This window comes from Amycolatopsis sp. NPDC104775 (assembly GCF_055583325.1).
Genome location: NZ_JBVJOE010000006.1, coordinates 423,640 through 478,891, shown reverse-complemented (window position 1 = coordinate 478,891; position 55,252 = coordinate 423,640). Strand labels below are relative to the sequence as shown.

Here is a 55,252-nt window from a genome sequence, read left to right as displayed (position 1 = left end):
CGGATTCCCCAGCCACCGCGGCCAGTTCCTCGCCCACGGACTCCGACGCCTTCTTTTTGTCCTTCGTCAGCAACGACGCCACCGCACCGATCAGGCACACCACGATCGCGAAGCCGAACGCCACCGCGAGGCCGTCCTGGAACGGGCCCGAGATCAGGTTCGGGAAGAAGCTGCGGCCGGTCAGGAAGTTCGCCTGGTCCGCGGGCAGGTGCGCGAGCTGGCCGCCGAGCAGCTGCTGGATCGGGTTGTAGCCGAGGAACGCCGCGAACAGCACCGCGACCGCGGGCAGGTGGGCGACCTGTTGCGCGGCCGCCTCGGGGACGCCGTGCTGGGTCAGGCCCTGCGACATCGCGATCGGCAGGTGGTCCGACAGGCCGGCGATGATCAGGCTGAAGAAGAAGCCGATCGACAGCACCATCGCCGCGTTCTGGAAGGTCGTCATCATGCCCGCGCCGGAACCTCGCGCGTCGGCGGGCAGGCTGTTCATCACTTCGGCCCGGTTGGGCGAGGAGAACATGCCCATGCCGATGCCGTTGAGCAACAGGATCCCGGCGAACGCCCAGTAGTCGAAGTTCACCGGAAGCAGCGTCAGCAGCAGGAACGTCAGCGCGGTGATGACCAGGCCGCCGGAGGCGAGCGCGCGGCTGCCGATCCGGTCGGACAGGATGCCGGACGTCGGCGCGGCCACCAGGAAGCCGATGGTCAGCGGGAGCATGTAGATCCCGGCCCACAGCGGCGTCTGCTCGAAGGTGAAACCGTGCTGCGGCAACCAGATTCCCTGCAGCCAGATGATCAGCACGAACTGCAGCCCGCCTCGTCCCAGCGACGCCGTCAGGTTCGCCAGGTTGCCCCAGCTGAACGAGCGGATCCGGAACAGCGACAACCGGAACAGCGGGTTGGGCACCTTCGTCTCGATCACGAGGAACGCGATCAGCACCGCGACGCCGCCGATCAGGCAGGACAGCACCATCGGGCTTCCCCACCCGGTCTGCGAAGTGCCGTAGGGCTGGATTCCGTAGGTGATGCCGACCAGCACGGCGATGAGGCCGAGGGCGAAGGTGATGTTGCCCCACCAGTCCATTTTGGCGTGCTGGCGGACGCCGGTGTCGTGCAGTTTGAGGTAGGCCCACACCGTGCCGATCACGCCGAAGGGCACCGACACCAGGAAAATCAGGTTCCAGTTCACCGGCGCGAGCACGCCGCCGACCACGAGGCCGAGGAACGAGCCCGCGATGGCCGCGACGCCGTTCATGCCGAGCGCGAGCCCGCGCTGGTTGGCCGGGAAGGCGTCGGTGAGGATGGCCGACGAGTTCGCCATCAGGAACGCGCCGCCGACGCCCTGCACGATCCGCCAGCCGATCAGCCACAGCGCGGCCGCGTCGCCGTCGAACCAGGTGATCGCCAGCATGATCGAGGAAACGGTGAACACGGCGAAGCCGAGGTTGTACATCCGGGCCCGGCCGTACATGTCGCCGAGCCTGCCGAACGCGACCACCAGCACCGCGGTGACCACGAGGAAGCCCATGATCATCCACAGCAGGTAGCTCGTGTTCGACGGCTCCAGCGGGTTGATGCCGATGCCCTTGAAGATGTCGGGCAGCGCGATCAGCACGATGGACGAGTTGATCGTCGCGATCAGCATCCCGAGCGTCGTGTTGGACAGCGCGATCCACTTGTACCGCGGACCGAGTTCCGCGATCGAATACGTCCTGCGCTCCGCCACTGTCGAAAACCCTCTCTCCCAGCCGTTCCCTTAGCTAGGCTAAGCAAGTTGCTTGCGGTAGGCAACCAACAAAAGAAAACGACTGGGAGACAAGGGTCACAAACGCATCACTGTCCTTTGTGGACTATTTACTTTCACCCGGTCGAGTTACCGCTGCGCGGGACTCCCGACGACCTTTCCCGGGTTGAGGATCCCGTGCGGGTCCAGGGCGTTCTTGACCGCGTGGTGCAGGCCGAGAACGGCCGGGCCCAGCTCTTTCTCCAGCCCCGGCCGTTTGAGCAGGCCGACGCCGTGCTCGCCGGTCACCGTCCCGCCGAGTTCGAGGGCGTCGGCGACGATGTCGTCGAAAGCGGCCTGCGCGCGGCGCTGCGCGTCGTCGTCCCCGCTCGGAGTAATCAGCAGCGGATGCAGATTTCCGTCGCCGATATGCGCGATATTAGCGATTTGCGTATTGTGCCGCTGCGCGGCCAGATCGATCCTGGCGAGCATTTCCGGGACCAGATGCGTCGGCACGCAGACGTCCTCGGTGAGCACCGGGCCGAGTCGTTCGAGCGCCGGGTACGCCAGCCGCCGGGCGGCGAACAGCGCGTCCGCCTCCGCCTCGTCGGTCGACTGCGCGGCCCAGGTCGCGCCCGCCTTCTCGAAGCACTCCACCATCACCGCGGCCTCGTGCCCGCCCGGCACGTCGCTGCGGCCGAGCAGCACCACGTTCGCGTCGGCGGAGAGGCCCATGTTCTTCCAGGCGTCCACCGCGGCCAGGCAATGGCGGTCCACCAATTCCAGCGCCGACGGCACGATCCCGGCCGCGCGGATCGCCGCTGCCGCCTCCCCCGCCTCGACGGTCGAGTCGAAATACCCGGCGACGGTCGCCTCCGGCGCGCGTTTCGCCCGCAGCCGCACGGTGATTTCGGTGATGACGCCGAGCGTTCCCTCCGACCCGACCATCAGGCCGGCGAGGTCGTATCCGGCCACGCCCTTCGCGGTGCGGCGGCCGAGCCGGACCAGTTCGCCGGTGCCGGTGACGACCTGCAACCCGAGCACGTAGTCGCGAGTCACGCCGTACTTCACGCAGCACACGCCGCCCGCGTTGGTCGCGACGTTGCCGCCGATGGTCGACCACGGCGAACTGGCCGGGTCCGGCGGATACCACAGCCCGTGTTCCGCGCAGGCCGCGCGGAGATCGTCGTTGACCACACCGGGTTCGACGACGGCGAGCCGTTCCACCGGGTCGATTTCCTTGATCTTGGTCATCCGGTCGGTCGCCAGCACGACGCATCCGGCCAGCGCGTTCGCTCCGCCGGACAATCCGGTGCCCGCGCCGCGCGGCACCACTGGCGTGCCGTGCTTGATGCACTGCCGGACGGTCGCCTGCACCTCGTCCGCGGTGCGCGGGCGAACCAGGACCGCGGGTTCGCCGTACGGGGCCCATTCCGCCTCGTCGTGCGCGAAGCTGCGCAGCACGTCGGGGTCCCGCACGATCCGGTCATCCGTCAGGACGGTGTGCAGGTCGTCGATCAGCATGGGGGGCTCCCGCGTGGTTCCGGTCCGCTTTCCCCGCCAGGTTAGGTCGGAAACCGGGCCGCCCGTCCGGCGTATCGGGCGACCGGCGCCCGCCCGGCTACGCTGACCAGCGAGAAACGGGAGGGCGGAGCAGATGGCTTCCGGAGCATCCGGAACGGAGACGGCGCGGCGCAGGCGGCGCACCACGGCGGCCCTCAAGGAGTCGCTGCGGGAACTGCGCAATCAGCTGTCGCTGCTGAACCACCAGGTCGGCGGACGGCTGAAACTCAAGGACGTCGACCTCGACTGCCTCGAACTGATCTCGTCGGCCGGACCGCTGAGCCCGAGCGCGCTCGCCCGGCGCGCGGGCCTGCATCCGGCGACCGTGACCGGCATCCTCGACCGGCTGCAGCGCGGCGGCTGGGTGGTGCGCGAACGGGATCCCGAAGCGGCCGACCGGCGCGCGGTCACGGTGCGGGCGGTGCCGGGACGCACGCAGGAACTGTTTCGCGTGTACAGCGGGATGAGTTCGGCGATGGACGACCTGTGCGCCGGGTACACCGAAGACGAGCTCATGCTGATCGCCGGCTTCCTGCGCCGCACCGCCGAAGCGGGCCGGGCCGCGACCGACGAACTTTCCGGGGAATGACGCGAGGGCCTCGCCGCTTCGCCCGAGCGCGAAACGACGAGGCCCCGGTACCGGCCGCTCAGCTGTCGAGCGTGCCGTACACGATGATGTTGTCGAGGTAGCTCTTCTTCTCGGCGTCGAACGCGCCGCCGCAGGTGATCAGCCGGATCTGCGAGTCGGTCGTGTTGCCGTACACGGCTTCGGTGGGGAACGTCTTCTTCGCGATCTGGTCCACCTTGGTCACCGTGAACGAGGCGGTCGACCCGTCCTTGCGTCCGATCATGATCTTGTCGCCCTTCTTCATCTCGTGCAGCCGCCAGAAAATCCCCTTCTGGTGGTTGCCGTCGATGTGGCCGAGGACGACCGCGGGCCCGATCTGGCCCGGTTTGGGACCGAAGTGGTACCAGCCCGCCTGCAGCGGCTGGTCCACCGGCGGCACCTGGACGGTCTTGTCGTCGTTGAGGCCGAGCGGCACCAGCGACGAATGCGCGGAGATGCTGGGCACGTCGAGCGACACCGGGTCCGCGACCTGCTGCGCGGCCGCCGCGGAACTCGCCGGGGCGGCGGGCGGGGTGTCCGCCGAACCGCAGCCCAGGAGGGCGAAGTTCGCGACGAAAGCCAGCAGGAGCGCGAAAAGCCCGAAGCGGGAACGCATCACCGGGCGGTCACCGCGGCCAGCGTGCCGTCACCGGTCTCCGGCGCGCCGACCGGCACGACCTTGACCTGGCCGGGGCCTTCGGCGGGCGGGGTGCCCGGCTGGCTCGGCTCGCTGGGCTTGGTGGTGCTCGGCGGGGTGACCGGGTTGCCCGCGACCTTCGCGCAGGTGGCGGAGGCGAGCACGATGTCGCCCTTGCCGAGCGCGCCGGTGACGTCGCCGCCGAGGAGCTTGATGTGCAGCGCGTTCACGGTGAGGCTGCCGTCGGAGTGCTTGATCTGCTCGTTGACGATCACCTGCAGCACGCCGTCGATGCCGAGCTTCTGGTTCGGCTTGGCCGACACCGGGAGCTTGCCGATCTTGCCAAGGTCGAGGCCGGCCAGCTCGGACGAGGCGGTGATGCCGTCCGGGGTGGACTTGCACTCGGAGCTGATCACGCGGGCGGTGGGGGTGGACCCGGCGAGCGGGGCGAGCACCGGGAGCGCGGCGTCGACGATCGAGGCCTTCGCGTCGACCGGGCCGCTGCTACCGTCCTGCTTCGCCGAGCTGCTGATCGCCTTCGCCGTGACCAGGCCCTTCAACGGCACGTTCACCACCTGCGCGGACTCCGGGCCCGCGGTCGAGGAGGGAGCGATCTTGCCGGTGTCGACCGTGATCCCCTTGTCGCCGAGCACGCCCGGCAGCAGCGAAACCGAAGCGGACGCGCCGTAGGCCGACCCGGCGGGCGACTCGGCGGCGAGCGCCGACGGGGCGACGGCGGTGGCGAGCAGAGCCAGCGCGGGAACGGCGAGGCCGACGGTCCGTCCGCGCAGCAGGGCAGAACGCATGAATTGTCCTTCCGAACATCAAGAATGAAGCCGCCGCACGGATCCCCGAATCCACGCGCGACCGAGCACAACTGTCGGTCACCGGCAGGCCGCGACATTATCAAGCCGCCCCGGAAACGCAAAGCAAGATCCGTTGCGCAGCGCGCCCGCCCTCCGCTTCCGGTGACGACAATTATCGCAATTTCACCACTAAAGAGTGATGTAACACGGCTTCGTCGGCGCGGTTTTCTCACGCTGAGCTACCGGAACCGCCGCCCCGATGGTGGATTGCTGGCCATTCTCCCCGGAGGGGTGATCCTGCGAAGGGTGCCAAGTGGACACTCGCTGTGATGTGACCGCTACCGTGGCCGTGCCTGCATTCCCGGCTCGCCAATTCGCCCCGCGACCGGCGCCCGGCCAGACGGAAATTGTCCACAATGGAATCAACCGGGACGGAACGAGCGAACGGGGAAAAGGATACGGTTTTCGCACCCAGGAGGGTGACCAGCGGCAACGCGATCGCGGGCGGCACGGAAACGATTCCGGGGCGCATTCTCCGGTTGCGCTTTCCACTCCACGGCGACGGGAGCCTGGTAGAAAATCCCGGTCCGGGTTCCCGCCCGCCGAAGGCGTCCCCGCATCGGGCGGCTCGGCGGAAGGCGAGGAAGAGCGGTCTTCCCAGCGCGCCAGCGATTCGCACCGCACCGTTTCCTCGTCGCGGTCGAGGCCCGGTCGCCCGGCGCAACAAGCGAATCAGCTGCCGAGGCTCAGAGCCGCGGTCAATGCCGGGGGTTGTCCACGCAGGTCAGCGAATCGTCCACCGCTCAGTCAGCCGGGCCGCGCAGGGTCAGGACCACGCGCAAGACGTGTTCGACGGCCGATTCGAACATCGCGCCGCGGAGTTCGCCGCGGGTCTCGAGGTTGCGCGCGGCGAAGCCGAGCATGTGGTCCGGTCCGACGCGGCGCACGAGAAGAGCCGCGACTTCCTCGAGGTCGAGGCTCGGGTTGTCGAGCCGGGCGAGGGCGAACTCGATGATGAGCTCTTCGTCGGTCACACAGCCAGGGTAATCACAAATCGGGGTTCAGCCATGGCTCCGATAGCGCCCATACGGATGGGCTTCGACCAGGGTGACGCGCACGAGTGCGCCGCTGGGCACCTCGTACTCCCGCTGCTCCCCCGGCCTGGCTCCGTGCAGCGCCCGCCCGAGCGGCGAATCCGGCGAGCACACTTCGAGACCGGTGCCGATCTCGTCGCGCACGCCCAGCAGGAACGTCTCCATCCCGCCGTCGTCGTAGCGGACGGTCAGGACCATCCCGGGCTCGGCGATTCCGTCGTCGGGCGGGTCTTCGCCGACGACGGCGTTGCCGAGCAAGTCCTGGAGCTGCCGGATCCGCGCCTGCCGATGTTGCCTGCGGTCGAACTGGTCGTCTTCGCCGAGGTCAGGTTCGCGCTGCAAGGCGGCGAGTTCCGCGGCGAGGCGGGCGTGCGCGTCGGCGGTCAGCCAGGGGCGCGAAGAGATGGTCGACATGTGATGCCTTTCAGAGGACGTCCGTGGGGGCCGGGCAAGCAAAACGCGGCCAGCCCCCACGGACTTTCGAGGAGTCCCGCGGCGGTCAGCGGGGCTTGGGCTCGGTGCGGCGGTCGAGCACGCCGGCGTCGGCGGCGAACCAGCCCGCCGCTTTCACGAGGATGTCTCTTTCGGTGCGCAGCAAGGCGTTCTCCGCGCGGAGGAAGAGCAGTTCGGCGTGCTCGTCCGTGGTCAGCGGGACGGGTTCGGCGGACACGCGGGCCTCACCGCAGCGGGTCGAAGGGCCGCAGAGCTTCCGGCTGCCTGCCGGTGACGATCTGCTCGGCGAGCAGCTTTCCGGTGATCGCGCCGTGGGACAGGCCCCACATGCCGTGCCCGCCCGCGACGTACATCCCCGGCGCGCCGGTCTGGCCGATCACCGGCCTGCCGTCGGCGCTGACCGGGCGCGAGCCGACCCAGGCGTCGGTGCGCTGGTCCCAGCGCAGGCCCTTGAGCAGCGGCCGGGCCGAGGCGATGATCGCGTCGACGCGGGCCGGGTACAGCGGGTCGTCCGGTTTGCGGAACTCCATCGTCCCGGCCACCCGCAGCCCGCCCTGGTACGGCGTGCAGGCGACCCGGATGTCCGGCAGGTACATCGGGCTCGGCACCGGCTCGTCGGTCGGCACGGTAAAGGAGTAGCCGCGACCGGCGCGCACCGGGACGCGCACGCCCCATTTCCGCGCCAGCTCGCCGAGCCAAGCACCGGTGGCGAGCACGACGGCGTTGGCGTTGGCGGTCTGCCCGTTCGCCGACAGCACTGTGTATGCGTATTCATGCCGGCGGATCGCGGCGACCTCGAACCGGTGCCGGATCATCCCGCCGCGGCTGACCACCGCGCGGGCGAGCGATTCCACGAACCGGCCGGGATCGACGTAGCGCTGGCCGTCGATCCGGATGCCGGCTCCGATCCGGTCGGTGACCTGCGGGAAGTGCTCGCGCAGCTCCGGCCCGGCGAGCTGGGTCCAGGACACTTTCTGCCCGGCGTCGCCGAGCCGGTCCAGTTCCTTGACCAGCGTTTGGGCTTTCGCTTGCGTCTCGAACAGGGCAGTGATGGGCGCGTCGATGGTTGGCGCGTCCACGCCATTCGCGGTCAGGATGTCAAACGCCTCAAGGCATTCTTCATTGAACGGCAGGTTCGCGCGCACCGCCCGGCCCCACGACCGAGGGGTGCAGTTCGCCGCGAAGCGGGCGAGGAACCGCCACAGCCGCGGGTCCGGCGTCGCCGGGACGTGCAGCGGAGCCTGCCGGTCGAGCAAGGTGCGCAGGCCGTAACGGAGGACGGCGGGTTCGTTGAGCGGGATCGCCAATCCGGGCGAGAGCCAGCCTGCGTTGCCCCACGACGAGCCCGCGGCAATGCCCTCGCGGTCGACGACGGTTACCCGCACGCCACGTTCCTGCAGGAACCAGGCGGTCGACAGGCCGACGATGCCCGCGCCGACCACGATCGCCGAACGCGGCCCGCCGCCCTTCCGATCGAGATCGCCCATGGTGTTCCTCCGCCGAGCCGTGCCGCTGGTTGTGCTGATGCGGCCAGGATGACCCGGATTCGGCGGGCGGTCTTTGTCGAGATCGGCCAACCGGAGCGTGCCGATTTGTCCGGATCGGTCAACCCTGCGGATCGGCGACGGCCAGTTCGATGATCATCGCGAGCCGTTTCGCGGGCAGGTCGAGCCGCAGCGGCGTCACGTCGGCCATCTTCCGGAGCCGGTAGCGGATGGTGTTGGGGTGCACGCCGAGCCGTTCGGCCGCTTCGGTGAGGTCGCCTTGGGTTTCGAGCCACGCGCGCAGGGTCGCGACGTAACTGGTCGAGTTGGCCGCGTCGTGCCTGGCCAGATCCGCGATGGGACCGCGTGCCGGGGCTCGTCCCGCTGCCGCCGCGGCGCGCAGGCGGAGGATGAGGATGTCGTCCCAGGACTCGTCGTACGCGACGGTCGCGCCGGGTTTCGGGCGCACGTCGTGCAGGGCGAGGCACTCGTCGGATTCGCGTCGGCTGGCCGGGAGTTCCGCGGTGGACGCGGGCGCGCCGATCCCCGCCGCGACAGTGACCTGCGCGGGCAAGGCGTCGCGGATCCCGTCGATCCACGCGCGGGCGGTTTCGACGTCCTCGCCGGGCAGGACGGTGTAGACGGTGTTGCTGAACAGCGTGCTCCGGCCCGGCCGCGACCAGCCGAACCCGGTAGTCGCGCGCTCGAACGCGAGCAGCAGCGCGGCGTGCCGTTCGTCGGCGATGTGCGCCTGGAGCGCCACCACGCGGAACCGGCCGGGCGGCAAGCCGAGCCTGCTCAGCACGGCCGCCGCGTCCGGAGTTCCTTCCAGCAGGCGGATCACCAGGTCCGATTCGACCTGCCGTTCGAGGTCAGCGCTTGCCCGCGACCGCAGCAGATGCAGCCCGACCGTGCGGGAACTGTCGTGCAGGACTGTGCGCCGGACATCCGACAGCGGCTCCTCGCACTCCACCCAGATCGATCCGAGCGTCTCGCGCCCGGCCCGAACCGCGACGACCATGCGCCCGGTAAGCCCGTGTTCGGAATCGGCCTCCACGAACAACGGCTCGTCCGAGGCAGCGAGATGAGCGAACACGCCGCGGCGCTCGAACAGCTCGCGCACCTCGTCCGGCACTCTCCGCCCGAGAATCGTCTCCAGCCGCACCCGGTCCGCCCCTTGCTGGCGGCTGGAGTACGCGAGCACCCGCGACAGCTGATCCTCGATGGTGACCGCGCTGCCGAGCGCGTCGGCGAGGCTGTCGGCCAGCGCGAACAGGTCGGTCGGGCCGCGGCCCGATTCCGTCTCGCGGCCTTCGAGCACCAGGCCGTAGACCACGCCCGCGAGCTGGCCCCACGACACTTCCGGGTCCACGAGCAGCACCGCGACCTGGTCGTTCTCCCCTGGTGCCGGCGGCGTCGTTCCCCGCACCAACACGACCGACGCCTGCGCCGCAGCGGCCCGCTTCACGGCCTCCCCCACCGATTCGACGCCCACCGCAAGGTAGACGTCGCCGCGCAACCCGCGCGGGTCGGCGGGGTCGTCCATCACCACGTCCCGCAACGCCACTTCGCGCGCGACGGGACAGCAGCACAACCGCGCGCCGTACCCGCCGAGGACGTTGACGAGCCGATCCAGCGTGACCATGCCCTGTTCATACCTGACGCTGGGCGGTGGGAGTCGTATCGTGGGGGATCATGCGGGCGCGGGTCGAGGACGTGCACGAGCTGGCGCTGGGGATGCCCCACGTCACGGTGGTGCGCGGCTCGCGGGAAAACCCGGTGTACCAGGTCGGCGGCAAATCGTTCGTGTTCTTCCGGACGCCGCGGCCGGACGCCTTCGACCCGGAGACCGGCGAACGGTATCCGGACGTGATCGTGTTCTGGGTACCGTCCGAATCGGACAAACAAGCGCTGGTCCAGGACCCGGACAGCCCGTTTTTCACCACTCCGCATTTCGACGGCCACCTGTCGGTGCTCGTCCGCGCCTCCCGCCTCGGCGAGCTGACGCGCGAGGAGCTGACCGAGGTCGTCGAGGACGCCTGGCTGTCCCGTGCGTCCCCGCGCCGGCGCGAAGCGTGGCTGGCCGGACGTCCGGCTCGATAAGCGATCAGGAATCAAGAAGCTTCCGGACGGGTGCCGGACTTAGCGTTTACGGCATGACCTCCTTCGACTTCGTCACCCTGGACGTTCCCGATGTCGCCGCCGCCGAACGCTTCTACACCGCCGCGTTCGATCTGGGCGACCGTCTCCGCTTCCGCCAAGCCACCGCGCCGAGCACCGGCTTCCGCGGATTTACCTTGTCGCTCACCGTTTCCCAGCCCGCCAACGCGGTCGCGTACCTGGACGCTGCCCTCGCCGCGGGAGCTACTTCGCTGAAACCGGCGACTAAGTCGCTGTGGGGTTTCGGCGGGGTGGTGCAGGCTCCGGACGGGGCGATCTGGAAGGTCGCGACTTCCACGAAGAAGGACTCCGGCGCCGGGGTCCGGGAATACGACCAGATGGTGCTGCTGCTGGGTGCTTCGGATGTGGCGGCGACCAAGCAGTTCTACGTCTCGCACGGGCTCGCGGTGGGCAAGAGCTACGGCCGCAAGTACGTGGAATTCGAGACGAGCCCGATCAAGCTGGCGCTTTACGGCCGGAAGGCACTGGCGAAGGACGCCGGGGTGCCGGAGGAAGGTTCGGGTGCGCACCTGCTGACCATCGGCGGGGACGCCGGGCGGATCACGAACCCGGACGGATTCGCTTGGGAGACTTCGGTTCTGGCCGGGTGACGGGCCGGGTGGATCCGCCGGGACCCGCTCGGCGGATCCCGGCCCGTCAGCCCGGCTGGCCCGCGAAGGCCTTGAACTGGGCGAGGACCCGGTCGAACGAGGCCGGGTCGCAGACTCCGTGGAACTTTTCGCCGTCCGACCAGCATTGTGCCCAGCGACCTGTTTCGTCCTCGAAAACGCAGCGCTCCTGGAGACGTCCGGCGAGATCGGTGTCTTCCAGATCGACTTCGAGAGACCAGCCCGGATTGTCCAGGGTGTTCAACTGGACGCCGAACTCGTGTTCCCAATCCTCGTCGCATTGCTCGGCGTACCAGTCCAGAAGGAACTGGAAACTCTCTCCCAAAGCCACCGGAAAACCCCTCGGGTGCAGCACTTCTTCGCCGACCTGGCGACGACGCCAAGTCTGCCGTGCATCCCGGCCGGGAGGCCACCGAGTTACGCCGCCCGTTCGTGGGCTCCGTTCACCCGTGAACGCCCACCGGTGAAACGCCGGACGGAGCAGACCCGACTCCCAGGCAGAGTCCGGAGGTGCGCCATGGCGACCGAGGTGCCGACGTTCTGCCCGCTGTGCGTGTCGAGGTGCGGGGCCACCGCGACGGTCGAGGACGGGCGGCTGCTCGCGCTTCGCCCGCTGCCCGGCCATCCGACCGGCGGCGCGCTCTGTGTCAAAGGCAAGGCCGCGCCGGAGATCGTCGCGCATCCGGACCGGCTGGTGCACCCGCTGCGCCGCACCGCCCCGAAAGGCGCGGACGACCCGGGGTGGGAGCGCGTCAGCTGGGACGAGGCGCTGGCGACGATCGCGTCCCGGCTGACCGCGATCGCCGAGGAATCGGGGCCGGAAGCGGTGGTGTTCGGCAGCGCCTCGCCCTCGACGTCGGCGATGTCGGACAGCATCGAGTGGCTGACCCGGCTCCGGCGTGCCTTCGGCAGCCCCAACTTCGTCAGCTACATGGAACTCTGCGGCTGGGGCCGTCGTCTGGCCACGCTCTACACCTGGGGCGAGCCAGTCCCCGGCGCTTACCTGCCCGATCTCGAGAACGCCCAGTGCATCCTTTACTGGGGCTACAACCCGTCGGTCTCACGACTCGCGCACGCCACCGCGACCACCGCCGCGTTGCGTCGCGGGGCGAAGCTCGTCGTGGTCGATCCCCGGCGGGCCGGGCTGGCCAGCAAGGCCGATCAATGGCTGCGGGTGCGCCCGGGCACGGACGCGGCGCTGGCGTTGTCGCTCACCCACGTGATGATCGACAACGGCTGGTACGACAAGGAATTCGTCGAGCGGTGGACCAACGCGCTGAAGCCGGTCAGCGAGTCCCGCCGGGTCTGGGACCTGATTGTCGAGGAATGCGCGCAGTACCCGCCCGAAGTCGCTCAGGAGATCACCGGCGTGCCTGCGGACCAGATCGTCGCCACGGCGCGGCTGCTGTGGGAGCAGCGTCCGGTCGCGTTCTACACCTGGAGCGGCCTGGAGCAGCACAGCAACGCGACCCAGACCGTGCGGGCCATCGGCCAGCTTTACGCGCTCACCGGATGCGTCGACACACCCGGCGGGAACGTGCTGTTCACGCCCGTGCCGAGCAACCCGGTCGACGGCCGGGATCTGCTGTCGCCCGAGCAGCGCGCCAAGGCCATCGGCGTGCGGGAGCGTCCGCTCGGCCCGGCGAGGTTCGAGTTCGTCACCGGCGAGGACTTCTACCGGGCAGCACTGGATGAGGTGCCTTACCGAGCCCGGGCGCTGGTCAATTTCGGCGGCAATCTGGTCCTGGCCCACGGCGACAGCGCCCGAGGCCGGGACGCTCTGCGCGCGCTGGATTTCTTCGTCCACACCGATTTGTTCCTCAACCCGACCGCGGAGCAGGCGGATCTCGTGCTGCCCGCGACCAGCGCGTGGGAGGCCGAGGCGCTGCGGATCGGCTTCGAGACCAGCCAGGCCGCGCAGTCGACTGTCCAATTGCGACAGCCGTTGGTCCCCGCCCGCGGCGAAGCCCGTTCGGATCTGCGGATCATCTTCGACCTCGCCGTCGCGCTCGGTTTGGGCCATGAGTTCTTCCACGGCGACATCGAGGCGGCCTGGCACCACCAGCTCGCGCCCAGCGGCCTCACGCTCGATGAGTTGCGCGCCGCCCCGGAAGGGATCCAGCTGCCGTTGGCGACGATCTACCGCAAGTATGAACGGAGCGGTTTCCGTACCCCGTCCGGCTTGGTCGAGCTGTACTCGGAAGCGTTGCTGGAACACGGATATCCGCCGCTGCCGACCTTCGCCGAACCGTCGATCAGCCCGCTGTCCCGGCCGGACCTGGCGACGCGGTACCCGCTGATCCTCACCTGCGCGAAGTCGCTGTTCTTCTGCGAGACCCAGCATCGGCACATCACCAGCCTGCGCAAGTCCGCGCCGGAACCCGCCGTCGAACTGCATCCGGAAACCGCCGCGGCCCGAGGGATTTCCGCCGGGGATTGGGTACGGCTGGAGACGCCGTTGGGGAGTATTCGCGCGAAAGCGAAGTTCAACGCCAACCTGCGCCCGGGCGTCGTCTGCGGACAGCACGGCTGGTGGCAGCCCGCCGGCGAACTCGGCCAGCCCGGCTATCCGCCGTTCGGCGAGGGCAGCGCGAACCTCAATCTCGTGCTGAGCCAAGGCCCGAGCGACCCGGTCAGCGGCAGCTCGCCGTTGCGCGCTTCCCTTTGCGAGATCCGCAAAGACTAGCCCCGCAACGCCTGCGCCAGCGCGTTCAGGCTGACGTCGACTATCGCGCGGAGCTGCTGCTGGCTCGCGCCGGCCCGGCTCATCACGGCCAGCGATTGATTGACCGCCGCGAGGTGAACGGCGAAGTCGTCGGCGTCGGGCACTTTCGCGGCCTTCACCGCGGTCCGCAATCGCGCATGCTGAGCGCGCAACGCTTCGGTCGCGCGCGCGGCGATGTCCGGGCTCAGCACCGGGATCGCCATCGCGGTCTGGGCGACGAGGCATCCGTCTGGCACCTCGGGGTCGGCGATGCGGTTCAGGGTGACCTCGAAGAACTCCCGCACCGCCCGCAGCGGTTCCTCGGCCGCGCTCGCCAAAGCCTCGTCGTACCTGTCTCCGTAGCGCGCGGCGTAGCGGTTCAGGCAGCTCAGGTACAGCGAGTCCTTGTCGCCGAGCGAGGAGTAGATGGAACTGCGGTTCAATCCGGTCGCCTTGGAGAGGTCGTCGAGCGAGGTGTCGGCGTACCCGGCCCGCCAGAACTGGATCATCGCCGCGTCGAGCACGACGTCTATCTCGAACTGCTTCTTACCGGCCATGCGTCCAGCCTAGCTCATCTTGAACTGATCGGTTCAAGATGAGCTAGGCTGGAGCCATGCCCACCGCCGCGAGCCCGATCTCCGCCCTGCCCCTGCCCGACCTGCCCGGCTTTACCCACCACTGGATCGACGCGGAAGGCGTCCGCCTCCACGCCGTGGAAGGCGGCCAGCCGACCGGCCCCGCCCTCGTCCTGCTCGCCGGGTTCCCGCAGACCTGGTGGGCCTGGCACAAAGCGATGCCGGGCCTCGCCGAGCGCTTCCGCGTGGTCGCGATCGACCTGCCCGGGCAAGGCCACTCCGACCGGCCGCACGACAGCTACGACACCCACACCGTCGCCGCCTACGTCCACGCCGCGGTGACCGCACTCGACGTGCCGAAGTACTGGCTAGCCGCCCACGACGTCGGGGCCTGGGTCGCCTTCTCGCTGGCCCTGCAATACGAAGAGCGCCTGCACGGGGTCGCCCTGCTGGACGCCGGCATCCCCGGAATCACCCTCCCGGACTCCATCCCCACCGATCCCGACCGGGCCTGGAAGACCTGGCATTTCGCGTTCCACCTGGTGCCCGACCTTCCCGAGACCCTGCTCGCCGATCGCGAACGCGAGTACGTCGAATGGTTCCTGAACGCCAAAGCCCTGTCCGCGTTCGACAGTGCGGAGATCGACCACTACGCCGCCGCCATCGCAGCCGAGGGCGGTCTCCGGGCTTCGCTCGCCTACTACCGCGACGCAGCGGAATCAGCACGCAAGAACCGAGCCGCGCTCGACCGGCAGCGCTTGACCGTCCCAGTCCTGGGCATCTCCAGCTCGCACGGCTCGATCCCCGACATGGCCGCCTCCCTCAGGCCGTGGGCGGACAACACGACCGGCGTCGTCATCCCGGATTCCGGGCACTTCATCCCGGACGAACAGCCCGGTGCCGTCGTGGCGGCGTTGACCGCGTTCATCTCGGGATAACGTCGGATTTACGCCAGCGCATCGGGCCCTCGCGGCGAAAGACTGACTGCCATGATCGACCGCTTTCTCACCGCCAGCACCGAATTCGGCCAGCGCTTGCCGTCTGTCCGCCCGGAACAGTGGACGGCCCCGACGCCCTGTGCGGAGTGGAACGTGCGCCAGCTCGTCAACCACATGGTGCGGGGCAATCTCAACTACGTCGATCTGCTGGCCGGTGGCAGCCGCAAGGACTTCCTGCGCATGCGCGATGCCGATGCGCTAGGCGACGATCCGGTCGTCGCGTACACCGCGTCGGTGCAGCTGGTCGCCGACGCGTTCAGGCGTCCTGGTGCGTTGGATCGGGTGCTCGACTATCCGTTGGGCCGGGTGCGTGGACGGCAAGCGCTGGCCGTGCGGGCTACGGATTCCGCCATCCACGCCTGGGATCTGGCGCGAGCATTGGGCGTGGACGACCGTCTCGACCCTGATCTGGTCGCGTGGATCAGCGGCAGCCTCGAAGAGATTTACGCCGGGCTGGCGGAATCGCCTATTGCCGCCGATACGACGCATCGGTTCTTCGCCGCGCCAGGGGCGCTCGGCGAGTCGGCGTCGCGGCAGGACCGGTTGCTGCACTTGATGGGCCGGAGCCCGCGACGATAACCACGGGATCGGATGGATATGGATTCGACGGCGGACGGCACCGCCCGATTCCGGGTTTTTCCGCGCGGCTTCTCTGACCCGCGCGACCTTCTCGCCGATCTCCCGCTGCACCGGGCTGCCATGCCCCCGGCCTTCGAGCGACCACTCCCCCACGGCGGGCTTCATCCGGCGTCCGTCAGCCAGGCACATCACCGTCTGATCCGTGGTTTCAACCCGAGACACCGCGCCCCGAACCAGGTGATCAACCACAGTGCGAGCAACCCCTGGAACAGGTACCAAAAATCAGCATCGTCCGGCACACTGAAGATCAGCCGAAAACATCACCTTGCCGCACAAATACCACCCGTGAAGTTAAGGAATTCCGCTTGGCAGAGAACAGGATTTCAGTGCGGTTCGGGGTATACGGCGACGACGGCGGCCAGGTGTGCTTCGAGCCGACCGGCATGTGCTACGACCTGGCGGACGGGGGACATGTCTCGGCGTCGCTCGATGAGGATCAGATCCGCGCCCTCGAGGTGACTTACTGGCCAGGCGGCGTGTCAGTATCGGTCAACGGTGACTTCGCCACCTTCGACCAGCAGGGAAACAAGCTTCACGACTTGTGGGGCGGCTGACAGATCGAGCACCGCTCCGGCCAGCCGAGGATGCACCAGCACACCCTTGGCAGGGACCCGAAACAGTTCCCGAACGACCGGCGGGATGATCAGCGAGCAAGCCAGGGAGCGAGCAGCTTCTCCAGGTCAGCGTCCGACAACGCCCGCGGCCCGCCGTGGAACTCGTGCCACCGCGATGCTTCCCGCGCGGCCGTGTACTCCACCTCGAAGGCGCGCATCAGGACGTACATGAAGCTTCCCGAATCGAACCGCTCGCCCAGCAGGGTGCGGGCCGTCCGGGCCACGTCCACCGCGGTCTGGCGGCCGTTGACGTCGGCCAGCTTCAGTTCCTCAGCCGCCGGATCGAGCAGGCTCGGCGCACACAACAAGACAACTACTCCACTCTGAACTGTTCGCTCAACCTTCGGCGGCGAGCTGTCCGCAGGCCGCCGCGATGTCCTGACCACGGGTGTCCCGCACCGTGCACGCGACCCCGCCCGCGTTCACCAGCCGCACGAACTCCCGCTCCACCGGCTTCGGCGACGCGTCCCACTTCGAACCCGGCGTCGGATTCAACGGGATCACGTTCACATGCACCAACTGGCCCAAATGCTTCCGAAGCCGCTTCGCCAGCAGCTCCGCCCGCCACGGCTGGTCGTTGATGTCCCGGATCAACGCGTACTCGATCGACACCCGCCGACCGGAAGTGTCCGCGTAGTACCGCGCCGCCGAGAGAACCTCGTCCACCGACCACCGGTTGTTCACCGGCACCAGCGTGTCCCGCAGCTCGTCGTCCGGCGTGTGCAGCGACACCGCCAGCCGCACCTGCATCTTCTCGTCCGCCAGCTTCCGGATCGCCGGAGCCAGACCCACCGTCGACACCGTCACCGAACGCTGACCGATGCCCAGACCACCCGGCGCAGGATCGGTGATCCGGCGCACCGCGGCCACCACGCGCTTGTAGTTCGCCAGCGGCTCGCCCATGCCCATGAACACGATGTTCGACAGCCGGCCCGGGCCGCCGGGCATCGAGCCGTCGCGCATGACCGCGGCGGCGTCGCGGACCTGGTCCACGATCTCCGCGGTCGAGAGGTTGCGGTCCAGGCCGCCCTGGCCGGTCGCGCAGAACGGGCACGCCATCCCGCAGCCGGCCTGGCTGGAGATGCACAGCGTGGCGCGGTCCGGGTAGCGCATGAGCACGCTTTCCAGCAGCGTCCCGTCGTGTGCGCGCCACAGGGTCTTGCGGGTCGCGCCGCCGTCCGCGGCCAGTGCGCGCACCTCGGTGAGCAGCAGCGGCATCAGGTCGGCCACGAGCTTTTCGCGCGAGGCGGCCGGGATGTCGGTCATCTCCGCCGGGTCGACGGTGAGCCGCGAGAAATAGTGGTTCGACAACTGCTTGGCGCGGAACGCCTTCTCGCCCAGTTCGACGACAGCCTCGGCTCGCTCGGCCACCGTGAGGTCGGCGAGATGGCGCGGCGGCAGGCCGCGCTTGGGCGCGTCGAAAACAAGAGGGAGGGCAGTCATGACCGATCAAGTGTCTCATACGCGCGAACCAGGCGCTCCGCCCCCTCGGCCGCGGGCGGGCCAACCGGGTCAGCGACCGGCGCTGGCGCGGTCCGGCCGCCAGGTCGCCGGAACGGCTGGCGACGAATGACGGGCCCGGTTCAACGGAAAAACACCCTACGAAGGTCGGATTGCCGAATGCTTTCCGGGGTGAATTCCCTTATTATCGGCGTCGGGCGGGCACATAATCGACCGGCGTAGAAATATCCGCCGCGGCGCTTCGGCAACGGAATACCGCCATTAGTCGGTAGTCGCCGCAAACTTCGCACGCGTAGCGTTCCCGGCGCATCTCCCCCTTCCCCACCGGTCCGGGAATTCCCCGGTCCGGCCGGGCTTCCCCCTTGGAGGCTCCCGTGAAAGTGCCGTCTTCGATTCTGCGCGGAATAGCGGTGGTCGCGACCGCCGCGTCGGCCGCGCTCGCCGTTCCCACCGCCGCGGACGCGGGCGAAACGAACATCTCCATGCAGGCCCAGCAGAAAGACCAGTGGTGCTGGGACGCCAGCGGCAACACCATCGCCGCGTTCTGGGGCTATTCGCTGACCCAGACCCGGTTCTGCCAGATCGCGCACAACGAATCCGGCAGCGACTGCGCGAACCGCCAGGGCTACCTCAGCGACCAGCAAAGAGTTTTCCGCTACCTCGGGTTCCGCAACGTCGGCGCCTACAATTCCAACGGCTACCGGCTCTCCTTCTCCGGCATCAGGAACCAGATCGACGCCGGACAGCCCATCGGCACCCGGATCGGCTGGAACTCCGGCGGCGGCCACATGCACGTCCTCTACGGCTACGACGACTCCGACGGCAACGTCGTCGAATACGGCGACCCGTGGCCGTCGAACAACCGCTACAACTCCATGAACTACAGCTACTACGTCTCCAACAACCAATTCTCCTGGACCCACACCGTCTACGGAATGGTGGGCTGAATCATGTCGCGAACCATCCTCCGCGCCACTGTCGCATCCGGAGCCATCGCCGCCGCGGTCTTCGCCGCGAACCCGGCGTCGGCCGCCCCATCGCCGACCGGGCCGTCCCCCTCGGACACTGCCGCGCTCTCCGGACTGCTCGCCAGCCCGGGCACCGCCGCCCGGCTCGCGCACACGAAGTTCCCCGGCGCGGCACCGGCGGCCGCGCACGCCACCCGCGCCGCGGCCGACGCCACCACCCAGATCCCGGTCTACGAACCGACCGCGGCGTTCATCAACGGCGAATCCGACGTCCCGGCCGCACTGGCCTACGTCGCCTCCCCCGCCCATCTCGCCGACGGCCGCGCGGCCACCGTCTGGGCTCAGCCGAGCAAGGCCGGCTGGCAGGTCGTCAACGTCGCCTCCGGCAACGACGAACAGGCCCACGCGGCCGCCGCGCACGGTGGCTACCTGCTGCACGAACCGCAGGTCAACGCGTGGTACTCGGTCTCCGGCGACACCGTGACCGTCCTCGACGGCGCGGTATCCGGCGTCCCCGCGGGCACCCGGGTCACCCTCGCCGCCTACCGGGCCGAACTGCAGAAACGCTATGGCGACAAGCTCCCTGGCTCGACCTACGACAAGACCGGCGCGGGCGGCGGCTACGCGGTCACCGCCCCGGACACCGGCCAGGACGGCAACCCGGCCATCGCGCTCGCCATCGGCGGGGCGGCCGCGGCAGCCGCGGGCGGCGCGTTCCTCCTGCGCCGCCGTTCCCAGCACAGCGAGTGACCGACTGGCGGCAGGGGTACGCCCCTGCCGCCTTTCGCTCTCGAAAGCAAGAGCCGACGCTCGTGCCCGCCAGTACGAAAACCCTGGCGGCGCTACGGTCCGAAAGCGGCGCGAATCGTCGGCTAACCCTGCCGAACCGCCGTCGGAAGCTCGACCGGCTGCCGCAGCGCGTCGAGCACCGCGTTCACCGCCGCCCGTCGCGGCGATCCCCGGCGGGTGACCGCGACGATCGTGCGCGTCACCGGCGTCGCCAGCGCCCTCGTCGCGACCCGGTACCGCGGATCCACCGCGAGCCCGGGCAGCAGCGCGATCGACAGCCCGGCCTCGACGTGCTGCAAGGTCATCAGATAATTGCTGAACCGGCACACCACGCGCGGCTCAAACCCCGATTCGCGGCACAGCCGCAGCGTCAGATTCGCCATGTACGACGGGGGAATGTCGAGCGCCCACGGTTCGCCGGCGTAGTCCGCGAGCACCGCGGGACCGGGCGGGCACGGCCGGTCGAGGGCGGTGACCAGCACGATCGGGTCGGTCGCCAGCCGGATGATCTCGAGGTCGGGGCCGAGCGGCAGGTCGGCGAAGTCCGTGGTGGTGATGACGACGTCGCTGTCGCCCGCCCGCAGCGCCGGGACGCTTTCGTGCGGTTCCCGTTCCGCCAGTTCGGTTTCCAGCCGCGGATAGTCCTGCGCGAGGCGGGTCGCGGCGGGCACGGCGAAGGTGTGGATCGCGCTCTGGAACGCGCCGATCCGCACCAGTCCGGCCGGTTCGTCGCCGCGCAGTTCGGCCTCGACCGCGTCGAGATGGTCGAGGATCGCGCGCGCCTGCCGGGCCAGTTTCTCCCCGGCGGGCGTCAGCCGAACGCGCCGGCCGGTGCGTTCCAGCAGCCGGGTGCGGGTTTCGGTCTCCAGCACCGCGAGCTGATGCGACACCGTGGAGGCACTGAGATTCACGTCCTGCGCGACCGCGCGAACCGTGCCCAGCACGGCCAGCCTGCTCAGCAACCGCAGCCGCCACGGGTTCAACATGGCCCCATCGTTGTTCGACGCCATCGCACAGGCAAGCGGAAACTGTGAGATGGACGCGGCGCTCAGCCCGGCCCTACCGTCGAAGGCATGGCCACCGACACCTTCTGGTCCGACGTCGACCGGCACCTCGTCCGCTACGCCGGGCCCGGCTCGTTCACCGGCGAGATCATCGACCGCGCCGAGGGCAGCTTCGTCTTCACCGAGGACGGGCGGCGGATCCTCGACTTCACGTCCGGACAGATGAGCGCGATCCTCGGGCACGCGCATCCGGAGATCGTCGAGACCGTCCGGAAGCAGGCCGCGAAGCTCGACCACCTGTTCAGCGGAATGCTGAGCCGCCCGGTGGTCGACCTCGCCCGGCGGCTCGCCGAGACGCTGCCGGATCCGCTGGAAAAGGCGTTGCTGCTCACCACCGGCGCCGAGTCCAACGAGGCCGCGCTGCGAATGGCCAAGCTGGTGACCGGCAAGCACGAGATCGTCTCGTTCGCCCGGTCCTGGCACGGGATGACGCAGGCCGCGGCGAGCGCCACCTACAGCGCGGGTCGTAAAGGCTACGGCCCGGGCGCACCCGGAAACTTCGCCATCCCGGTTCCCGGCGAAGACTGGGAACGCCAACTGGACCTCGCGTTCGACCTGATCGACGCGCAATCGGTCGGCAGCCTCGCCGCGTGCCTGGTGGAACCGATCCTCAGCTCCGGCGGCATCCTCGTGCCGCCGCCAGGATATTTCCCGGCGCTGCAACGGAAATGCCGGGAACGCGGCATGCTGCTGATCCTCGACGAGGCACAGACCGGGTTGTGCCGCACCGGAACCTGGTACGCCTTCGAGCACGACGGCGTCGTCCCGGACATCCTCACGGTCTCGAAGACTCTCGGTGCCGGTCTGCCGCTCGCCGCGGTGCTGACGAGCGCGGAAATCGAGCAGGAAGCCCACGACCGCGGGTACCTGTTCTTCACCACGCACGTCTCGGACCCGCTCCCGGCGGCAGTCGGAAACACCGTGCTGGACGTCCTGATCCGCGACCGCCTCGACGAACGCGCCCGCCAGCTCGGCACCCGGCTGCGCACCGGCCTCGACGAAATCGCGGCGCGGCACGAGGCGGTCGGCGAGATCCGCGGCCGTGGCCTGCTCGCCGGACTGGAACTGAGCGGCGGCGGACCGGACGCGGACAAGCTCGGCGCGCGCGTGACACAGCGGTGCCTCGAACTCGGGCTGCACATGAACATCGTGCAGCTGCCCGGGATGGGTGGCGTGTTCCGGATCGCGCCGCCGCTGACCGCGTCGGAAAGCGAGATCGACCTCGGACTGTCCATTCTGGACGAAGCGATCGGGGACGTCTCGTAGCTCAGCGGGGAACGCGGCCCGCGACGGCGGTCGCCGCCTTCTTGGCGATATCGCAGCTCTTCGACGGGTCCTGCTTGTCGTTCACGGCGACGAACACCAGCTCGTTGGTCGTCACCGCGAGGATGACGGCGCAGCTGTTCTGCCAAGAGTCGCGGGTGTCCGTCATGCCCGCCTTGTACCCGGCGATGTCGGAGATCGGCTTGACCGTCGAGCCCTCGAACTGGACGGCGTAGCCCTCCGCGTCGACCTCCGAGATGGTGACCGAGTAGCCGGGGCCCTCGCACCGGCGGCCGTCGGCCTTGGGCGTCGTGCTGCTTTCCTGCTCGAGTTCGGGCACGTCAGACGGCTTGAGCAGGCTGCACGGGTCGGTGTTCGCGAGCGGTGTGCCGGTCTTGCCGCCGTCCTGCTGCTCCGGCTCGGCACTGCTGCCAGCGGTCACGACATTCTTGTCGCCGCCCTCGGTGCTGCTGCCGCAGGCCGCGAGCCCCAGCACGCACACCAAGGCCGCCGCGGCCGTCGCCACCACTCGTCGCATCGCTTCCCCCAGGAGTCCGGTCTGGCTCGGGACAGTAATGGAACGGCTCCCGAGCGGCACCTTGGACGGCACCGCACGCCGTCCGGTTCCCCCTACTCGTCCCGGTTCAGGGGTGGGTCCCCGCTTCCGCCCCGATTAGCGTGCGCGGGGTCAACGCTGCTGCCGGGGGTGGGGAAATGCGGTCGAAAGCTACCGTCCTGATACTCGTTCTGACACTGCTCGGCACGACGCCCGCCGCCGCGAGCCCCGCGATCGGTCTCGACGGTCTTTCCCGCCCGGTCGAGGTGCTCATCGACAAGTGGGGCGTCCCGCACATCTACGCCGCCAACACCGCGGACCTGTTCTACGCCCAGGGCTTCACCGTCGCTCGCGACCGGCTGTTCCAGCTCGACACTTGGCGCCGCCGCGGGCTCGGTCTGCTCAGCGAGGTCCTCGGCGAGTCCTATGTGGACCAAGACCGTGCCGCCCGGCTGTTCCTCTACCGCGGCGACCTCCAGAAGGAATGGGCCTCCTACGGCCCGGAAGCCAAACTCGCCGCCACCCGGTTCGCCGAAGGCATCAACTCCTACGTCGACTGGCTCGCCAAACACCCCGAGGCCGTCCCGCCGGAGTTCGGCAAGCTCGGCTACCGGCCGTCGCATTGGCAGCCCGAGGACGTCGTCCGCATCCGCACGCACGCGATCGGCGAGAACCTCATGTGGGAGGTCGCCCGCGCGCAAATGGTGTGCCAGGCCGGACCGAACGCGAGCAAATACCTCCGCAGCCTGCACCCCGACCACGAGGCCGCGGTCCCCGAAGGTCTCGATCCCTGTTCGGTCCCCGGCGACGTGCTTTCCGTGTACAACAAGGCGACCGCGTCCGTCACGTTCCCGAAGGGCGTCGCCGGGCCGAAGGACATCGCCGACGCCACCAGCGGCAGCAACTCGTGGGCGATCGGCCCGAACCGCACCGCCACCGGACGGCCGATCCTCGCCAACGACCCGCACCGGGGCGCCGACGCGCTGCCGTCCGGCCGCTATGTCGCCCAGCTTTCCGCGCCCGGCCTCAACCTCACCGGGGCCGGCGAGCCGTGGAACCCGGGCATCGCGATCGGGCACAACGATTCCGTGGCGTTCGGGCTGACGAACCTTCCGGTCGACCAGACCGACCTCTACGTCTACGACCTCGACCCCGCCGACCACAACCGGTACCGCTACCGCGGCGGCTGGGAACCGATCACCAGGATCACCGAAACCATCCCGGTCCTCGGCCAACCGCCGGTGACCCGCGAACTGGCCTTCACCTGGCACGGCCCGATCGTGAAGGTCGACGAGGCGGGGCACCGGGCGTTCGCCGTGCGCACCGCGTGGACCGAACCGGGCAGCGCGGCCTACCTCGGCAGCCTGAACTACCAGCGTGCCCGCGATTTCACCGAGTTCACCGCCGGGATGCGCACCTGGGGCGCGCCCGGGTCGAATCTCGTCTACGCCGACGTCCACGGCGACATCGGCTACGTCCCCGGCGCGCTGACCCCGCGCCGCACCGGAGCCGGATACGACGGCCTGCTGCCCGTCCCCGGCGACGGACGCTACGAGTGGAACGGCTTCCACGCCAACTCCGAACTCCCGTGGCAGCACAACCCGCCGGCCGGATTCTTCGCCTCCGCCAACGACTACAACCTTCCGCCGGGCTTCCCGGTGGTCTCCAACTACGAATGGCAGCTGCCGTATCGCAAGGAGCGGATCGACGAGCTGATCAAGTCCACGCCGCGCGCCCGCGTCGCCGATTCGCTCGCCATCCAGCGCGACGAAAAATCCTTGCTGGCCACCCGGCTCACCCCGTTCCTCCGGAAGCTCTCCTCCGCCGATCCGGACACCGCGAAGGCGCTCGATCTGCTGCGCGGTTTCGACGGCGTCGCCTCGGTGGATTCCGCCCCGGCCGCGCTGTACGAAACCTGGCTGCTCAAGTACCTCCACGGCGGCTGGGCGCACACGATGCTCCCGCAAGCCGCCGCGGATGTCCTGTCCCGCACCATCAATCCGGATTTCAGCCTCGTGCTCGCGTCGTTCGCCGACCCGGACGCGTGGTTCGGTCCGGGCGGCGCGGCCAAACGCGACAAGCTCATCCTCGACACTCTCCCCCTCGCTTTCCGCGACGTCGCCGGAAAACTCGGCGCCGACCCGGCGAAGTGGCGCTGGGGCTCGCTGCAGTACCAGGAGTTCGTGCACCCGGCGGGCGGCCCGAACGTCGGCCCGACCCCGGTCGGCGGCGACTATCAGACCGTCCACCCGTCGTTCTTCCACCCGCTCACCTACCAGCAGATCATCGGCGCGACTTTCAAGATGGCGCTCGACGTCGGCGACTGGGACGCGTCGCGGGCGATCAACGCGCCGGGCCAGTCCGGCGACCCGCGCAGCCCGCACTACCGGGACCTGAACGACCTGTGGTCCTCCGGCGGCTCGTTCCCCCTGCTGTCGAGCCGCGCGGCGGTCGAACGGAACCTCGACGTCCGGATCCGGCTGGTCCCGAAGTTCACTTCGGGAACGTAGCCCGCAGCCGGACGAGCGGGACCGCGGCGGCGGCGAGCAGAACCGCGCAGGCCGTCTGCAGCAGGAGGAACCAGGTCGGGCACGCCCCCGGGATCAGGTCGACACCGACGAGCGCGACCGGCGCGACGATCGAGATGAGCCGCGCCCGCTGATAAGCCCGGTTCGATCCGCGCGCCGCGAGCGAGACGAGCCAGTACACGATCGCGGCGCTGACCGGCACCAGCGCGGACCGCGTCCACATGAAGCTGGTCGCCGCCCCGCTGGCGACAGCCACCGCGACGATGGTGCCGAAGACGGCTACGCCCATCACTCCGTAAGCCACGACGAGACCTTTCGCCAAGCCGAACGAGCGCTGGACGGCGGTGTCGGTGGTGGCGGCGGGGCGTTCGGTGGTCTGCATTGCTGTTCTCCCTTGTGGTTTCCCGTTGTGCCAGTAACGCTAGGAAGCCGCGGCCGGACCCGGTATGGGTCTGGGCGCACAAGGGGGTGGGTCTGGACCCACTCCTGTCCCGCGACGGCGGGAATCCGGCATTTCGTGGTGCACAGTGGACCGCGAAGCCGGACAGATAAGGGGAAAGAAACGATGCGACAGCTATGGTCCTGGGTGCGCGACTGCGGGGCGGGTTTCGTCCGCGCCGCCCAGGCTGCGGGGGTGGCCCTGCTGATTCCGGCCGTATGGGCGGCCGCGGTCGGCCTGTGGCAATGGTGGGGCGGAAACCCCTGGTCGTGGATCGCGCCGTTCGTCTGGGCGATGATCGGAACGTTCGCGCTGGCGCGGCCCGTCTGCCGGATGGCCCGGGCACTGGTCGCGAACTGGACCGGCCTCGTGCTCCCGTCCGGATACCGCGAGCTGCCGCCGGTGACCCAGTTGTCGACCGGATACTGGTGGAACGGCCACTCCTACTCGCGCACCAAGGAAGAGGCCCGGCGCGAACAGCGGCTGAAGAACTGGCGCTCCGACCCGGCGACCTGGCGGGACCTGCGGTTTGCCCTGCTCGCGCCGTTCTCGTTCGGCCTGGTCTCGCTCGTGCCGCTGCTCGGTGTCGTCGTCGCGGCCCTGACCTTGGTGAATCTCCCGAACGGCTACCTGGCCGGTCTTCTGGTGACGCTCGCGACCGCGCCGTACGCGTGGCGGAGCGTCATCCCGGTGGCCAAGCGCTTCCTGGGCGCGTCCACGGCGATGGAGCTGGCTGACCGGGTCGACACCCTCACCGCCCAGCGCGCGGACACGACCATCGCGCAGGCCGCGGAAATCCGCCGCATCGAACGGGATCTGCACGACGGCGCGCAAGCCCGGCTGGTCGCGCTCGGCCTCGCGCTGGCGACCGCGGAGAAACTGATGGAGACCAATCCCGACCAGGCCAAGGAATTGCTGCGCGACGCCCGGACCGGTGCGGCCACCTCGCTCACGGAATTGCGCGAACTCGTCCGCGGCATCAGCCCGCCGGTGCTGAACGAACGCGGCCTCGTCGACGCGGTCCGCGCGATGGCGATGGACCTGCCGGTGGACGTCACCGTCGAGGCCGCTTTGGCGCAGCCGCTCGATCCGCCGATCGAATCCGCGCTGTACTTCGGAATCGCCGAGCTGCTCGCCAACGCGGTGAAGCACGCCCACGCGTCGCACGTGCGAGTTTCCCTTCTGCAGAAAGGAAATCAGCTGTGCGCTGAGGTCGAGGACAACGGTCGCGGCGGGGCCGAAATCCGTCCCGAAGGCGGACTCGCCGGACTGCGCCGCCGCCTCGCGGTCTTCGACGGCACGGTCGAGATCACCAGCCCGCAAGGCGGCCCGACCCGAGCGTGGATGATGGTGCCATGCGCATCGTCGTAGCCGAAGACCTCTACCTGCTCCGCGACGGACTCGTCCGCCTTCTGCAGGCCTACGGCCACGAGGTGGTGGCGACCGCGACGACCGGTCCGGAAACCGTCGCCGTGCTGCGGGAACATCGGCCGGACGTCGCCGTGGTCGACGTCCGGATGCCGCCGACGCAAACTGACGAAGGCCTGCGCGCGGTGCTCGCCGCGCGACGCGAGACGCCCGGGCTGCCGGTGCTGATCCTGTCCCAGCACGTCGAACAGCTCTACGCTCGCGAGCTTCTCGCCGACGGGGCCGGCGGCGTCGGATACCTGTTGAAGGACAGCGTTTTCGAGGCCGAACAGTTCATAGACGCCCTCGAACGCGTCGCCGCCGGCGGCACGGCGATGGACCCGGGGGTGATCTCGAAACTGCTCACGAGCGGATCGCCGGATCAGCGCCTCGGCTCGCTGACCGAGCGCGAGCGTTCGGTGCTGGAACTGATGGCCGAAGGCCTGTCGAACGCGGAGATCGCCCGGCGGCTGTTCCTGAGCGAAAGCGCGATCAGCAAGTACACGACGTCGCTGTTCGGCAAACTCGGCATCAGCGACGACGACACCGGAAACCGGCGCGTCCTCGCCGTGCTGGCCTATCTGAACCGGCCCGGAAAACAGCACTGAAAACGGCCCGCACCCGAAACAGATGCGGGCCGTTTCGGAGTCATCCGACCAGATTTCCGAAGCGCCGCAACGTTTCCTCCGCGCCGAGCGCCTGCGTGATCGAGTGCAGGTCCGGGCTGCGGGTCGACCCGGTGATCGCGATCCGGATGATCTGCGACGCCTCGCGGATCGAACCCGGGTAGGCGTCCGGGTTCTTCTTGTATTCCTTGGCGTTCTTGGCGAACCCGTGCTTCGCCGCGACGTCGCGGATCTGCTGGAACCACTCCTGGCCGTCGTCGAGCTGCTGGTACGCCGACACGAAGTCCGACGCCACCGCGCGCACGACGTCCGCCGGAACGCCGAGCGCCGCGATCCGCTCGTCGTCCGGACCGGTCACCGCCTGGTGCAGCTGCGGGAAGAAGAACCCGTAGACGGCGCGGAACTCGCTCCACTTCTTCAAGTCCTTGCGCGGGTTCTCGACGCCCTCGCGTTCCACCGCCAGCGCGCGCAGCGCCAGCTCGCGCGAGGACTCCAGGACCGCTTTCAGCTCCGGGTCGAACCGCTCGGCCCACTCCAGCACCGCCGCGAGGATCTCCTCGCCGGACAGCGTCGCGACGTAGTCCGCGGCGAGGTCGTCCAGCTTCACCAGGTCCACGAGCGGACCGGCGACACCGCATTCGTCGAGGTTGATCGGCGCGTCGAGCGCTTCGGCGAGCGGCATCTCGGCGAGCCGTCCGTTCGCCAGCCCGCGCAGGTAGTAGAGCACCGCCGGGACCGGGTAGCCCGCTTCGAGGTAGAAGTCGACCGAGGCTTCCGGGTCCTTGCGCTTGGACAGCTTGCGCTTGCTGCCGCCCTCCTGCTTCATCAGCGGCGCGATGTGCGCGTACTGGATCGACTCGAAGCCCAGCGCGTCGAACAGCTGCTGGTGCGTCGGCACCGACGAGATCCACTCGTCGCCGCGGATCACGAGGTTCACGCGCATCAGGTGGTCGTCGACCGCGTGCGCGAAGTGGTAGGTCGGCAGCCGCGGGCTCTGGTCGGAGCTCTTGAGGATCACCACGTCGTTGCGGTTGGCCTCGGCCTCGATGGTGCCGCGGATCGCGTCGGTGAAGCGCACGCGCTGCCCGGTGTCGTCGGGCGCGCGGAAGCGGACCACCCACGGCTCGCCCGCGTCGAGCTTCGCCTGCACGTCGGCCGGGTCGGCGTCGCGCCAGATCGCCCACGAGCCGTAGTAGCCCGTCGGGAGCTTCGTCGCCTGCTGCCGTGCAGTGATGGACGCCAGCTCGTCCTTCGTCGCGAAGTCGATGTACGCGCGGCCTTCGCGCAGCAGGTGGCGTACGTAGGTGAGGTAGATCTGCTCGCGCTCGGACTGCCGGTACGGGCCGTAGTCGCCACCGCGCACCGCGTCCTCGTCAGCCTGCAGCCCGAAGTACGCGAAGCCGCGTTCGAACTGCTCCAGCGCGCCTTCGACCTCGCGTGACTGGTCGGTGTCCTCGACGCGCACCAGGTAGCGGCCCTCGGAGCGGCGCGCGACGTCCTGGTCGATCGTCGCGACGTAGATGCCGCCGATGTGCACGAAGCCGGTCGGCGACGGGCCGAACCGGGTCACCTTCGCGCCTTCGGGCAGCTGCCGGGCCGGGTAGCGCTGTTCCCAGTGCTCAGGCTCGGGCAGATCCGCGGGGAAGAGGGCGTCGATGACCGCACGGTCCAGCATCGGAGGTCGGGTCTCCCAGGTCGTTCGGGTGTTTTCGCTAGTGCGTCGAGTATCGCCGACCGCCGTCGCCGCCGGTCGCTCAGGTCCCCGCGTTGTCGGCACGGTTGCCAACCGACCGTTTACGATATATCGTGAACGTGTCGCAACAGTTCGAGAAAGGAATTCAGACCATGAACCGACGACGACACCCTTTCCCCGGCGGACGCTCCTTCCCCGGCGGACATCACGAACACGGAGAGCACGACCAGCACGGACGGTCCTCGTTCGGCCCGTGGGGCCGGGAATTCGGGGAGTTCGCTTTCGGGCCGGGCGGTCGCGGACGACGCGGCCACGGTCCGGGCGGACGCCGCGGCTCCCGGCGCGGCCGGCGCGGCGACGTGCGGGCGGCGATCCTCACCCTGCTCGCGGAACAGCCGCGGCACGGGTACGAGATCATCCGCGAGATCGGCGAGCGCAGCGGCGGGCTCTGGAAGCCCAGCCCCGGCTCGATCTACCCGACCCTGCAGATGCTGGCCGACGAAGGCCTGGTCGTGAGCCGGGACGAGACCGGCAAGAAGCTCTTCGAGCTCACCGACGAGGGCCGCGCCACCGCCGAGCAGCAGACCGGCACCCCGCCGTGGGAGCACTTCACCGACGACGTCGAACCAGTCGAGCACGACCTCCGCAAGGCAGGCGCGACGCTGGCCGCGGCCGTCGTGCAGGTGATGCGCGCCGGGAGCGAGAACCAGCAGGCCCGCGCGGTGGACGTGCTCAACGAAGCACGGCGGTCGATCTACTCGATCCTCGGCGAGGTCGAGGACGATTCCGCCGAGTCCGGAGAGGCAGCCGAGTGACCGGGCAGGACGAGGCCGGTGGGTTTGACGCGGCAATGCACGCGATAGCCCACCGGCAGCGTCACCTCGCCCGATCCCGGGTTCAGCCGGCGCGTGTCGGCGATCGCCCGCTGCGCGACCTTCGCGCTGAACTCGATCTTCAACACTGATTCCGCCGCGGCGAAGTCCGCGAAGCGCCAACGCGTGCGTACGCGCCGGCAGTTGAAGCCTTGCGCGGCGAAGAAGCGTTCTACCGCAGGCGGGTCGTACTGCGGCAAGTCTGCCCGCATCCACCCGCCATACGGTTCGCTGGTCACGTCGAGGTCGACGATCACGATCGATCCTCCGGGCCGCAGCACCCGTTCCGCTTCACGCAGCCCGGGTTCGCACCCAGGGCCGAAGAAATACGCGGTGCGCGCGTGCACGATGTCCACACTGGCGTCGTCCACCGGCAACCGCTGCGCCCGTCCCACCCGGACTTGCACGTTCTCCAGATCCCGCACCCGTCGTTCCGCGTCCCGCGCGAGCGGCGGGTGCGGTTCGATTCCCAGCACGGAACGCGCGTCCTCGGCGAAGAACGGCAAGTGGTATCCGTCACCACAGCCGAGATCGAGAAGGTCGCGACCGGTCCAGTCGCACTCTTCGCGCAGTACGCGCCAGATCTCGCCGTCTGCGTCCTGCGCCCGGTTTTCCGTCTCGTAAACGTCCTGGTAGTACCAAATGTTCGGGCTGGGAACGACTTCTCGCGACGCCGCCGGACCGCGGAACAACCAGCGCACGGCACTCCTTCCGACTCCCGGGGCTCCGACGGACGCGGCAGCTTTCCCGCTCAGAGCGTAGAACCCCGCTCGTCCGAATACACTTCTCCCTCATCCGGGGAGGAGAACGCGATGTCGATCGGCTGGCCAGGCGCCCGCGCGATCCCGGCGGGGTTGCCCTGCTGGGTCGAGGTGGCGTGCCACGACGAAGCTCGGACTCAGGAGTTCTACTCCCGCCTTTTCGGCTGGGAGTACGAAACCCGGCGCGATCCCGCGGCGCCGAACGGCCGGTACTCCATCGCGTCGTGCGCCGGGGTTCCCGCCGGTGGTCTATACCAAGCCGGGCCTCGCAGCGCGCCCGGCTGGACGCTGCAGCTCTCGGTGCCGCACACGGCGAGCGCGGCCGAATGGGTGGAGCACCTCGGCGGCCAGGTGACGCTTGGGCCGATCGCGATTCCCGACCGCGGCAGCATCCTGCACGCGATCGACGCGTGCGGTTCGCCGGTGGTGTTCTGGGAGGCCCCGCCGGACTGGCAGTTCGCGAGCGGCGTGCCCAACACGTTCAGCGGCGCGGACCTCAACACCCACGACGGCGTGGCCGCGGACCACTTCTACACCAAGCTGTTCAACTACTCGAGCCGTCAGGTCGGCGACGGCGAAAGCGTCGACTACGCCGAATATTCCATTGAGCACACGGCGGTGCTGTACCGCTACGTGATGGGTCCCGAATACCGCCGGGACACGCCCCCGCACTGGCTCGTGTACTTCGAGGTCGATCCCGCGCGCGGCACGGACGCGGCGGCGGGCGAGGCGCTGATGCTCGGCGGAACGGTGGTGATCGAGCCGTACGACACCCCGTTCGGCCGCACCGCGCTCCTCGCCGATCCGGACGGCGCGGTGTTCGCGGTGATCGACCACTCGGTGGTGCTGGAAGACGTGGGCCGCGCCGAGGTCGACGACCCCTACGACGACTGAGGGACTCAGGCGGGCACGAAGGCCGACAGCAACAGCCACGACACGACAGCCGAGGGCAGCAGCGAGTCGAGGCGGTCCATGATGCCGCCGTGGCCGGGCAGCAGCGTGCCCATGTCCTTGATGCCGAGGTCGCGTTTGATGAGCGATTCGACGAGGTCGCCGAGCGTCGCGGTGAGCACGATCGCGGCGCCGAAGATGACGCCCTGCCAGGCGTGGCCGTCCAGCATGAGGCTGATCGTGAGCACGCCCGCGGCGATGCCCGCGATCATCGAACCGGCGAAGCCCTCCCAGGACTTCTTCGGGCTGATCGTGGGAGCCATCGGGTGTTTGCCGCCGAGCACGCCGGCGATGTAGCCGCCGGTGTCGGAAGCGACCACGGCGATCAGGAACGTGAGCACGCGCCCGACGCCGTCGTGCGGCGGCACGAGCATGGCCGCGAACGCGCCGAACAACGGCAGGTACGCGGCGGCGAAAACGGAAGCGCTGACGTCGCGCACATAACCCTTGGCTCCGCCGGGCAATCGCCACAGCAGGCTGGCCAGCACGGTGAGCACGAACGCGGTGAGCGCGCCTTCCCGGCCGAACGGCCAGGCCAGCCAGATCATCGCCTGCCCGCCGACGAGCACCGGGATCAGCGCGATCTTGGTGTCCGCGACCCGGCGCAGCACGCCGGAGAACTCGAACGTGCCGACCGCGATCGCGGCGGCGATGACCCCGATGAAGAGGAACCGGACGGTCAGCAGGGAGACGATGATCGCGGCCCCGAGCAGCAGCCCGACGCCGATCGCCGCGGGAAGGTTGCGCCCGGCCCGGGACGCCTTCTTCTCCGGAGCGGCTTTCGCGTCGTCCGCCGATCCGCTCGCGGAACCGCCGTTCCCGCCCTTGGCCCGCTCGGCCGCCGGAACGCCCGGCGCCGATCCGCCCTGAGGGACAGCTTTTCCGCTCTTCGCCGATCCGTCCTCGGACGCGGCTTTCGCGCCCTTCGCCGATCCGTGCTCGGCTTTCGCGCCCTTGGCCAGTCCGCCCGCGGGAACGCCTTTCGCGCCCTTCGCCGACTCGTCTCCGGCTTCCGCCTGTTTTCCGAACACCGCACCGGATTCCGCGCGCGCAGCCGCCGCGGAGTCCGTTTTCCGCTGCCCAGCAGGGTTTTCCGGAGCCGGTTCCAGCCGCGACACCGGGTCCGGCTCGGCGGCCGGGTCCGGTGGCGGGATGTCGCTCACCCGCTCGTCGCGTTCCTCGCTCACCTGGCTCATCAGACCTCGAGCAGCTCGGCTTCCTTGTGTTTCACCAGCTCGTCGACCTGGTGCACGTAGGTGTCTGTGAGGTTCTGCAGCTCCTTCTCGGCGCGCGCGACCTCGTCCTCGCCCGCTTCGCCGTCCTTGGCGATGCGGTCGAGTTCTTCCTTGGCCTTGCGGCGGACGCTGCGGATCGAGACGCGGGCGTCCTCGCCCTTGCCCTTGGCGACCTTCACCATCTCCTTGCGCCGCTCCTCGGTGAGCTGCGGGATGACGATGCGGATGACGTTGCCGTCGTTGCTCGGGTTGACGCCGAGGTCGGACTCGCGGATCGCCTTCTCGATGGCGTTCAGCTGCGTCTGGTCGTAAGGCTTGATCAACGCCATCCGGGCCTCCGGCACGTTGACGCTGGCCAGCTGGTTCAGCGGGGTCGGCGCACCGTAGTACTCGACGACGATGCGGGAGAACATCGACGGGTGGGCCCGCCCGGTGCGCACCGACGTGAGGTCTTCCTTCGCGACGGACACCGCTTTTTCCATCTTCTCCTCGGCGTCGAGGAGGGTCTCGTCGATCACGGCTACTCCCGGTGTTGTGTTGTCGGACCTGAGCTTGATCCCAGCAGGTCTAGGCGGACGCCTCGTCGGCGGGGGTGGAGACCAGCGTGCCGATCCTCTCACCGCCGACCGCGCGGGCGATGTTGCCCTCGGTGAGCAGGTTGAACACGATGATCGGCATCTTGTTGTCCATGCAGAGGCTGAACGCGGTGGCGTCGGCGACCTTGAGGCCGCGCTCGAGCACCTCGCGGTGGCTGATCTCGTGGAACATCTTCGCGTCCGGATCGGTCTTCGGGTCCGCGGTGTAGACGCCGTCCACGGCCTTCGCCATCAGCACGGCCTCGCAGCCGAGTTCGAGCGCGCGCTGCGCGGCGGCGGTGTCGGTGGAGAAGTACGGCATGCCGACGCCGGCGCCGAAGATCACGACGCGGCCCTTCTCCAGGTGCCGTTCCGCGCGGCGCGGGATGTAGGGCTCGGCGACCTGGCCCATCGTGATCGCGGTCTGCACGCGGGTCGGGAGGCCTTCCTTTTCGAGGAAGTCCTGCAGCGCGAGGCAGTTCATCACGGTGCCGAGCATCGCCATGTAGTCGGCGCGGTCGCGGTCCATGCCGCGCTGGGACAGCTCCGCGCCGCGGAAATAGTTGCCGCCGCCGATCACCACCGCGATCTGCACTCCGGTGCGCGCGACGTCGGCGATCTGCTGGGCCACGGAGTGCACGACGTCGGGGTCGACGCCCACCGCGCCGCCGCCGAACATCTCGCCGCCCAGTTTCAGCAGCACCCGGCGGTATCCGCCCTCGACCCGGTCCTCACCCATGTCTGTCGCCTCCTGCCCCTCGGTAGACCCGACTGTGCCCCGTCCCCGATGCGCGGAGACGGGGCACAGTGCCAGAACCTAGTCCCAGTGCCTCGCTCAGGCCTGGCCGACCTCGAACCGGGCGAACCGGGTCAGGGTCACGCCGGCCTCGTCGAGCAGGGCCTTGACGGTCTTCTTGTTGTCCTTGACCGACGGCTGCTCGAGCAGCACGTTGTCCTTGTAGTACGCGTTGACCTTGCCCTCGATGATCTTCGGCAGCGCCTGCTCGGGCTTGCCTTCCTCGCGGGCGGTCTGCTCGGCGATGCGGCGCTCGTTCTCGATGATCTCGGCCGGCACCTCCTCGCGGGTCAGGTACTTCGCGCGCAGCGCGGCGACCTGCATCGCGGCACCGCGGGCGGCCTCGGCGTCGTCACCGGTGAACTCGACCAGCACGCCGACGGCCGGCGGAAGGTCGGAGCCGCGGCGGTGCAGGTAGATCGCGGTCTGGCCGTCGAACGACACCACGCGGCGCAGCTCGAGCTTCTCGCCGATGCGGGCCGACAGCTCCTGCACGACCTCGTTGACCGGCTTGCCGTCCAGGTCAGCGGCCTTCAACGCCTCGACGTCGCTGGACTTGAGCGTCTTCGCGGTCTCGACGATCTTCGCCGCGAGCTGCTGGAACTCGTCATTCTTGGCGACGAAGTCGGTCTCCGAGTCGAGCTCGATCATGACGCCGCCCTCGCCGGCGACGAGGCCCTCGGCGGTGGCGCGCTCGGCGCGCTTGCCGACGTCCTTGGCGCCCTTGATGCGCAGGAACTCGACGGCCTTCTCGAAGTCGCCGTCGTTCTCCTCGAGGGCCTTCTTGCAGTCCATCATGCCCGCGCCGGTCATCTCGCGCAGGCGCTTCACGTCAGCGGCGGTGTAGTTCGCCATCGTGTTGAATCCGTCCGTTTCAGGTACGTGTGCGGTGAGCGCCGTCCGGGCGGCCCTGCGCGGACCGCCCGGACGGGGTGGATCAGGAGTTGGCCGGAGCCTGCTCGCCGGTCGCTTCCGCGGTCTCGGCGGCGGTCTCGGTCGCGGCGGCCGCCTCGGTGGCGTCGGCGGCGGCGGTCTCCGAGCCCGCGAGGAGCTCCTTCTCCCACTCGGCCAGCGGTTCGTCCGAAGCACCGGTCTCCGGCTTCGCGTCGGCCGAAGCCCCGTTGCGGCCGGAACGGGCCATGAGCCCGGCCGCGGCGGCCTCGGCGACGACCTTCGTCAGCAGCGCGGCGGAACGGATCGCGTCGTCGTTGCCCGGGATCGGGTAGTCGACCTCGTCCGGGTCGCAGTTGGTGTCGAGGATCGCGACGACCGGGATGTTGAGCTTGCGAGCCTCGCCGACGGCGATGTGCTCCTTCTTGGTGTCGACGATCCACACCGCGGACGGCACCTTGGCCATGTCCCGGATGCCGCCCAGGGTCTTCTCGAGCTTGTCCTTCTCGCGGGTCAGCGTGAGGATCTCGCGCTTGGTCAGCCCGGCGAAGCCGCCGGTCTGCTCCTGGGCCTCGAGCTCCTTCAGGCGGAGAAGGCGCTTGTGGACGGTCTGGAAGTTGGTCAGCATGCCGCCGAGCCAGCGCTGGTTCACGTAGGGCATGCCCACGCGCGCGGCCTCGTTGGCGATGGCTTCCTGAGCCTGCTTCTTCGTGCCGACGAACATGATCGTGCCGCCGTGCGCGACGGTTTCCTTGATGAACTCGTACGCACGGTCGATGTAGGTCAGCGTCTGCTGCAGGTCGATGATGTAGATGCCGTTGCGCTCGGTGAAGATGTAGCGCTTCATCTTCGGGTTCCACCGACGGGTCTGGTGCCCGAAGTGCACGCCGCTGTCGAGCAGCTGCTTCATGGTGACGACGGCCATTGCCGGAATCACACCTTCTCTGTAGTCGCGCGCTCCCGCTGGTGGCTTCGATCCGCCCGCGGAGGCGCTGTTCCGGTTGATCGCCCGCGACCGGGAGGTCGTGAGCCCTGGTGCCGTAGCCGATGCCCGGACCCGAGGGCGAATAGTGCGAAACCCCAGGGACCGCCGGACACCGTGCGCCCCTCCGTCCGGGTTCCCGCCAGAAGCGGCCCGTCCGGGGACGCGCGCACGTGCACGCGAAGTCAGCCCAGCGAGCTGGACTGCGGGATTGATTCTACCCCCTGCCACCAGGCCCGCCCCTGCGGGCAGCCTTCACCTCGCCGGGGGTTGTCCACAACTCTGCTCACCTGTGGACAACCCGCTCTGAACTGCGGGTTCCGGTCGGGCGGTGGCCGAGGATGGAGGCATGACCACGACACGATCTTTTCCCGCTGTTGCCACTGCTGCCCGCCCCGCCGACTCTCCCGCCGCCGCTGCCCGCCCCGCCGGTTCTGCCGCTGTTGCCGCTGCCGACCGCCTCGCCAGCCCTCCTGACGACGCCGCTTCCGCCCATCCCGCCAATCCTCGCGCCGCCGCTGGCACCCGCCCCGCCGGTCCCACCGCCGTCGCCGCCTCTCGACCCGCCAGTCCACCTGCTAGTGCTGCTGCCGCTCGCCCTGCCGACTCGCCCGCCGCCGCTGGCACCCGCTCCGCAGAGCCTCCCGCCGGTGCCGAAGTTGCCCGCCCCACCGGTCCTCCCGACGTTGCCGCTACCGCCCATCCCGCCGATCCACGCGCCGCTGCTCGCGCCCATCACGTCGGTCTTCGCGCCGCTGCCATCGCCGCTGCTGCCGCCCGACCCGCCAGTTCTCCCGCGGTCGCCGCCCGCCCTGTCGGTCCTCTCGCGGTCGCCGCCGGCACCCGCCCCGCCGAGACTCCGGCCGTTGCCGCTGCCGTCCGCCCCGCCGACTCGCCCGCCGCCGCCCGACCCGCCGACTCGTCCGCCACCTCTGCTGCCGCCCGCCCCGCCGACTCGCCCGCCGCCGTTGCCCGCCCCGCCGGTCCGTCCTCCGTCGCCGCTGCTTCCACGCTTCGGAGCCCTTCCCGCCCAGCGCCCTCACCGGTTCCCCGCCCGGACAGGGAGGCCAGCAGCCGAGCCGAATCGCCGTCCGACCCGCGTCACCCGGTGGTTCTGGCGACCACCGCCCTGCTCGCCCAGCATCCACTCGCGGCCACCGCCCTCCTGAGCCCGGACGACGCGCCGCCTTCCGCCTCACCGCACCCGCGCCCACGGAGCGGCCGTCACCGAAGGACACCCTCCAGAACACCCAGAATCCGTACGGCACTCCGCCGCACCTGGACCCGCGCGACTTCCGCCGCGAACACCATCACCCGCCACGCCCTCTTCGTCGCCCACCGTTTCCTCCGCCACCATCCCCAAACCGCGGCGACCCTCCTGCCGAGGATCCGAATCTCCCTCCCCTGCGATTTCAGCTGGGGCCATCCACCGCTGCGCCTAGCCGGATCGAGTGGCGAACTCCCTCTTTTCAGCCCGCGCAGCCAGAGAAACACCACCCGAACGTGGCTGATCCTGGCGACCGTCTTGACCCTGTCCGCAGGCTCAGCAGCCCTGTTCAACTCCCGAGCCGACGCCACCCCTCTCCAGCCCTCCCCGGAAGAACCCGGCCGCCTGGCCTGGCCCCTGACGCCCCGCCCTCACGTCACCCGCAACTTCGAGCCACCCGCGAACCCCTTCGGTCCAGGCCACCGAGGCGTCGACTTGGAAGCCGCCACCGGACAGCAAGTACTGGCCGCGGACAAGGGCGTCGTGGTGTTCGCCGGTCAGGTAGCAGGCCAAGGAGTAGTCGCGCTAGACCACGACGGCGGCCTCCACACGACCTACCTCCCCATCACCCCGACAGTCGCCCCTGGCGACCAGATCTACCGCGGCCAGCCCTTGGGAACCGCGACCCCAGGCCACCCCGGCTGCCCGACCGCCACTTGCCTGCACTGGGCAGCCCGCCGCGGCACGGAGTACATCGATCCCCTCGCCTTGGTCGGCGCCCCAGGCCGAGTACGCCTCAAGCCGTGGGCCGAAGGGCCGTAACGCCACGCCGTCCCAGGCGGGTTTTCACAAAAATTCAGTCTGAGAAATGAGGTGATCACAGGAAAAGACAAGCTCAGGCAACCGAATGCGTAGGCAACGCGAAGGAGGTCGAAACCCGGACAGGTCACTTCCGGCCTCGCACATCCCGACCGCAGCAAGCGACCGGACACGCCCAACTTCTCGCCGATCCAAGCCAGCACGAACAAACTCGGCGACCAAGCCACCCGCTTGTCGAGCCACCCGCTCGCCGAATCATTCGCTCGCGGAGCCACTCTCTCGCCGAACCATCCGCGAGCAACAACCCCATAGGAGGTCAATAGCCAAACCGCCCTCGCCCGCTCAGCTAGGCCCGCCCTGGCCGTGCCAAGCGGTGCCCGAACAGCCAGCCGGTCGCCGCCCAGCCAATCTCCAGCCAGGGCAAGCCGTCGGGTTGCTCTGCCAGCTTGGCTCGCCTTGGACCGCGGCACGCCAAGCGGCACACCACCAGCCAATCCGGCACCACCGTCAATCTCCAGCCGGAGGCCAGCCCCTGAGGTACCCGGCACCTTGGCCTTCCGTGGACGGCAGCAAGCCCAAGCGGCACACCGCTCACCAGCCCATCGCCGCGCGGCCAATCTCCCGCCGGGGTCAGCCGCTGGGTTGTTCCATCAGCTTGGCGCGCAACCGCATCACCGCGCGGGTGTGCAGTTGGCTTACTCGCGATTCCGTGACGCCGAGGACCTTGCCGATTTCGGCCAGCGTCAGGCTTTCGAAGTAGTAGAGGCTGACGACGATCTTGTCGCGGTCGGTGAGCTGCGCGATGGCTTCGGCGAGCTGGCGGCGGTTGTCCTGGTCCACGAGGACGGCCACCGGGTCCACCGCGCCGTCGTCGGGGAGGGTGTCGACCAGCGAGCCCGCGTCTTTGCCCGCGGCGACAAGGTCTTCCAGCGCCACGACGCTGGTGAGGCGGAGCTGGCCGTAGAAGTCGCGCAGGTCGTCGAGGCTGATGCCCATCTCGCCGGCGAGTTCGGCGTCGGTCGGGGTTCGGTGCAGGCGGGCGCCGAGGCGTTCCAGGGCTCGGGCGGTTTCCTTCGCCTTGCTGCGCACCGCGCGCGGGACCCAGTCCTGGGAGCGCAGGTCGTCCAGGATGGCGCCCCGGATGCGTTGCATGGCATACGTCTCGAAGCGCAAACCGCGGTCCGGGTCGAACTTCTCGATCGCGTCGACCAGCCCGAAAATGCCCGATTGCACGAGGTCGCCGACGTCTACGTGCGTCGGCAGACCAGTGCCGACGCGGCCCGCGACGTACTTGACCAGCGGTGCGTAGTGCAGCACCAGCCGGTCGCGCGAGGTCTGGTCCGGTTTGTCGGCGAACTGCTGCCACAGCGCCTGAATCCCCGCGTCGACATCCTGACCAGGACGACCGTCCCCGTTGACGGCGTCCTGCACACCGGGGCGTTCCTCCCCGGCTTCGGTGACCTGCGACGTGGAAGTCATTGCACGGTCGTTCTCGGCGTGCTGCTCAGTGTTGTCTCCGTGCTCGTGCGGATGCGCGTGCGCCGGCGGTTCGGCCCTGCCGTCCCCGGCCGAGCCGCCGCCGGCCTCTTCAAGCCCGCGGGTGTGCTCGGTCATGGATCGCCTTCAGCCGATCGACGGTCACATGAGTGTAGAGCTGGGTCGTGGCCAGCGTAGCGTGACCAAGCAGTTCCTGAACGCTCCTGAGATCGGCACCTCCTTCGAGCAGATGCGTCGCGGCGGAATGCCTTAGCCCATGCGGCCCCATGTCCGTTGCGCCCGGCACCGCGGCCACCGCCTCGTGCACGACGCGGCGCGCGGCTCGCGGGTCGAGGCGCTTGCCGCGAACGCCCAGGAAAAGCGCCGTCAGCGGCGTTTCCCCAGCCAGTGCGGGCCGTCCGTCCTCCAGCCACGCGGTCAGCGCCTCTGCCGCCGGGACGCCGAACGGGACCGTCCGCTCTTTGTCTCCCTTGCCCACCACCGAAACCACGCGGCGGGAAAAGTCCACGCTCCCGATGTCCAGTCCGCACAATTCCGACACCCGAATGCCGGTCGCGTACAGCAATTCGACCAACGCACGGTCACGCAGCGCAACCGGATCCCGTTCGGCTGCCCCTTTCGCGGAGGCGTCCATGAGCGCGTCCGCCTGCTCGGCGCGGAGCACACCAGGCAAGCTCCGGTGCGTGCGCGGTGCGGCGAGGCGGCCGCCCGGGTCCGACTTGAGCAAACCGGTGCGGTGCGCCCAAGCCGTGAAAGTGCGCGCGGCCGCGGCGCGACGCGCGAGGGTGGTGCGCCCGGCGCCGTCCGAGCGCTGCCCCGCGAGCCACGCGCGCAGCTGCGTGACGTCCAAGTCCTCAAAACGCCGCGCGGGACGGTCGTCCTCCCCCACGGTCACGAACGCCAACAGCGAAACGACGTCGCCGACGTACGCGCGCACGGTGTGCGGCGACAGCCCACGTTCCAGAGACAGATGCCGTTCGTAACCGGCCACCACCGACTCGGCGGATTCTGGCAATCCGGCGCGAAGTGCACGAAGATCGGGTCGTGGCGGGCGTTTCCGGTGTCCACCGGGACGCGGAACCGCGTCCTTGCGTGCACTCGCTGACGGCATGGCGATTACGCTGCGCGAACCATCGCCATTGGTCAAGCATCGCCACGCCCATCATCGGTTGGCCGTTCGGACGATCTGCCGCCAGCCGGTGTCGCCGCGCACCGCGAAGCCGTCGATTTCCAGTGCGGGCAACAAGGCGCGAACTCGGGAAACCGGCACGCCAGCGCTTTCCGCGACCTCCTCCGGAGCCCGCCCGGCTCGCGGAAGCAGCGCGTCGTAAACCCGGGACGCCTCCGGTCCGAGACTGTCCGTGGGACGTCGGCTCGCCTCGGCCGCGGGAGCCGCGGTGCCGAATCGGCCCACGGTTTCGAGCACCTCGTCGACTGAGGTGACCAAAGTGGCCTTGCAGTCCCGGATCAGCGCGTGACAACCGGCTGAACTGCCCGAATGCACAGATCCCGGCAACGCCATCACGACCTTGCCGAGCGCACCCGCGATAGTCGCGGTGTTGCGCGCGCCGCTGCGGATCCCAGCCTCCACAACGACTGTTCCGTCGGTGAGACCTGCGATGAGGCGGTTGCGCACCAGAAACCGGTGCCGCGCGGGCGGAGTCTTCGGCGCGTACTCGCTGACCAGCGCTCCGCCCTCGGCGACGATGCGGTTCAACAGCTCGGTGTTTCCGACAGGATAGGAATAGTCGACCCCGCACCCGAGCAGAGCGACCGTGATCCCGCCGCCGCTGAGCGCACCGCGGTGGGCGGCAGCGTCGATGCCCAGCGCGGCACCGGAGAAGACCGGTATTTGTCGAGTTGCTAACGCATGGCCGATCTCGAGGGCGTTGTGCACGCCGTAGTCCGTGGCCAACCGAGCACCGACGACAGCCACCGCGCGATCGGCGACTTCGGCCAAGCTCGCGTCGCCGCGCACCCAAAGTCCAAGTGGCGCGGCTACGTTCTTCACACCGTGTCCGGTTGCCACGGCCAGCGACAACAACGGCCACGCTGGCCATTCGTGGTCTTCCGGAACGACCAATCGGGCACCGGCTTTGGCTGCCTCCTCGAGATCCTGTTCCGCGCTCGTGGACTCTCGCCGCGCGGCTGTTTCGCGGAGAACCGGCTCGGGGCAGTCCCCTTCGCGGACCCGCTCGGCAGCCTCGACCGGGCCGCGTGCGCCGACGAACTCCAGCAAATGAGGTGCCGGTGGTTCCGCGACGCCGAGCAGATAGGCGCGGGCGAGCCGTTCGGATTCGGTCGCCGCGGTCTGGTCCTCGACAGCGACGCTCATGCCGCACCTCTTCGGATCCCGGGGTTTTCGGAGCGGACGACGGCGAGGTGGCGGTGCAGCGCCAGCCGTTCTCGGACCCGGACGGGGTCGTGTTCGGGGCGGACCTCCCGGCACCGGACGGGGTGCAGATGCCGGACGATCTTGTGCTGCGGCGTCTTCGGCCTGCGGTGCCGGGTGCGCGGGGTGGAAGAGGGGACGGCTCGGTTGGACATGCTTGTTTTCCTTTCGTCGGAGTTCTGGACGGGCCGGTTCACCTGTCCGGGGTTGAACATCTCGCCGGAGTCCCGGACGGGCGGGGCCACCCGGGGTGGAACATCTCGTCGCAGTTCCGGACCGGCCGGACCACCCGCCCGGGACTGGACATCCCGCCGAAGTCCCGGACCGGCCGGACCACCCGCCCGGGGTGAAACATCTCGCCGCAGTTCCGGACGGGCAGGACCGCCCGCCCGGGGTGAAACAACTCGCCGGAGTCCCGGACGGGCCGGGTCACCGGGCCGGGGTTGAACATCCCGTCGCAGTCCCGGACGGGCCGGGATTGGACATCCCACCGGAGTCCCGGACAGGCGGGGCCGCCCGGGGTGGAACATCTCGTCGCAGTTCCGGACGGGCCGGTTTGCCCGTCCGGGATTGGACATCTCGTCGGAGTTGGCGGGCTGGGGTCGGGGCGGTTTCGCGGTGGCCGGTGCCGACGGCCGCCCCTCGCGGCTGGCGGGCAGCCGGAACAGAGCCACTGGGCAGAGGGGCTGACGAGAGGCACCGGTCGAGTTCGGGCGGATCAGCGGGCTTCGCGGGTGGGTCAGCCGGTTTTGCGTTCCCGGAAGTCCAGTGCGGCGGTGACGTGGTCGGGGTCGGGGCGGGGCAGGGCGGCCAGGTCGGCCAAGGTCCAGGCGATGCGGAGGCAGCGGTCGGCGCCTCGGGCGGTCAGCAGGCCTCGGTCGAGGGCTCGGTCCAGGACCGCGGTGGCGGGAGGGGGCAGTGCGAAATCTCGGCGCAGGACGGGGCCTGGGACTTCGGTGTTGGAGTGCCAGCCGTGTTCGTGCCAGCGGTGTTTGGCGCGGTCGCGGGCGGCCAGGACTCGGGCTCGGACGGTCGACGTCGGTTCGGGGGTGGTGGATTGGTGGGCGGAGATCGCGGTGAGGGGGCGCAGGCGGACGCGGAGATCTACTCGGTCCAGGAGGGGGCCGGAGAGTCTGGAGAGGTAGCGGCGGCGGGTGGTGGTCGAGCAGGTGCAGTCGGTTTCGCGGGGCGGTGCGCAGGGGCAGGGGTTGGTGGCCAGTACTAGCTGGAACTGGGCGGGATAGCGGACGACGCCTTTGGCGCGGGCGATGCGGACTTCGCCTTCCTCCAGGACTGTGCGAAGCGAATCGAGGCGTTGGCTTCCGAATTCACAGGCTTCGTCGAGAAACAGGACGCCTCGGTGGGCTCGGCTGATCGCTCCGGGAGCTGCCAGACCGGTGCCGCCGCCGATCAGGGCTGGGGGGCTGATCGAGTGGTGCGGAGCGACGAAAGGCGGGACGGTGACCAAGGGCGAAGATTTCGACAGCGAGCCGTCTACCGAGTGGATGGCGGTTACTTCCAGGGACTCGTCTGGGGAGAGATCGGGCAGCAAGCCGGGAAGGCGTCTGGCGAGCATGCTTTTGCCGACGCCGGGCGGACCGGTGAGCAGGAGGTGGTGGCCGCCTGCCGCGGCGACTTCCAAGGCCCAGCGGGCTTCTGGTTGGCCTACTACGTCGGCCAGGTCGGGGACTGCCGCGGGGGCCGAGGCGGCGGGGGCAGCAGGAGGTTCCAGGTCGCCTTCGTCTTTCAGCCAGGCGATGAGTTCGGCTAGGCGGGTTACGCCGGAGACTTCCAGGCCGTCTACCAGGGCGGCTTCCACCAGGGATTCAGTCGGCACGACGGCGCGTTCGTGGCCAGCGGCTTTGGCGGCCAGCAGGCCGGGGAGGACGCCGCGTACGGGGCGGATCCGGCCGTCCAGGGCCAGTTCGCCCAAGAGGATGGTGTGCAGGAGTTTCCGGGCGGGGACGGCGCCGATGGCGGCCAGGACCGCGGCGGCGATGCCCAGGTCGTAGCCCGAACCCATTTTGGGCAGGTTGGCGGGCGACAGCGCCAGCGTGATTTTGCCGTCGGGCCAGGACTGGCCGGAGTTGCGGACCGCGGAGCGGACTCGGTCTTTCGCCTCCCGGAGACCGGCGTCGGGCAGGCCGACCAGGGTGACCCGGCTCAGGCCGCCGCCCAGGTCGGCTTCGATTTCCACTACTCGGCCTTCGATGCCGAGCAACGCGACAGACCAGGTTTTGGCGTGCGGCATCAGAAAGCTCCCACCAGGTGCCGCACGACCGGCTCTTCGCCGTCGGGTGCGTAGACGGTCACGACGTCGTAGCGGATCCGGCACCAGCCGACCCGATGTTCCTTGAGCCAGCGCATGGCGGCCCGGTGGACGCGGTCGATCTTTTCCGGTGTCACGGATTCGGCCGGGGTGCCGTACTCGGTGCTGGAGCGAGTTTTGACCTCGCAGAAGATCACCCGGTCGCCTTCGGACAGCACCAGGTCCAGTTCGCCTTCCCGGCAGTGCCAGTTCCGGCTGAGCAGGACCATGCCGGCGGCCTGCAGATGCCGGGCGGCGAGGTCCTCGCCCCAGCGGCCGAACGTCCGGCGCCAGTGCGCGCCGGGGTGCGGGCCGTCGTTCATGGTGTCCCCCTCGGACAGCGTGAGCACCGTCGATCACGGTGCGTGTGCTTCCAAGATCGCAACGTGATCAGGCCGTGCGCCAGGGGGATTCAGCGCAGCTGTGGATAACCCGGGGGTTGTGGATGAAGACTGGCCGGAAGGCGAGACGAGCACCGGAATTGTCGGTGCACTGTGCGGGGGCCGGAGAACGACGAAGGCCACCCTGGCGGTGCCGGGTGGCCTTCGTGGCGAGAAAGCGAAATCAGCCTGAGAACGGGCCGTCCTCGGGGAGCCGCAGGTCGGGTTTGTCCAGTTCCTCGACGTTGACGTCCTTGAAGGTGATGACCCGGACGTGCTTCACGAACCGCGCGGGGCGGTACATGTCCCAGACCCAGGCGTCCGACATGCGCACCTCGAAGTACACCTCGCCCCCGCCGTCGCGGACCTGGACGTCCACCGCGTTGGCCAGATAGAACCGCCGCTCGGTCTCCACCACGTACGAGAACTGGCCCACTATGTCGCGGTACTCGCGGTACAGCGAGAGCTCCATCTCGGTCTCGTACTTCTCGAGATCCTCTGCGCTCATGAAATCCGCGCCCCTCCTCGCATTCGTCCTGCTCCGGCGGCGGAGCGTTCATTCTTACCCACCGAGCGGCCCGGGGCACGGACCGGCCCGCCCGTTTTTTCCAGGGCATTCTCCAGTGCAGCGTAGGTGAGCACGACCGGATGCGGGGCGGTGAGTCCGTGAGCGAGGGCCACGGTGGCGACATTCGTGTAGGACCAGCGGTGCGCCGGGCTCGGGCCGTGCTCACTCAGCGCAGCCAGATGGTCCGAGGTGCTGTAGCCCTTGTGCACGTCGAAGCCGTACGCCGGCAACTCTTCGTGCAGGCCGGCCATGATCCGATCCCTCGTCACCTTCGCCAGCACCGAGGCCGCGGCGATGCTCGCGACGCTGCGGTCCCCCTTGATCACCGCGACATTCGGCGCGGGAATGCCGGGAACCGGGAAACCGTCGGTGAGGACGTACCCGGGATGGGTGCGCAGTCCGGCGACGGCGCGGCGCATGCCCTCCAGGTTCATCACCCGGATGCCGAGCAGATCCACCTGTTCGGAGGGAATGACGATCACCGAATAGTCGAGGGCGCGTTGCAGGACCCGGTCGTACACCCGGTCCCGGGCCTTCGCGGTGAGCATTTTCGAATCGGTCAGCTCGGGCAGTCGCGCGCCGTCGCCGGGACGGAGCACGCACGAGGCCACCACGAGCGGACCGGCGCAGGCTCCGGCGCCGGCCTCGTCCACGCCGGCGACCGGGCCGAGGCCGCGTCGTTCGAGAGCGCCTTGCAAACCCCAGAACAGCTCGCCGCGCACCACCGCACGCGGCGGTCGCAGCGGTTCTGCCGGAGTGCGGGGAGGAGGGAGAGTCACCGAAGCACCACCCGGAGGTCGCGGACGACGGAGGGCACCGCTTACCGTCTCCGGCCGGCCGCCTTGCGGAGGCCTGCCTTCAACCGGCGTCCGACGAAGAGCGTCGGAGCCGCGGTCGCGAAGCCGATGCCGAGCGGCAGCCCTTGCTGCCACGCGGGCGCGCCGAGCGCGACCGGCTGGGCGTTCTGCTGCGGATTGTGGTCCGTGATCCCGCCCCAGCGGCTCGGCGGCAGCACGATGACACGGGCCTTGCCGATGACGTCATCGACCGGAACAGCGCCATTGGGCCCGCCGCCGCCCTGATAGCGCGAGTCGGCGGAGTTGTTGCGGTTGTCGCCCATCACCCAGAGCGCGCCCTGCGGGACCTTCACCGGGGCGAACGACTCCTGCACGGGATGGTTCTTGTCTTCCCAGTGGATGTAGGGCTCGTCGAGGGCCTTGCCGTCGACTATCACCCGGTTGCGGTCGTCGCAGCACTGGACGGTCTGGCCGCCGGTCGCGATGACGCGCTTGACGAAGTCCCGCTCGTCCGGCGGCGCGAAGCCGACCAGCGAGCCGAGACCGCGCAGCGCGCGCACCACGAAGTTGCTCGACTCCTGCGGCGCGATCTCGTTCTCGGTCCACGCGGGCGGGCCCTTGAACACGATCACGTCCCCCGGGGAGGGGTCGGTGAAGTCGTAGGTGACGCGGTCGACCAGGATCCGGTCGCCGGTGCAGCCCGGGCAGCCGTGCAGCGTGGACTCCATGGATCCCGAGGGGATCATGTAGACCTTGGCGAGGAACGCCTGGATCACGATCGTGAGCACGAGCGCGATCACGATCAGGATCGGCAGTTCCTTCCAGAACGACCGCTTTTTCGAGGACTTGCCCCGCCGGTGCGATCCCCGACGCCCGCCGGACCGTTCCTGGTCCTCCTCCGGGCGTTCGGGGCCGTCCTCATCGGCGTTCCGCGACACAGGTTCGACCACGTCGCCAGGCTACCGGTAACCGGCTCGTCACTCAGGAGGCGGAGGTGGTCTCGCGGTTCTCGCGACGCTCCTTGATCTTGGCCTTCTTGCCGCGCAGCTCGCGCAGGTAGTACAGCTTCGCCCGGCGGACGTCGCCGCGCTTGAAGACCTCGACCTCGGCCAGGTTCGGCGAGTGCACCGGGAAGGTGCGCTCGACGCCCACGCCGAACGAAACCTTGCGCACGGTGAAGGTCTCCCGGATGCCGCCGCCCTGACGGCGGATCACGACGCCCTGGAAGACCTGGTTGCGCTCGCGGTTGCCCTCGATGACGCGGACGTGCACCTTGAGCGTGTCGCCGGGGCGGAAGTCCGGGATGTCGGAACGCAGTGACTGCGCGTCCAGCGCGTCCAGGGTGTTCATCGGTGGTCCGTCCTCGTATTCGTGTGGCTTACGTACAGCTTGAGCGCGCAGCGGATCACTGCGACTTGCCCGGGGCTGATGGCATTCACGGTTGGCTCCGCGGTCTTTTACTCCGGCCAGTGGCCAAAATTCAAACTCGCGCGTCACGCAACTAATCCATTATGGCAGAGGCCCCTGGAGACCTCGCACGGGGCCTATCCGGGCTGGTCGTCCAGCCCCTCAAGCCCTTCGAGCACCTCGCGGTCCCGCTTGTCCAGGCTCCCCTCGGGCAGCTGGGCCAGCAGGTCCGGCCGCCGCCGGGCGGTGCGCCGGAGCGCCTGGTCGCGCCGCCAGCGGTCGATGAGCGCGTGGTTGCCCGAGCGCAGCACGTCCGGGACCGCCAGGTCGCGCCACACCTCCGGGCGGGTGTAGCTGGGGCCTTCGAGCAGGCCGTCGGAGAACGAGTCCTCCGCCGCCGACCGCGCGTTGCCGAGCACGCCCGGCAGCAGCCGGACCACCGCCTCGACGATCACCAGCACCGCGGCCTCGCCGCCGACCAGCACGTAGTCGCCGATCGAGACCTCGTCGACCGGCATCCGGCGGGCCGCGTCGTCGACGACCCGCTGGTCGATGCCCTCGTAGCGGCCGCAGGCGAACACCAGGTGCTTTTCCTCGGCATAGGCGTGCGCCAGCTCCTGGGTGAACGGTTTGCCCGCGGGAGTCGGGACCACGAGCCGGGTCCCCTCGCCGCAGACATCGTCCAGCGCCGGGCCCCAGATCTGCGGCTTCATGACCATGCCGGGACCGCCGCCGTACGGCGCGTCGTCGACCGCACGGTGCACGTCGTGGGTCCAGTCGCGCAGGTCGTGCACGCCGACCTCGATCAGGCCGCGGTCGATCGCCCTGCCCAGCAGCGCGGCGCGCAGCGGGTCGAGGTACTCGGGGAAAATGGTGACGACGTCGATGCGCAAGCGGTTACCAGTTCCAGTACTCGGTGGCCTCGGCGTGCCAAGGGCTCGGGAAGTCCTGGTCGATCGCGAAGGCCATGCCGAGTCCCTTCGCGATCTTGATGCTGCGGTGCAGGGTCTTGCGGATCGGCGACCCTGCGGGCAGCCCGTTGTCGTCCGACCACGTCTCGGTCTGCGTGACGCAGGTTCGCGCTCCGAAGCGGGCGCTTGAGCACGGAGCGGGCGCGCCCCAGGTCTGCAGGTGTTCGAAGTGGACGACCTTGCCGGAGCTCTGCTCGGTGATCGTGCCGCGCGCGACGAGCCGGTAGCCGGTGGACGGCACGGTCCAGCGCACGTAGTGCTGACGGCCGCCGTCGGACGGGATCGGCGTGCAGGTGGAGCCGGTGCACACGGACTCTTCGGTGACCCGCTCCGAGTAGTAGGTGCCGTTGCCGTCCCAGCCGTCGATCAGCACCCAGTCGCCCGAGCGGACGAAGTGTTCGGCGGTCGCTGGCGGCCACGTGACCGGGTCGCCCCAGGTGATCTGCGATTCGGTGGCCGACTGCGGCGACCAGGCCCACTGGAACGCCTTCTCCCCCGGCGGGGCGTACTGGCCCGCGCTGCGCTGGAACATCAGCGAAAAGTCGCCGTACACCGGCGAAGCGGCCTGCGCGGGCGGCGCGGCGAAAGCGGTGGCCAGAACGGCCGCGAAGGCGGCCTTGATCCAGAACTTCACGAACTCCCCCTCAGTCAGCGTCGAGGAGGCCTTCGGGCGGATCGAGCACGACCCGGCCCCCCGCGACGTCCACCACCGGGACGATGGCGCGGACGAAAGGTACCAACACCGAACGCCCGTCGTGATCGAGTTCGAGCAACTCCCCGGCCGGCGAATGGACCACCTCGACGACCTTGCCGACGAGCGTTCCGTCGGCCAGTTCGGCGCGCAGGCCGGCCAGCTCGTGGTCGTAGAACTCGTCCGGGTCGCCGGTGGGCGGGAGCGCGTCGGTGTCCGCCAGAAGGAGGGCACCGCGCAGGGTTTCCGCGACGTCGCGCGTGAGCACTTCCTCGAAACGCACCAGCAGCCGCCCGCTGTGTTCGCGGGCGGCTGCGATGGTGAGTTCTCTCGTGCTGCCGTCGCGCAGCTTCGTCGTGACGACCGCACCGATCGCGAACCGCTCCTGCGGCGAATCCGTGCGCACGTCGACCGCGAGCTCGCCGCGGATGCCGTGCGCCTTCGCGATACGGCCGACTACGACGTCCATACCTGACCGTTTCCGAGAATCTCGGGTCAGCGATCGGTGTCGACGACGTCCACGCGGACGCCGCGGCCGCCGATGCCGCCCATCACGGTGCGCAGAGCGGTCGCGGTGCGCCCGCCCCGGCCGATCACCTTGCCGAGATCGTCGGGGTGGACGTGCACCTCGAGCGTGCGGCCACGACGCGTGGTCAGCAGCTCGACCCGGACCTCGTCCGGGTTGTCGACGATCCCGCGCACCAGGTGCTCGAGGGAGTCGGCGAGGAAGCTCACTCGGACTTCTCGCCCTCAGCGGCTTCGGCCTTCTCGGCTTCGGCCTTCTTCGGGGCCGACTTCTTCTTCGGCGTGACGGCCTCGGTGGAGGGCTCCTCGCCGGCCGCGGCCAGCGCCGCGTTGAACAGGTCCTGCTTGGACGGCTTCGGCTCGGCCACCTTCAGGGTGCCCTCGGCTCCCGGCAGGCCCTTGAACTTCTGCCAGTCGCCGGTGATCTCGAGGATGCGCTGGACCGGCTCGGTCGGCTGCGCGCCGACGCCCAGCCAGTACTGCGCCCGCTCGGTGTCGACCTCGATGAAGCTCGGCTCTTCCTTCGGGTGGTACTTGCCGATCGTCTCGATGGCCTTGCCGTCCCGGCGGGTCCGCGCGTCGGCGATGATGATGCGGTAGTACGGCGCACGGATCTTGCCGAGGCGCTGCAGCTTGATCTTGACGGCCACGGGTGTGGGTACTCCTCAGTGCTGTGTGGTGCGGGGCGCGCGCCGAACCCGTGGGGACAGGCTTGCGGCGCCCGGAGGTCAGGAGCTTCCACACGGCGAGAGGGTCCGGCGGAAGCGGGCAAGCAAACATTCTGCCAGATGCCCGTCGCCGAGCCTGCACAAGGCCCCGGTTAGGCGTGCGTGACCAGCGTCAGAACGACGCGAGGCCGAGCGCGCCGAGCAAGATCGCGACGGCGGGAAGGAAGTTGTTGACCGCGTGCGCGACGATGCTGCCGGCCAGCCGTCCGGTGGACAGCCGGGCCAGGCCGATCGGGATGGAGATCACCAGCAGCAGCGTGGTGCGCAGCGGTTCCAGGTGGCTGGCCGCGAAGACCGCGGTGGACAGCAGGAACGCGGCGACCCTCCCCCAGCGCTCGCTGCGCCACTGCAGCCGTTCGACCGCGCCCCACAGCAGGCCGCGGTAGATGATCTCCTCGCAGATCGGCCCGAGCAGCCACAGGTAGCCGAACATCACCGCGGCGGCGGGCACGGACATCTTGCGGTCGTCGACCAGCGCGCTGATCGCCGACGTCGCGTCCGCCGTGCCGACCAGCTGGGTCCACACGTAGGCGCTCAGCGAGGTGAGCACGAGGCCGAGCAGGCCGAATTTGAGCCCGGTCCAGACGTCCGGCCAGCGCCATTCGAGCCGCAGGTCGAGCTTGGGCCCGTTGCCGCGCACGACGGTGACCAGCACCGCGACGCCGGCGGCGATCATGGTGGGCAGCATCGTGCCGAGCAGCACGGTGCTGATCGGCAGCGGCCTTCCCGCGACACTCGGCCCGGACAGCGCGCCGATGAACGCGGCCGACGCCAGCAGCACGGCCTCGACCAGCAGGAACGCCCCGAATCCCCAGCGATGCGCCGGAAAAGCGGTCGATTCGGCCACCAAGTCCTCCGGGGAGAGCGCACGGGAGAAGGGTTCACGGGGCTGTGATGTGGTCACGCCCGCCTCCCCGTGCTCGCTCTGCTCACCGGTCGAGCCTAGCGGCCGGAATGGTTTCGCACAGTACTCGGCCGGTCACCGGTTTCCGCCTTTCCGGGGGACTTCTCCGGGAAACTCAGTGCCCGGTGAACAGCAGGACGGCGGGCGGCAGGTTGTTGGCCGCGTGCGCGAGCACGCTCGCCGAGGTCCGGCCGGAGTAGTGCCGCGCCAGCCCGAGGACGAGGCCCTGGCCGAACAGCGCGATCGTGCGCGTGGTCTCGCCGTGCAGCAGCGCGAACAGCAGGGAGGTGAGAACGAGCACCACCCACGGCGGGATCTTGTAGTGCAGCAGGGCGTTCCACAGCGCGCCGCGCAGCAGCAGTTCCTCGGTGAGCGGGACGGCGATCACGAGCACCAGCGCGGTCGCGATGAGCCAGACCCGGCTGCCGCCGGACACGTCGGGCAGGTCGGTGAGCGGGCTGTCGGACACCTCGTCGCCGCCGAAGACGGCGATCTCGGCGGCGTTCAGCACGTACCCGACGATGAGCGCGAGCAGGCCGCAAGCGAGGCCGATGCGGAGGTCGCGGCCGCGGGTGCGGAGCCCGAAGTCGCGTTCGAGGCCGGAGCCGTAGCGCAGCGAGGCGATCGCCGGGCCGAGGCCGAGCACCACGTTCGGCAGGAAGGCCAGCAGCAGCAACGGTCCCGCGAACGTCTCGACCGGGTCGTCCTCGCCGACGTGCCGGTTGAACGCGGCCGCGGTGAGGAGGGTGACGAGGTAGTAGCCGGCGACTCCGAAGAAGAACGCGGCAAAGGCCCAATGGGCGCCCAGAATTCGCTTTCCCCCACCGTCTTCGGCCACGGGTTCACGCTATGTGCTTGTGCTGTGGCGGATCGAGGCGGGGTCAGTGGAAGACGGTGCCGCCCAACACGATGTGGGTCGGGTGGTGCAACGCGGCGAGATCGGCGCGCGGGTCGTCGGCGTAAACGATCAGGTCGGCCGGGGCGCCGTGCTCGATGCCGGGGTGGCCCAGCCATTCGCGCGCTTCCCACGACGCGCTCGCGAGAGCCTGCGTACGCGACATCCCCGCGCGATGGAGCGCTTCGACCTCGTCGGCGATACGGCCGTGCGCGACCATGCCGCCCGCGTCCGTACCCGCGAAGACGCGTACGCCCGCTTCGACCGCCGAGGACACCATGTCGGCGACACCGGCGTGCAGCGCGCGCATGTGGGCCGCGTACGTCGGGTACTTGCCCGCCTTGTCCGCGATGCCGGGGAAGTTCTCGATGTTGATGAGCGTGGGCACCAACGCGACGTCGCGGCGCGCGAGTTCGGCGAGCTGGTCTGGCGACAGCGCGGTGCCGTGTTCGAGACAGTCGATGCCCGCGCCGATCAAGCCTGGCAACGCCGCTTCGCCGAAGACGTGTGCCGTTACGCGTGCGCCGAGGTCGTGGGCGACGCGGATGGCTTCGGCAAGCACGTCGTCCGGCCACAGCGGCGCGAGGTCGCCTTGGCCGCGGTCGATCCAGTCGCCGACGAGCTTCACCCAGCCGTCGCCGTCGCGGGCTTGTTCGGCGACCGCTTCGGGCAGCAGCGCCGGGTCGTCCAGTTCGATCGCGAACCCGGGGATGTACCGCTTCGGCAGCGCCAGATGGCGTCCGCAGCGGATGATCGTCGGCAGGTCGGCCCGCGATTGCAGCGGCCGGACGTCGAGCGGCAGGCCGCAGTCGCGGATCAGCAGCGTGCCCGCGTCGCGGTCGGTCGCGGCCTGGTCCGCCGCCGCCTCCACCGACAGCCCGCCGCTCGGGCCGAGGCCCGGATGGCAGTGCGCGTCGACGAGCCCCGGGACCACGAATCCGCCGGCTGACAGCGTTTCCGCGCCGGGAACCGGCTCGAACGACAGCTTTCCGTCGTGGATCCAGAGGTCACGCGGTTCGCCGTCGGGCAGGACGGTGCCGGACAGGTGCAGCGGGCTCAATTGTTCTTCGGGTCCTTCGGCAGCTTGAACTTGGACGGGTCGAAACCGGGCACGTCGTTCATGCCGCCGAGCTGCGACAGGTCCGGCATCCCGCCGGGCATTCCGCCGCCGGGGGGAAGCATCGGCATGCCGCCGGGCAGCCCGCCGCGCATCTTCGGCTGCGTGGGGCCGCGGCCCTTGCCCTTCTTCCCCTTCTTGCCCTTGCGGTTCTTGCTCCCGCCGCCTCCGCCGAAGCCGAACCGGCCGGCCATCTGCGCCATCATCTTGCGCGCCTCGAAGAACCGGTTGACCAGGTCGTTCACCTCGCGGACGGTTACGCCGGAGCCGTTGGCGATGCGCAGCCGGCGCGAGCCGTTGATGATCTTCGGGTCGGCCCGCTCGGCGGGCGTCATACCGCGGATGATCGCCTGCAGCCGGTCGAGCTGCTTGTCGTCGACCGCGGCGAGCTGGTCTTTCATCTGGCCCGCGCCGGGCAGCATGCCGAGCAGGTTGCCGATCGGGCCCATCTTGCGCACGGCGAGCATCTGCTCGAGGAAGTCCTCCAGCGTGAGCTGCCCGCTGGTGAGCTTCTGCGCGGCCTGTTCGGCCTGCTCCTGGTCGAAGTGCTGCTCGGCCTGCTCGATCAGGGTCAGCACGTCGCCCATGCCCAGGATGCGCGAGGCCATCCGGTCCGGGTGGAACGTATCGAAGTCCTCGAGCTTCTCGCCGTTGGACGCGAAGAGGATCGGCTGGCCGGTGACCTCGCGGACGGACAGCGCGGCGCCACCGCGGGCGTCGCCGTCGAGCTTCGTGAGCACCACGCCGGTGAAGCCGACGCCGTCGCGGAACGCCTCGGCCGTGGTGACCGCGTCCTGACCGATCATGGCGTCGACCACGAACAGGACTTCGTCGGGCTGCACGGCCTCGCGGATGTCCGCGGCCTGCTTCATCAGCTCTTCGTCGACACCGAGGCGACCCGCGGTGTCGACCACGACGATGTCGTGCTGCGCGTGCTTGGCCTCTTCGATCGCGCGGCGGGCGACGTCGACCGGGTCGCCGACGCCGTTGCCCGGCTCCGGCGCGAACGTGGTGACGCCCGCGCGCTCGCCGACGACCTGCAGCTGGGTGACCGCGTTCGGCCGCTGGAGGTCGCAAGCGACCAGCATCGGCGCGTGGCCCTGCTTCTTGAGCCACATCGCCAGCTTCCCGGCGAGCGTCGTTTTACCGGCGCCCTGGAGACCGGCGAGCATGATCACCGACGGCGGGTTCTTCGCCAGGTTCAGCCGCCGCGTCTCGCCGCCGAGGATCCCGACGAGTTCCTCGTTGACGATCTTGACGACCTGCTGCGCCGGGTTCAGCGCCTGGGAGACCTCGGCGCCCTTCGCCCGGTCCTTGATCTTCGCGATGAACGCCTTGACCACCGGGAGCGCGACGTCCGCTTCCAGCAGCGCGATGCGGATCTCGCGCGCGGTGGCGTCGATGTCGGCGTCGGACAGCCGGCCCTTGCGCGAGAGCGACTGCAGGGCCGAGGTGAGCCGATCGGAGAGGGTGTCGAACACGGGGGTGCACGCTCCAGCTGGGTCG

General features: G+C 69.4%; 58 protein-coding genes (1 of these 58 cut by a window edge). 16 read left to right on the top strand and 42 right to left on the bottom strand.

Annotated features, from left to right (window positions below):
• Both ACZ63D_RS28400 and ACZ63D_RS28395 read right to left on the bottom strand, forming a co-directional pair.
• On the bottom strand, positions 1-1,723 hold the 5' portion of the coding sequence (locus ACZ63D_RS28400; RefSeq protein WP_465357396.1) for an MFS transporter. 44 nt of this gene lie to the left of the window's left edge; only the first 1,723 of its 1,767 coding nucleotides appear in the window; it begins with the start codon at positions 1,721-1,723; its stop codon lies off the left edge, out of view.
• Between the two features lie 147 nt (positions 1,724-1,870).
• Entirely contained in the window at positions 1,871-3,244 is a 1,374-nt protein-coding gene (locus tag ACZ63D_RS28395) for an FAD-binding oxidoreductase (protein ID WP_465357395.1), read from the bottom strand.
• A gap of 133 nt (positions 3,245-3,377) precedes the next feature.
• Here ACZ63D_RS28395 and ACZ63D_RS28390 point away from each other — a divergent pair, with 133 nt between their 5' ends.
• Positions 3,378-3,872, top strand: a complete 495-nt coding sequence (locus ACZ63D_RS28390) for a MarR family transcriptional regulator (protein ID WP_465357394.1) — start codon at positions 3,378-3,380, stop codon at positions 3,870-3,872.
• 58 nt (positions 3,873-3,930) lie between these two features.
• Here the strand turns inward: ACZ63D_RS28390 and ACZ63D_RS28385 are convergent, their stop codons facing one another.
• The 7 genes from ACZ63D_RS28385 to ACZ63D_RS28355 form a co-directional block, all read right to left on the bottom strand.
• Positions 3,931-4,509: a class F sortase gene (locus ACZ63D_RS28385; RefSeq protein ID WP_465357393.1), complete on the bottom strand. Its 579-nt coding sequence runs from the start codon at positions 4,507-4,509 to the stop codon at positions 3,931-3,933.
• Positions 4,506-5,333: a choice-of-anchor P family protein gene (locus ACZ63D_RS28380; protein WP_465357392.1), complete on the bottom strand. Its 828-nt coding sequence runs from the start codon at positions 5,331-5,333 to the stop codon at positions 4,506-4,508. Before ACZ63D_RS28380 ends, ACZ63D_RS28385 begins: the two co-directional genes overlap by 4 nt.
• 803 nt (positions 5,334-6,136) lie before the next feature.
• The gene (locus ACZ63D_RS28375) at positions 6,137-6,367 is read right to left on the bottom strand and encodes a hypothetical protein (protein ID WP_465357391.1); all 231 of its coding nucleotides are present in this window, start codon (positions 6,365-6,367) and stop codon (positions 6,137-6,139) included.
• Positions 6,368-6,394: 27 nt separating this feature from the next.
• Entirely contained in the window at positions 6,395-6,841 is a 447-nt protein-coding gene (locus ACZ63D_RS28370) for a GreA/GreB family elongation factor (RefSeq protein ID WP_465357390.1), read from the bottom strand.
• 85 nt (positions 6,842-6,926) lie between these two features.
• Complete coding sequence (locus ACZ63D_RS28365; RefSeq protein ID WP_465357389.1) at positions 6,927-7,097, bottom strand: hypothetical protein; 171 nt, start codon at positions 7,095-7,097, stop codon at positions 6,927-6,929.
• A gap of 7 nt (positions 7,098-7,104) precedes the next feature.
• The gene (locus ACZ63D_RS28360) at positions 7,105-8,367 is read right to left on the bottom strand and encodes an NAD(P)/FAD-dependent oxidoreductase (RefSeq protein WP_465357388.1); all 1,263 of its coding nucleotides are present in this window, start codon (positions 8,365-8,367) and stop codon (positions 7,105-7,107) included.
• 118 nt (positions 8,368-8,485) lie between these two features.
• Entirely contained in the window at positions 8,486-10,009 is a 1,524-nt protein-coding gene (locus ACZ63D_RS28355) for a PucR family transcriptional regulator (RefSeq protein ID WP_465357387.1), read from the bottom strand.
• A 50-nt stretch (positions 10,010-10,059) separates the two neighbouring features.
• Here ACZ63D_RS28355 and ACZ63D_RS28350 point away from each other — a divergent pair, with 50 nt between their 5' ends.
• Entirely contained in the window at positions 10,060-10,467 is a 408-nt protein-coding gene (locus tag ACZ63D_RS28350; protein WP_465357386.1) for an MmcQ/YjbR family DNA-binding protein, read from the top strand.
• A gap of 53 nt (positions 10,468-10,520) precedes the next feature.
• Positions 10,521-11,135, top strand: a complete 615-nt coding sequence (locus tag ACZ63D_RS28345; protein ID WP_465357385.1) for a glyoxalase — start codon at positions 10,521-10,523, stop codon at positions 11,133-11,135.
• Positions 11,136-11,181: 46 nt separating this feature from the next.
• Here ACZ63D_RS28345 and ACZ63D_RS28340 read toward each other — a convergent pair whose 3' ends face one another.
• Positions 11,182-11,484, bottom strand: coding sequence for an Imm53 family immunity protein (locus ACZ63D_RS28340; RefSeq protein WP_465357384.1), 303 nt, complete (start codon positions 11,482-11,484; stop codon positions 11,182-11,184).
• Between the two features lie 186 nt (positions 11,485-11,670).
• Between ACZ63D_RS28340 and ACZ63D_RS28335 the strand changes: the two genes are divergently transcribed.
• Complete coding sequence (locus ACZ63D_RS28335; RefSeq protein WP_465357383.1) at positions 11,671-13,839, top strand: molybdopterin-containing oxidoreductase family protein; 2,169 nt, start codon at positions 11,671-11,673, stop codon at positions 13,837-13,839.
• Here the strand turns inward: ACZ63D_RS28335 and ACZ63D_RS28330 are convergent.
• Complete coding sequence (locus ACZ63D_RS28330; RefSeq protein ID WP_465357382.1) at positions 13,836-14,414, bottom strand: TetR/AcrR family transcriptional regulator; 579 nt, start codon at positions 14,412-14,414, stop codon at positions 13,836-13,838. The genes ACZ63D_RS28335 and ACZ63D_RS28330 overlap by 4 nt on opposite strands.
• A 56-nt stretch (positions 14,415-14,470) precedes the next feature.
• Between ACZ63D_RS28330 and ACZ63D_RS28325 the strand changes: the two genes are divergently transcribed.
• The 3 genes from ACZ63D_RS28325 to ACZ63D_RS28315 all read left to right on the top strand — a co-directional run bounded on the left by ACZ63D_RS28325 (position 14,471) and on the right by ACZ63D_RS28315 (position 16,623).
• A complete protein-coding gene (locus ACZ63D_RS28325) occupies positions 14,471-15,370 on the top strand; it encodes an alpha/beta fold hydrolase (RefSeq protein ID WP_465357381.1) in 900 nt (299 codons plus the stop codon).
• 51 nt (positions 15,371-15,421) lie between these two features.
• Positions 15,422-16,009: a TIGR03086 family metal-binding protein gene (locus tag ACZ63D_RS28320; RefSeq protein ID WP_465357380.1), complete on the top strand. Its 588-nt coding sequence runs from the start codon at positions 15,422-15,424 to the stop codon at positions 16,007-16,009.
• A 365-nt stretch (positions 16,010-16,374) separates the two neighbouring features.
• On the top strand, positions 16,375-16,623 hold the full coding sequence (locus ACZ63D_RS28315) for a hypothetical protein (protein WP_465357379.1): 249 nt from the start codon (positions 16,375-16,377) through the stop codon (positions 16,621-16,623).
• 89 nt (positions 16,624-16,712) lie between these two features.
• Here ACZ63D_RS28315 and ACZ63D_RS28310 read toward each other — a convergent pair whose 3' ends face one another.
• Both ACZ63D_RS28310 and rlmN read right to left on the bottom strand, forming a co-directional pair.
• Positions 16,713-16,991 (bottom strand): hypothetical protein, encoded by a 279-nt coding sequence (locus ACZ63D_RS28310; RefSeq protein ID WP_452076944.1) that lies wholly within the window; start codon positions 16,989-16,991, stop codon positions 16,713-16,715.
• Positions 16,992-17,019: 28 nt separating this feature from the next.
• On the bottom strand, positions 17,020-18,126 hold the full coding sequence (gene rlmN, locus ACZ63D_RS28305) for a dual-specificity RNA methyltransferase RlmN (protein ID WP_465357378.1): 1,107 nt from the start codon (positions 18,124-18,126) through the stop codon (positions 17,020-17,022).
• Between the two features lie 398 nt (positions 18,127-18,524).
• Between rlmN and ACZ63D_RS28300 the strand changes: the two genes are divergently transcribed.
• Both ACZ63D_RS28300 and ACZ63D_RS28295 read left to right on the top strand, forming a co-directional pair.
• Complete coding sequence (locus ACZ63D_RS28300) at positions 18,525-19,091, top strand: papain-like cysteine protease family protein (RefSeq protein ID WP_465357459.1); 567 nt, start codon at positions 18,525-18,527, stop codon at positions 19,089-19,091.
• Between the two features lie 3 nt (positions 19,092-19,094).
• A complete protein-coding gene (locus ACZ63D_RS28295; protein ID WP_465357377.1) occupies positions 19,095-19,862 on the top strand; it encodes an LPXTG cell wall anchor domain-containing protein in 768 nt (255 codons plus the stop codon).
• Between the two features lie 122 nt (positions 19,863-19,984).
• Here the strand turns inward: ACZ63D_RS28295 and ACZ63D_RS28290 are convergent, their stop codons facing one another.
• A complete protein-coding gene (locus tag ACZ63D_RS28290) occupies positions 19,985-20,887 on the bottom strand; it encodes a LysR family transcriptional regulator (RefSeq protein ID WP_465357376.1) in 903 nt (300 codons plus the stop codon).
• An 87-nt stretch (positions 20,888-20,974) separates the two neighbouring features.
• Here ACZ63D_RS28290 and ACZ63D_RS28285 point away from each other — a divergent pair, with 87 nt between their 5' ends.
• Complete coding sequence (locus tag ACZ63D_RS28285; protein ID WP_465357375.1) at positions 20,975-22,231, top strand: aspartate aminotransferase family protein; 1,257 nt, start codon at positions 20,975-20,977, stop codon at positions 22,229-22,231.
• Between the two features lies 1 nt (position 22,232).
• Here ACZ63D_RS28285 and ACZ63D_RS28280 read toward each other — a convergent pair whose 3' ends face one another.
• Positions 22,233-22,766, bottom strand: a complete 534-nt coding sequence (locus ACZ63D_RS28280) for a DUF3558 family protein (protein ID WP_465357374.1) — start codon at positions 22,764-22,766, stop codon at positions 22,233-22,235.
• Positions 22,767-22,942: 176 nt separating this feature from the next.
• Between ACZ63D_RS28280 and ACZ63D_RS28275 the strand changes: the two genes are divergently transcribed.
• Positions 22,943-25,294, top strand: coding sequence for a penicillin acylase family protein (locus ACZ63D_RS28275; protein WP_465357373.1), 2,352 nt, complete (start codon positions 22,943-22,945; stop codon positions 25,292-25,294).
• Here ACZ63D_RS28275 and ACZ63D_RS28270 read toward each other — a convergent pair.
• Positions 25,278-25,694 (bottom strand): hypothetical protein, encoded by a 417-nt coding sequence (locus ACZ63D_RS28270; RefSeq protein WP_465357372.1) that lies wholly within the window; start codon positions 25,692-25,694, stop codon positions 25,278-25,280. The genes ACZ63D_RS28275 and ACZ63D_RS28270 overlap by 17 nt on opposite strands.
• A gap of 183 nt (positions 25,695-25,877) precedes the next feature.
• Here ACZ63D_RS28270 and ACZ63D_RS28265 point away from each other — a divergent pair, with 183 nt between their 5' ends.
• Positions 25,878-27,122: a sensor histidine kinase gene (locus tag ACZ63D_RS28265; RefSeq protein WP_465357371.1), complete on the top strand. Its 1,245-nt coding sequence runs from the start codon at positions 25,878-25,880 to the stop codon at positions 27,120-27,122.
• Complete coding sequence (locus ACZ63D_RS28260) at positions 27,107-27,766, top strand: response regulator transcription factor (RefSeq protein WP_465357370.1); 660 nt, start codon at positions 27,107-27,109, stop codon at positions 27,764-27,766. Before ACZ63D_RS28265 ends, ACZ63D_RS28260 begins: the two co-directional genes overlap by 16 nt.
• A 40-nt stretch (positions 27,767-27,806) precedes the next feature.
• Here the strand turns inward: ACZ63D_RS28260 and ACZ63D_RS28255 are convergent, their stop codons facing one another.
• Complete coding sequence (locus ACZ63D_RS28255; RefSeq protein WP_465357369.1) at positions 27,807-29,459, bottom strand: glutamate--tRNA ligase; 1,653 nt, start codon at positions 29,457-29,459, stop codon at positions 27,807-27,809.
• A 170-nt stretch (positions 29,460-29,629) separates the two neighbouring features.
• Here ACZ63D_RS28255 and ACZ63D_RS28250 point away from each other — a divergent pair, with 170 nt between their 5' ends.
• Positions 29,630-30,292 (top strand): PadR family transcriptional regulator, encoded by a 663-nt coding sequence (locus ACZ63D_RS28250; RefSeq protein ID WP_465357368.1) that lies wholly within the window; start codon positions 29,630-29,632, stop codon positions 30,290-30,292.
• On the opposite strand, the gene ACZ63D_RS28245 is transcribed toward ACZ63D_RS28250, so the two are convergent.
• The gene (locus tag ACZ63D_RS28245) at positions 30,232-31,050 is read right to left on the bottom strand and encodes a class I SAM-dependent methyltransferase (RefSeq protein ID WP_465357367.1); all 819 of its coding nucleotides are present in this window, start codon (positions 31,048-31,050) and stop codon (positions 30,232-30,234) included. The two genes, ACZ63D_RS28250 and ACZ63D_RS28245, sit on opposite strands and share 61 nt — an antisense overlap.
• A 111-nt stretch (positions 31,051-31,161) precedes the next feature.
• Between ACZ63D_RS28245 and ACZ63D_RS28240 the strand changes: the two genes are divergently transcribed.
• Complete coding sequence (locus tag ACZ63D_RS28240) at positions 31,162-32,004, top strand: VOC family protein (RefSeq protein ID WP_465357366.1); 843 nt, start codon at positions 31,162-31,164, stop codon at positions 32,002-32,004.
• A gap of 5 nt (positions 32,005-32,009) precedes the next feature.
• Here the strand turns inward: ACZ63D_RS28240 and ACZ63D_RS28235 are convergent, their stop codons facing one another.
• The 5 genes from ACZ63D_RS28235 to rpsB form a co-directional block, all read right to left on the bottom strand.
• A complete protein-coding gene (locus ACZ63D_RS28235) occupies positions 32,010-33,023 on the bottom strand; it encodes a phosphatidate cytidylyltransferase (RefSeq protein ID WP_465357458.1) in 1,014 nt (337 codons plus the stop codon).
• A gap of 233 nt (positions 33,024-33,256) precedes the next feature.
• On the bottom strand, positions 33,257-33,814 hold the full coding sequence (frr, locus tag ACZ63D_RS28230) for a ribosome recycling factor (protein WP_037810317.1): 558 nt from the start codon (positions 33,812-33,814) through the stop codon (positions 33,257-33,259).
• A 49-nt stretch (positions 33,815-33,863) separates the two neighbouring features.
• On the bottom strand, positions 33,864-34,610 hold the full coding sequence (gene pyrH, locus ACZ63D_RS28225) for a UMP kinase (RefSeq protein ID WP_101435129.1): 747 nt from the start codon (positions 34,608-34,610) through the stop codon (positions 33,864-33,866).
• Positions 34,611-34,706: 96 nt separating this feature from the next.
• Positions 34,707-35,522, bottom strand: coding sequence for a translation elongation factor Ts (gene tsf / locus ACZ63D_RS28220; protein ID WP_465357365.1), 816 nt, complete (start codon positions 35,520-35,522; stop codon positions 34,707-34,709).
• Positions 35,523-35,604: 82 nt separating this feature from the next.
• Positions 35,605-36,483: a 30S ribosomal protein S2 gene (rpsB, locus tag ACZ63D_RS28215; protein ID WP_465357364.1), complete on the bottom strand. Its 879-nt coding sequence runs from the start codon at positions 36,481-36,483 to the stop codon at positions 35,605-35,607.
• Between the two features lie 406 nt (positions 36,484-36,889).
• On the opposite strand from rpsB, the gene ACZ63D_RS28210 reads away from it, so the two are divergent.
• A complete protein-coding gene (locus tag ACZ63D_RS28210; protein ID WP_465357363.1) occupies positions 36,890-38,569 on the top strand; it encodes a murein hydrolase activator EnvC family protein in 1,680 nt (559 codons plus the stop codon).
• A gap of 627 nt (positions 38,570-39,196) precedes the next feature.
• Here ACZ63D_RS28210 and ACZ63D_RS28205 read toward each other — a convergent pair.
• From ACZ63D_RS28205 to ffh, 19 genes are all read right to left on the bottom strand, one after another.
• Positions 39,197-40,045, bottom strand: coding sequence for a FliA/WhiG family RNA polymerase sigma factor (locus ACZ63D_RS28205; protein WP_465357457.1), 849 nt, complete (start codon positions 40,043-40,045; stop codon positions 39,197-39,199).
• Between the two features lie 109 nt (positions 40,046-40,154).
• A complete protein-coding gene (locus ACZ63D_RS28200) occupies positions 40,155-41,174 on the bottom strand; it encodes a tyrosine recombinase XerC (RefSeq protein WP_465357362.1) in 1,020 nt (339 codons plus the stop codon).
• Between the two features lie 51 nt (positions 41,175-41,225).
• Complete coding sequence (dprA, locus tag ACZ63D_RS28195) at positions 41,226-42,398, bottom strand: DNA-processing protein DprA (RefSeq protein ID WP_465357361.1); 1,173 nt, start codon at positions 42,396-42,398, stop codon at positions 41,226-41,228.
• On the bottom strand, positions 42,395-42,610 hold the full coding sequence (locus ACZ63D_RS28190; RefSeq protein ID WP_465357360.1) for a hypothetical protein: 216 nt from the start codon (positions 42,608-42,610) through the stop codon (positions 42,395-42,397). The genes dprA and ACZ63D_RS28190 overlap by 4 nt, the downstream gene beginning before the upstream one ends.
• Before the next feature lie 584 nt (positions 42,611-43,194).
• Positions 43,195-44,706 carry a YifB family Mg chelatase-like AAA ATPase gene (locus tag ACZ63D_RS28185; protein WP_465357359.1) on the bottom strand — a complete coding sequence of 504 codons (1,512 nt, stop codon included), beginning with the start codon at positions 44,704-44,706 and terminating at the stop codon, positions 43,195-43,197.
• A complete protein-coding gene (locus ACZ63D_RS28180) occupies positions 44,706-45,086 on the bottom strand; it encodes a YraN family protein (protein WP_116205670.1) in 381 nt (126 codons plus the stop codon). The genes ACZ63D_RS28185 and ACZ63D_RS28180 overlap by 1 nt, the downstream gene beginning before the upstream one ends.
• 241 nt (positions 45,087-45,327) lie before the next feature.
• The gene (locus ACZ63D_RS28175) at positions 45,328-45,651 is read right to left on the bottom strand and encodes a DUF2469 domain-containing protein (protein ID WP_003096226.1); all 324 of its coding nucleotides are present in this window, start codon (positions 45,649-45,651) and stop codon (positions 45,328-45,330) included.
• The gene (locus ACZ63D_RS28170) at positions 45,648-46,436 is read right to left on the bottom strand and encodes a ribonuclease HII (protein ID WP_465357456.1); all 789 of its coding nucleotides are present in this window, start codon (positions 46,434-46,436) and stop codon (positions 45,648-45,650) included. Before ACZ63D_RS28170 ends, ACZ63D_RS28175 begins: the two co-directional genes overlap by 4 nt.
• A gap of 95 nt (positions 46,437-46,531) precedes the next feature.
• Positions 46,532-47,458, bottom strand: coding sequence for a signal peptidase I (lepB, locus tag ACZ63D_RS28165; protein ID WP_465357358.1), 927 nt, complete (start codon positions 47,456-47,458; stop codon positions 46,532-46,534).
• A 31-nt stretch (positions 47,459-47,489) separates the two neighbouring features.
• Positions 47,490-47,858 carry a 50S ribosomal protein L19 gene (gene rplS, locus ACZ63D_RS28160; protein ID WP_009074470.1) on the bottom strand — a complete coding sequence of 123 codons (369 nt, stop codon included), beginning with the start codon at positions 47,856-47,858 and terminating at the stop codon, positions 47,490-47,492.
• A gap of 194 nt (positions 47,859-48,052) precedes the next feature.
• A complete protein-coding gene (gene trmD, locus ACZ63D_RS28155; RefSeq protein ID WP_465357357.1) occupies positions 48,053-48,808 on the bottom strand; it encodes a tRNA (guanosine(37)-N1)-methyltransferase TrmD in 756 nt (251 codons plus the stop codon).
• 4 nt (positions 48,809-48,812) lie between these two features.
• Entirely contained in the window at positions 48,813-49,520 is a 708-nt protein-coding gene (locus tag ACZ63D_RS28150) for a hypothetical protein (protein WP_465357356.1), read from the bottom strand.
• Between the two features lie 10 nt (positions 49,521-49,530).
• The gene (gene rimM, locus ACZ63D_RS28145; RefSeq protein WP_465357355.1) at positions 49,531-50,046 is read right to left on the bottom strand and encodes a ribosome maturation factor RimM; all 516 of its coding nucleotides are present in this window, start codon (positions 50,044-50,046) and stop codon (positions 49,531-49,533) included.
• 26 nt (positions 50,047-50,072) lie between these two features.
• Positions 50,073-50,312, bottom strand: a complete 240-nt coding sequence (locus ACZ63D_RS28140) for an RNA-binding protein (protein WP_003103110.1) — start codon at positions 50,310-50,312, stop codon at positions 50,073-50,075.
• Complete coding sequence (gene rpsP / locus ACZ63D_RS28135; RefSeq protein WP_009074451.1) at positions 50,309-50,752, bottom strand: 30S ribosomal protein S16; 444 nt, start codon at positions 50,750-50,752, stop codon at positions 50,309-50,311. The genes ACZ63D_RS28140 and rpsP overlap by 4 nt, the downstream gene beginning before the upstream one ends.
• 190 nt (positions 50,753-50,942) lie before the next feature.
• The gene (locus tag ACZ63D_RS28130; protein ID WP_465357354.1) at positions 50,943-51,734 is read right to left on the bottom strand and encodes a lysostaphin resistance A-like protein; all 792 of its coding nucleotides are present in this window, start codon (positions 51,732-51,734) and stop codon (positions 50,943-50,945) included.
• 115 nt (positions 51,735-51,849) lie between these two features.
• Positions 51,850-52,572, bottom strand: a complete 723-nt coding sequence (locus ACZ63D_RS28125; protein WP_465357353.1) for a lysostaphin resistance A-like protein — start codon at positions 52,570-52,572, stop codon at positions 51,850-51,852.
• 43 nt (positions 52,573-52,615) lie between these two features.
• Complete coding sequence (locus ACZ63D_RS28120) at positions 52,616-53,689, bottom strand: amidohydrolase family protein (protein ID WP_465357352.1); 1,074 nt, start codon at positions 53,687-53,689, stop codon at positions 52,616-52,618.
• Positions 53,686-55,227, bottom strand: a complete 1,542-nt coding sequence (gene ffh / locus ACZ63D_RS28115) for a signal recognition particle protein (protein ID WP_465357351.1) — start codon at positions 55,225-55,227, stop codon at positions 53,686-53,688. Before ffh ends, ACZ63D_RS28120 begins: the two co-directional genes overlap by 4 nt.
• Positions 55,228-55,252: the final 25 nt, after the last annotated feature.

Coding starts and splice junctions, on each gene's coding strand:
- ACZ63D_RS28395 (WP_465357395.1), bottom strand. CDS start 3,244: ATGCTGATCGACGACCTGCACACCGTCCTGACGGATGACCGGATCGTG.
- ACZ63D_RS28390 (WP_465357394.1), top strand. CDS start 3,378: ATGGCTTCCGGAGCATCCGGAACGGAGACGGCGCGGCGCAGGCGGCGC.
- ACZ63D_RS28380 (WP_465357392.1), bottom strand. CDS start 5,333: ATGCGTTCTGCCCTGCTGCGCGGACGGACCGTCGGCCTCGCCGTTCCC.
- ACZ63D_RS28370 (WP_465357390.1), bottom strand. CDS start 6,841: ATGTCGACCATCTCTTCGCGCCCCTGGCTGACCGCCGACGCGCACGCC.
- ACZ63D_RS28360 (WP_465357388.1), bottom strand. CDS start 8,367: ATGGGCGATCTCGATCGGAAGGGCGGCGGGCCGCGTTCGGCGATCGTG.
- ACZ63D_RS28355 (WP_465357387.1), bottom strand. CDS start 10,009: ATGGTCACGCTGGATCGGCTCGTCAACGTCCTCGGCGGGTACGGCGCG.
- ACZ63D_RS28350 (WP_465357386.1), top strand. CDS start 10,060: ATGCGGGCGCGGGTCGAGGACGTGCACGAGCTGGCGCTGGGGATGCCC.
- ACZ63D_RS28345 (WP_465357385.1), top strand. CDS start 10,521: ATGACCTCCTTCGACTTCGTCACCCTGGACGTTCCCGATGTCGCCGCC.
- ACZ63D_RS28335 (WP_465357383.1), top strand. CDS start 11,671: ATGGCGACCGAGGTGCCGACGTTCTGCCCGCTGTGCGTGTCGAGGTGC.
- ACZ63D_RS28330 (WP_465357382.1), bottom strand. CDS start 14,414: ATGGCCGGTAAGAAGCAGTTCGAGATAGACGTCGTGCTCGACGCGGCG.
- ACZ63D_RS28325 (WP_465357381.1), top strand. CDS start 14,471: ATGCCCACCGCCGCGAGCCCGATCTCCGCCCTGCCCCTGCCCGACCTG.
- ACZ63D_RS28320 (WP_465357380.1), top strand. CDS start 15,422: ATGATCGACCGCTTTCTCACCGCCAGCACCGAATTCGGCCAGCGCTTG.
- rlmN (WP_465357378.1), bottom strand. CDS start 18,126: ATGACTGCCCTCCCTCTTGTTTTCGACGCGCCCAAGCGCGGCCTGCCG.
- ACZ63D_RS28295 (WP_465357377.1), top strand. CDS start 19,095: ATGTCGCGAACCATCCTCCGCGCCACTGTCGCATCCGGAGCCATCGCC.
- ACZ63D_RS28290 (WP_465357376.1), bottom strand. CDS start 20,887: ATGTTGAACCCGTGGCGGCTGCGGTTGCTGAGCAGGCTGGCCGTGCTG.
- ACZ63D_RS28285 (WP_465357375.1), top strand. CDS start 20,975: ATGGCCACCGACACCTTCTGGTCCGACGTCGACCGGCACCTCGTCCGC.
- ACZ63D_RS28280 (WP_465357374.1), bottom strand. CDS start 22,766: ATGCGACGAGTGGTGGCGACGGCCGCGGCGGCCTTGGTGTGCGTGCTG.
- ACZ63D_RS28275 (WP_465357373.1), top strand. CDS start 22,943: ATGCGGTCGAAAGCTACCGTCCTGATACTCGTTCTGACACTGCTCGGC.
- ACZ63D_RS28270 (WP_465357372.1), bottom strand. CDS start 25,694: ATGCAGACCACCGAACGCCCCGCCGCCACCACCGACACCGCCGTCCAG.
- ACZ63D_RS28265 (WP_465357371.1), top strand. CDS start 25,878: ATGCGACAGCTATGGTCCTGGGTGCGCGACTGCGGGGCGGGTTTCGTC.
- ACZ63D_RS28260 (WP_465357370.1), top strand. CDS start 27,107: ATGCGCATCGTCGTAGCCGAAGACCTCTACCTGCTCCGCGACGGACTC.
- ACZ63D_RS28255 (WP_465357369.1), bottom strand. CDS start 29,459: ATGCTGGACCGTGCGGTCATCGACGCCCTCTTCCCCGCGGATCTGCCC.
- ACZ63D_RS28250 (WP_465357368.1), top strand. CDS start 29,630: ATGAACCGACGACGACACCCTTTCCCCGGCGGACGCTCCTTCCCCGGC.
- ACZ63D_RS28240 (WP_465357366.1), top strand. CDS start 31,162: ATGTCGATCGGCTGGCCAGGCGCCCGCGCGATCCCGGCGGGGTTGCCC.
- pyrH (WP_101435129.1), bottom strand. CDS start 34,610: ATGGGTGAGGACCGGGTCGAGGGCGGATACCGCCGGGTGCTGCTGAAA.
- tsf (WP_465357365.1), bottom strand. CDS start 35,522: ATGGCGAACTACACCGCCGCTGACGTGAAGCGCCTGCGCGAGATGACC.
- rpsB (WP_465357364.1), bottom strand. CDS start 36,483: ATGGCCGTCGTCACCATGAAGCAGCTGCTCGACAGCGGCGTGCACTTC.
- ACZ63D_RS28210 (WP_465357363.1), top strand. CDS start 36,890: ATGACCACGACACGATCTTTTCCCGCTGTTGCCACTGCTGCCCGCCCC.
- ACZ63D_RS28205 (WP_465357457.1), bottom strand. CDS start 40,045: ATGACTTCCACGTCGCAGGTCACCGAAGCCGGGGAGGAACGCCCCGGT.
- ACZ63D_RS28200 (WP_465357362.1), bottom strand. CDS start 41,174: ATGCCGTCAGCGAGTGCACGCAAGGACGCGGTTCCGCGTCCCGGTGGA.
- dprA (WP_465357361.1), bottom strand. CDS start 42,398: ATGAGCGTCGCTGTCGAGGACCAGACCGCGGCGACCGAATCCGAACGG.
- ACZ63D_RS28190 (WP_465357360.1), bottom strand. CDS start 42,610: ATGTCCAACCGAGCCGTCCCCTCTTCCACCCCGCGCACCCGGCACCGC.
- ACZ63D_RS28185 (WP_465357359.1), bottom strand. CDS start 44,706: ATGCCGCACGCCAAAACCTGGTCTGTCGCGTTGCTCGGCATCGAAGGC.
- ACZ63D_RS28180 (WP_116205670.1), bottom strand. CDS start 45,086: ATGAACGACGGCCCGCACCCCGGCGCGCACTGGCGCCGGACGTTCGGC.
- ACZ63D_RS28175 (WP_003096226.1), bottom strand. CDS start 45,651: ATGAGCGCAGAGGATCTCGAGAAGTACGAGACCGAGATGGAGCTCTCG.
- rplS (WP_009074470.1), bottom strand. CDS start 47,858: ATGAACACCCTGGACGCGCTGGACGCGCAGTCACTGCGTTCCGACATC.
- rimM (WP_465357355.1), bottom strand. CDS start 50,046: ATGGACGTCGTAGTCGGCCGTATCGCGAAGGCGCACGGCATCCGCGGC.